This is a genomic window from Microbacterium cremeum, assembly GCF_015277855.1.
Lineage (GTDB): Bacteria > Actinomycetota > Actinomycetes > Actinomycetales > Microbacteriaceae > Microbacterium > Microbacterium cremeum.
In genome coordinates this window covers 685384-743054 of sequence record NZ_CP063812.1, presented here as the reverse complement: position 1 = coordinate 743054, position 57671 = coordinate 685384, and the positions used below count along the sequence as shown (strand labels likewise).

The window sequence follows — 57671 nt, the reverse complement described above, 5'->3', positions numbered from 1 at the left end:
GGCGAGGATCGCGGTGTCGACGTGGCCGACGATCGCGACGTTCGCGAGGAGGGTCGCGCGGGTGAAGCCGGTCACATTGATCTCGGAGTCGGCATCGGAGTCGGCGCCGAGCGCGATCGCGTACGTGGAGGTGTGCGCGTACGCCCGGGCCGAGTCGACGAAGGCGCCGATGCGGACGTGGCGACCGGTGAGCGACCCGCCGACGGTGGTGAGCGTGTCCGCGTCGTCGGCACCGCTGCCGATCAGGACGTTCGCCTCGGTCTCGGCGGAGGCGCCCAGACCGCCGACGTCGGCGACCGAGTCCGAGAAGCCGTCGAACGACGTGTGGGATTCGACGGCCAGGCGATCGCCGGCCTTGAGCGTGCCGTTCGAGGTGGTCTTCGTGGAGTAGCCGCCGCGCGCGTCGGTCGAGCCGAACGAGCCGCCGACGAGACCGCCCTGTTGCGTCGAGGCGAGCACCTTGGGCCGCAGGTCGCTGTACGCGGCGATCGTCAGGTCGTCGGTGGCGGTGATGACGGCGGCGGACTCGATGGTGAGGTCGTTGACGATGAACGTCGAGGCGCGGGCGTCGGAGTCGCCGATCGAGATCGCGCCGCCGCCGGCGTTGCCCGCAACACCCTTCGCGAGCGCCGTCGCGTGCGTGTTGATCGTGACGTCGGTGCCCGTGATGTGCGCGCCGCCGCCCACGGTCACGTTCACCGTGACGGTCGTCCGTGCGCTTGAGCTGGCCTTCGAGACGTTGATCGCGCCGCCGCCGCCACCGGCCGCGGAGGCGGAGATCACGCCGTCGGTCGAGCTCGTGGCGCCCGAGGGTCCGCCGATGCCGCTGAGCTTCTGGGTGCCGCTCGTCGGTGTGAGCTGGAGGATGAGACGCTGGATGCCGCTGCCCGAGCCGGTGAGGTTCACGCCCTCCACGCGGAACACGTGCGGGTAGGCGCCGCCGCCGGTGAGGTTGACGGCTCCGCCGTTGAACGTCTGGGAGAGCTGGAAGCTGGAGCCGTCGGCACCGACGACGTAGTAGCCGTGACCGTCCTGCAGCGGACCGAGCGCCCGGGTCGTCGTCGCGTTCAGCTGGTGGCGCACCGTCGACGGGCTCGCACCCGGGTTCAGCGAGATCGCCACGACGCTCGCGCTGCCGACCGCACCGTCGTCGCCGCCGATACCGCCCGAGAACGAGCTGTTGCAGACGCCGTTCGCACCGAGCGCGATGCCGAGGGCGTTGCAGTAGGTGCTCGCGAGGCGCAGCTGGTTGCCGCTGACGCGGATGACGTAGTACGTCGCGCCGTTGCTGAGGCCGCCGATGGTGGCACCGTTCGCCTGGTAGACCATCGGGGTTCCGCTCAGCGGCACCGAGTTCGCGATGCCGACCGTGATGACGTTGCCGCTGACGTTCGCCGACGAGAAGTAGTTCGACGCGGGCGCCGCGTGGTAGGTAACGTACTGCCCGTTGCTGAAGGTGCCCGTGATCCGGTCGGTGGCGGTGTTGACCTGGCTGGGCAGGGCCACGACCTGCGGAGCGTTCAGCACGTCGACGCTCGTCAGCTGCAGCTTCAGCCGGAACGCGTCGATCTTGTAGACCTTGTAGACGCCGGCGGCGAGCCCGCCGATCGCGCCGCCGACCGGCTGGTAGACGACCAGGTCGCCGGTCTCGAAGCGATGCGACTGGAAGCCGAAGTCGATGATGTCGGTGTCGGGGTCGATGACGGCGCCCTCGATGACGTCCACGGTGGCGGGGTTGTCGAAGGTGAACTCGAGCCCGAGCTGCAGCGTGTTCGCACCGGTGACGATGACGTTGATGCTGCGGCCGTTCAGCCCCGTCGCGATCGGGGTGCCGCCCTGCGCGTCGTAGATGACGAGCTGGCCGGTGTACGCGTTGTGCTGGAGCGCGAACGAGATGGTGTTGCCCGCGACTCCGCTGCCGGCGTTGAACGTGCCGTCCGAGCTCGGCGCGGGCGGCTGGTTGCTGGTCGCGTCGATCGTGACGTTGCCGCTCGTGCTGGTGATCGAGGCGCCGCCCGTGACGAGCACCGACACCGTCGGGTCCATCGACGCCGTCGCCGAGTAGGTCGAGACGCGCAGCAGGCCGCCCGAGACGCTCGAGGTCGAGGCATCCGCGTCGTTCAGGCTCTCCCCCTTCGCCGAGATCGCGCCCGTCGTGAGGATGACGCTCGACGCGCCGCCCAGCGTCGCCTTGACCTTGGGCGTGCCCTTCGCGGTCGAGCTCGAGCTCGAGATCTCGAGCAGGCCGCCGCCGGCGTTGTCCATGCCGGCGCGGGCGAGGTCCTCCGCCTTGGCGAGCACCGTCAGTCCGGACGCGCCGCTGGAGGTGCCGCCCGAGACGACGCGCACGTGGCCGAGGAGGTTCGCCTCGGTCGTGCCGCTCGCCTCGGCGGTCGGGTTCGCCGACGGCGCGACGCTCACGAGACCGCCCTGCGTCCGCTCGAAGCGGGCGAGCGCGTAGTTGCCCGACAGCGCCTCGAGCGTGACCGAGCCCGACGGGCCGGCCAGCGTGGCGCCCGCCTCGACCTCGGCCTTCGTCGTGGCCTTCGCGACGGCGTCGAGGCTCGCGGTGCCGATCGCGAGCAGCAGCGAGGCGCTGACCATCTTGGAGGAGGCTTCGACGATGTTGGTGTCGATGAAGTCGACGCCGTTGAAGTTGTGCCATGCCGAGACGGTGACGCTGCCGGTGGTCGACCGGACGGTGCCCGAGCCGGTGACCGCGGTGCGGATGCTGGACTCGTCGGTGGCGTCGACGTCGGCTGTGCCGACGGCCGCCAGCGCCGCGAGCTGCAGGGCGCGGTACTCCGCCGAGGCGGAGGTGCGTACGTCGGAGCGGACGATGACGTTGCCGGTGGTGACGAGCGTCCCGCCGACGAGCGTGCGCACCGTCACCGACACGGTGGCCTGCTGATTGCCCACGTTGACCGCCGCGCCCAGTGCGCCGCTGAAGCCGCGGCCATGCGTGACCGCCCGTGCCGTCACGATGCTCTGGATCGTCGCGGAGCCGATGGTGCCCGACAGCCCGTGGAAGCCCGCGTCGACGGTGCCGCCCGACGTCGCAGTGCCGCTCACGAGACCGACCCCGGCGCCGAGGCCCGCGGCGAGCGAGAACCCGTCGACCTGGGAGTCGCCGAACGACCGCGCGGTCACGGTGAGGGCGCCGGTCGCGCTGACGGTGGTGCCGCTGCCGACCACGGCGCCGACGATCGGCGAGTTGATCGCCTCGGCCGATGCCCCGGCGACACCGGCGGCGAGCGCGACCGCACCGAGGGTGACCCGCGCGAAGGCGGGCGCGACAACCGTCAGGACGTTGTTGCCGACCAGGGTGTTGTACGCATAGCTCGGCTGGATCGGCGTGCCGTCGTCCGCGACGTTCGAGCGTGCGGTGAGAGTGACGCTCGCGCCCTGCAGCACGCCGCCGCCGACGGTGTAGGCGCGCACGGTCGGCCGCAGATCGGCTTTCGTCGAGGTGACGCCCGCGGCGACTCCGAGCGCGGCGCCGAAGCCCTGCGCGTCGACGATCGCGGTCGCGATGGTCGAGGCGACGAACGAAACGCCGCCCGCGCCGTTCGCGCGGACCTCGGCGTTGTGGCCCAGGTACGACCGGATCGTCGGCGTCGACGTCGTCGTCGCCTTGACCACCGCGGCGGCGACGCCGAGCGAGAAGCCGCCGGCGCGGGATGCCGCGAACGGCTTCGACGTGAGGCTCGCTGTGGCGGTGACGCCGCCCGACCCCGACGTCGTGACGCTCGTCGGGTCGGCCGCGTCGTCGGCGGTGTCGCCGTCGGCCGGGCCGATCCAAGTGGCGACCGAGGTCGAGTCGGTCGCGCTCACCTGTGCGCCCGAGACGCCGATGATCGTGATCTGCACGGCGGCGCTGACTGCGCTCGGGGTGCTGGTTCCGCCGGCGGAGAGGCTCACCGACCCGGCGGTGACGTCGGCCCGGTCGTCGATGTAGGCGTTGATCGAGCCGCCGGTGGTGGTCTGAAGGTCGACGAACGAGATACTGATCGGCGAGGCCGACACGTTCGTGGCGAGCACAGTCGAGTTCGCCGTGCGCGTCGCGCTGAGCACCGCGGCCCCCGACCCGAGGCTCACCGTCTCGTCGTAGCCGATGAACGCCTCGGTCGTGCCGCCGACCGTCGCGCGCGGGCCCGACACCAGCACGTCGGCGAGGGCCGAGATGCCGACCATCTTGGCTTCGGCCGTGGCGTCGGGCGTCGCGATCGCGGTGATCGTGAGCGAGCCGGCGTTGACGGTCTTGCTGTTGCCGACGAAGGCCCGCGTGTTGCCGGTGACGTTCGCCTCCGGCTGCAGCAGCGCGACCGATAGGCCGCCGCCCGATGCGCCGCCCGCGTAGGCGGTCGCGTCGTCGTCCGACGTCGCCGAGACCGTCACCGCGCCCGAGCCGACGTTCGCGCCGCCGATCGCGGCCTCGGTCGTGGCGGTGACCTCGGCGAGCGCGTACGCCACGATCACGCCCACGATGCTGATCGCGATGATCTCCGACGCGTCGGCGGTCGCGGTGTTGTGCGAGTTCGCCGTCGCCGAAGCCGAGGTGCCGCCCGTGACCTGCCCGAGGTAGCTGGCCTTCGTCGCACCGCTCACGCGGGCGATCGGCAGGCGCACCGTGACCGTGCCGAGCCCGACCGTCGGGCCGTCGGAGTCGGACGTCGCCGTGTAGGTCGAGTCGCTCGTTACGGTGAAGGCGCCGCTCGTGAACGCGCTGCCGCTGTCGCCGCCGGCGATGGTGTCGGCCGAGACGATGGCGCGCGTCTCGGTGCCCGAGATCGCGATGCCTCCGATGCCGACGAAGGTGCTGTCGGCGACGGCGACCATGGTCGCGTCGGCGTTGATCGTGATCGAGCCGGATCCTGCGACGGCGCCGTTCAGCTTCGCGCGCACCGAGCCGCTCACCGTCGCGAGGGCCGAGACGAGGCCGGCGCTGATGCCGCCCGCCGCGGCGCCGTGCACCTGCGCCCGTGCGTAGTTCTGCTGGCCGTTCGCGCTCGTCAGCTGCGCGTCGATCGAGACGGCACCCGAGACGTTCACGCTGCTGTTCGCGCCGACCGTCGCGTCGGCGTTGCCGCCCGCGCTCGCCTCGGCCTTGACGCCGGTACCGCCGAACCCTGCCGAGATGGTGACGACGTCGACGTCGGACACCGCCTGGTTGCGTGCGCGCACCTGCACGGTGAGGCTCGCGGTCTTCGTGCCGGTGGAGGGGATGTCGCCGTCGAACGACGCGGTCGTGTGTCCGTCGGCGGTCGCCTTGCTGATCTGGACGCTGAGGCTGACGCCGATGCCGGCGCCGACCGCCGTGGTGGTCGCGCTCGCGGTGTTGGCCGACGTCGCGGTCACGAGCACCGCGCCGCCGGGGGCGCTGACCGCCGAGTTCGCGAGGACCAGCGCGTTGGTGACGGCGGCCGCCGTGATGAGCGCCTCGGCCCAGTTGAAGGCCGCCGAGCCGATGCCGCCGATCGAGACGATCACGACGCTCGTGGTGGCGCTGTTGGCGCTGGTCGCCGAGACGGTGACGCCGGCGGCTCCCGCCGTGAGGTTGCCCTCGACGCTCGCGATGGTCGCGGCGGAGACGAGCGCGGTGGGCACCGAGACGGCCGCGCCGAAGATCGCGCCGCCCGCGCCCATTCCGGTGGTCGTCGTCGCGGTGTTCGTGGAGTTCGCGGTGAAGCTGATGGCGCCGCTCGAGGTGATCTGCTGGTTGTCGTCGGCGTCGGTGGACGACGCCTCGACGACCGCACCGCTCGTGATCTCGGCATCCGCGATGCTGACGGCGATACCCGCGAGGCCGGCTCCGGCGACGACGATGAGGTCGGCCTTCGCGTAGTTCTTGCCGATCGCCGAGACGGCGACCGACGCCGAGCCGGTGACGTTGCCGTCGAGCGTGGCCTTGAGTGCGCCGCCGACGTGCGCCTGCGCGGCGAACACGGCGGCCGCGGCGAACAGGGCGGCGGCGACGTTCTCGCCCTCGGCGATCGCCTCGTTGCGGGCGTTCGCGCCCTTCATCTCGGCCTTGACGACCACGGCCCCGCTCGACGCGATCGAGGCCCCGGCGGTGACCGATGCCACGATGTCGGCACTGTCGGCGATCGTGGCCTGGGCGAACGCGACGTTGACGCCGACGCCCGAGATGCCGATGACGAGGACGTCGGCCTTGGCGCGGTTCTCGGCGATCGCGTGGACGGTGGTGCTCGCCGAGCCCAGGACCGATCCGCTCAGGGTGGCGGTGGTGTGGCCCGACACGGTCGCGATCGGGATCATCGCGGCGATCGCGGCGACGCCGATCGTGATGCCCGGGGTGTTCGCGACGACGACGTTGACGGCATCCGCTTCGACCAGCACCGCGCCCGACGAGGTGAGCGAGCCGCCGAGCGCGGCCTCGGTGTGGCGCGAGATCGTCGCGATGTTGACGGTGAAGCCGACGGCGAGCGCGCCGGTGGCGACGTTGACGGTCTGCGCGGCGAGAGTGTCGCGGTCACCGAAGGCCCGTACCGTGACGGCGCCGATCGTGCCGGTGAAGGTCGCGGACGAGGCGGCCCGGGTGGTGCCGGAGTACTCGATGACGGCGACGACGCCGCTGAGTCCGACGACGATTCCGCCGACGACGCCGACGGCCCAGGCGGTCGGGGTGAAGTGGTCGGTGGCGGTGACGCTCACGGCGCCGACGCTGCCCGCGGTGCCCACGGGGACCGCGCCGATCGTGGCCCTCGTGTCGCCCGAGATGTCGATGACCGAGACCGCCGCACCGGCGCCGCCCGCGGCGATGGTGATGCCGACCGCGTAGCCGGCGACCGTCTTGTCGGAGTCGGCGTCGACGACGATGCCGCCGCTCGCCCGCGGCAGCGTCGCGCCGGTGTCGATGTGGGCGGTGACCGCCGAGGTGTCGGTGATCACGAGGATCTGACCGGCGACGGCGACGAGGCCGATCGCACCGGTGACGGCGAACACCTCGATGTCTTCGTCGAGGGATGCCTCGACCCGCACGGCGCCGGCGGCCGAGACAGATGCGCCGCTGAAGATGCCCGCGTTCACGTTGCCCGCGACCGTCAGGATCGCGATGCCGGCGCCGATGGCTCCGACGCCGCCGGCGACCGCGCCGGCGAGGACGAACACGTCGGCCCGCTCGTGCGCCTGCACCTCGACGCTCGCGAGCATCGAGTGCACGCTGCCGTAGATGCCGGCCGAGACGCCGGACGGCGGTGCGGGCTGCGAGAACTGGTCCTGCGTCGGGCTCGACTCGGAGTACGAGCCGTTGACGTGACCGTCGGATGCCGCGGCCCCGCCGAACACGCGGAACCGGTAGTCGTCGTCGGCCAGCGCCCAGCGGGCGGTGTCGGCGTTCGGGTTGACGTTCGCGTTGGCGATCGCGACCTTGGCGCGGTAGTAGTGACCGCCGAAGCGGACGTAGGCGCCGGCCGTGTAGGCGCTGCCCAGCACGAAGGCGGGGGTCGAGTCCTGCGGAGCGCCGTCGAGCGCCGACTTCCAGCCGTCCTTGACGGCGTACCAGTTCGAGTTGTTCTCGGGGTCGGGCTGTCCGGCGGTGATGTCGGCCGTGGCCTGGTACCGCACGCCGTCGAAGGTGACCTGGTCTCCTTCGTCGTAGGCGGTGCCGCTGTTCCACGCCGGTGCAGGGCCGCTGCTGCCGTTGCCCGAGGCGACCTGGTCGGCCTGCTGCTGGCCGTTCGTCCCCTCGCCGTCCGTCGCGGTCTGCGGCTGGTCCTGCTGCCACTTCGCGGCGTCGGTGCCCGGCTGCACGCCGGTGCTGCTGACCTTCGCGACCCACGTCTGGCCGCCGTAGGTGACCACGTCGCCTGCCGCATAGGTCTGCGTGTTGTTCCACGCTCCGCGGTGCGGCCCGTTGGCATCGGTGGAGTACGACGCGTTCGGCGCGGTGCCGATGGACCACACCGAGACGGCGCCGGCGACGCCCACGAAGCCGCCGCCGATCGAGACGGCGTACGACTGCACGTTCTTGATCGCGAGGGCCTGCACCTTGACGACAGCCTTGGCCCAGATGTCGGTGCCCACCGCCGTGTAGGCGTTGACCGTGATCGACGCGACGCCGATGTCGATTCCACCCGACGCTCCGACGAAGCCGCCCGCGACGCCGCCGGCGAAAGTGACCGAGTCGAACTGATCGGTGGCGGTGACCGAGACGCCCTGTGCGTCGTTCACGCCGGCCACGATCGTTCCGGCGCCCTGGTTGACCGTGGTCGACCCGTCGATGTACGCCCGCGTGATGACGGTGAAGACGTTGACGCCGATGTTGGCGGTGACGCCGACGAACCCGGCGCCGACGCCCGCGACCAGGCCGAACAGCTTCTCGTACGACTGTGCCTGCACGACGAGCCCGCGGAAGACGGCGGTCGGGAAGCCGTTCGCGCCGATCGTGCCGGTGGCCACGCCCGAGAGCCCGCCGCCCTGCGCCTTGACGATGACGGTGTTGCTGCTGCCGAGGTACGCCCGCGTCGTCTTCTCGATGACCGCGACGCCCACGCCCACGCCGACGCCGACGAAGCCGGCGGCGATCGATGCGGTGATGAGGATGAGCTTGGAGGCGCTGCTCGCGAAGACGCCGATGTTGTTGTCGGACCGCAGGGTCACGCCCGATCCCGTGAAGGCGTTGGTGAACTCCTTGATGACCGACACGCCCACGGTGCCCGCGACGCCGACGGTGCCGCCGCCGGCCGCGGCGTTGACCGATACCACCGCGGTCTGCGCGTCGGCGCGGATCTCGATGTTGTTGCGAGCGTTGACCACGGCGTTCGCTGCGATCGAGGCATCCGTGTGCAGTTCCACCACCCGGACGGCGACCGACGCGCCGACGCCGGCCGAGCCGCCGATGGCGATGGATGCCGCGATCCCGAGGGTGCGGAAGCTGTTCACGGCCGAGACGAGCACCGACTGGCTGCCGCCGGCCGAGCCGCTGTTCGCGGAGCACGCGGCGTCTCCGTCGGCGCAGTTGATCTTGGCGCCGGACCCGATCGTCGCGGTGGTGTGGACCGTGACGACGGCGACGGAGCCGGAGAGGCTCACGGCCGCCGTGCCGGCGCCGCCTGCGGCGATGCCGATCGAGCCCAGGTAGTCGCTGTTGGACGCGACGACCGCGACGCCGCCGAAGCCCGTCCGCACCGGAGCCTGGATGGCCTGCGGGCCGACCTCAGAGCCGGGGCCGGCGGGAAGCATGCCCGAGGGGACGAGGCTGTGCGAGCGTCCGCTGCCGGTCGACGTGAAGTCGATGGGGGTTCCGCGCGCGATGTCGGCCGGGGTGTTGCAGTCTTCCTTCTTGCCGGTCGCCTCGCACTTCGTGCGGACCAGCTGCACGTGGCTGAGGTTCACCGGGTCGGCGGGGTTCGCCGTGAAGAAGTAGTAGGTGGCCCCGTCGACGAGCCCGCCGATGGGGGTGCCGCCGCCGGCGCTGTAGACGACGGGATCGCCGTTGTGCAGCACCATCGGGGTGACGCCGTCGTCCTCGTAGAGGACGTAGGGAAGCACGATGTAGTTGGAGCCGACGTGCACGGCGCGCTCCGCCGTGAACCTCGCCGAGACATCCGACGCGACGCCGGGCTCGGTGGTGGGGACGAACCGGTGGTTCTCGCCCATGATCGCACCTGCGGGCAGCGAAAGGCCCGTGACGGCGAAGCCGGGAGCGCACGAGAACTCGTCGGAGCCCGGCGTGAGCGGGGGTCCGCGCTTCGTGCACAGCTGGATGGCGGTCGCCGACACCGGGATGATGAAGTACGTCGCGCCGCTGGTGAGCCCCGTGATCGGCGCACCGCCGCCGGCGTCGTAGATGACCTGCTGGCCGGCCTTGAACCCGTGGTTGTAACCGAGGTTGATCGTCGCGCCGTCGGCCTGCAGACCCTTGCCGTCGAACGGGCTGCCCGGGAACGGCACCGGCCAGCCGCCGAGCGTGCCGCGCGGGTCGAAGCGGGTATCGGTGCCCGTCGTGGCGTGGCTGCCCGCGTTGACGGTCGAGTGCGTGATGTGGCCGGCCAGCGCGAGCGAGGTGACGCGGGCGTTCGCGCCGATGGTCGCGCTCGTGGTCTTGGTGACGACCGGCACGGCGACGCCGGCGCCGACGGCGGCGGTGCCTGCGACCGAGATGTTGCCGGTGATCGTGAAGAGGGTGAGGGCGGAGTCGGCGGAGACGATCACGTTGCCGCCGGCGCGCAGGTCGGCCGACGCCCCCACCGAGGCGGTGGTCGTGATCGTGATGACCGGGACGGTGACGTTCACCGCCACCGCGGCGGTGCCGCCGCCGCTGCCGCCGACCGAGATCGACTTGTAGTCGTCGCGCGAGGTCGCCCGCACGACGATGTCGCCGTTGGCCCGCACGATCGTCGAGGCCCCGATCGAGGCGGCGGTCGTCTTGGTGACGACGGGCACGTCCACGCCGACGCCGACGCCCGCGGTGCCGCCGACCGCCAGGACGCCCGCGAGCGCGAGCAGGTCGGTCTCGTCCGATGCCGTGACGACGACGTTCTGGGTGAGCGTGGGGCCGGTGTTGGCGCACGACACGCCGGCGCAGTTGACGCGGACGCCGTCGCCGATCTCGGCGGTCGTCGAGTGGTCGAGCACCGTGACGGTGACCGATCCGCCGACACCTGCCGACTGGCCGCCGGCGCCGCCGACCGCGAGCAGGAGGTAGTCGCTGGTCTGCTCCGCCTCGACGGTCAGGTCGTCGCGCGCCCGCACGTCGGCGCCGTCGTCGATACGGGCGGTGACGTGGTTGTCGCGCACGACGACGGTGACGGATGCCCCGACCCCGGCGCCGCTCGTCGACACCGAGAGGTTGCCGCTGGCGAGGTCGGCCGAGGTGGTCTTCTGCGCGTGCACCGTGATGTCGTCGAGCGCGTCGACCAGCGCGTCGCCGATCTCGGCGAGGGTCTGCGGCGACGAGCCGCCCTGGTTCGAGACGACGACGAGGACGGAGCCGGTCGCGGCGACCGAGCCCGCACTCGCGGCGCCGGCGACGGCGAGCACGAACCAGTCCTCCGCCGACAGCGCCTCGACCACGACCGAGCCGCCCACGCGCACCGAGGCCGAGTCGGCGATCCACGCCCGCACGTCGGAGTTCGAGATCTCGACGACCACGGTGATGCCGACTCCCGCGGAGTCCTTGCTGAGCGCGAGGGTGCCGCCGATGTCGACGACCTCGATGTCGTCCTGCGCGCGGACCGTGACGTCCTGTGCCGCCCCGCCGACGGCGCCGGCCTGGTTCACCGCGGCGCTCGCGCCGATCCAGGCCCGCGTCGAGAAGTTGAGGATGTTGACGATGAAGGCGCCGGTCACGGCGACGCCGCCCGCGCTGGCCGCGCCCGCGATCGCGACGTTCGTGAGCGTCAGCCAGTCGATCTTGCCGGCCAGGGGCTTGGGCACCTTGGGCACGAGGGGCACGAGCGTGCTCGTCGCGGTGACGACGAGCGCGCCGCTCGCATCGACCGCGGTGGGCTGGGCGCCGCTCGAGTCGATCCAGGCCCGCGTGTTCACCTCGAGGAAGTTCACGAGGAACGCTCCGCCGATCGCCGAACCGGAGTCGGTCGACAGGGCGCCCGCGATCGCGAGGTTCTGCAGTCCGACGGCCTGCGCCGCCGTGACCGAGATGCCGCCGGCGGGAGCGTCGAGCTCGGCGCCGGCGCCGACGCTCGCGTTCGTGGTGAGCAGCAGGATCTGCACCGCGGCGCTGCCGGCGACGCTCGTGCTCTTGCCGCCGCCCGCGGCGAACGACCACACGATGAAGTCGTTGCGGGCGCCGGCGGGCAGCCCCGCGGCCACCGTGACGCCGGTCTGGCCCGTGACGTGCGCGCCGGCGCCGATCGTCGCGATGTTGTCGGCGTCCTGCACGTTCAGGCCGATCGTCGCGCCGACCTTCGTGCCGCCCGAGTCGAGGTCGATCGCCGACCCGACCGAGAACGCGTAGGCGTGGAGCAGCAGGGTCGAGCGGACCGTCACGGCGCCGGTGGTCGCGGTGACGACCACGCCCGTGATGCGGGCGGTCGAGGTGGCGACGAGCCAGTTCACGGCGACGGCCGCCGCGACCGCGGTGGTGTTGTTCTGCTGCGAGCCCGACTGGCCCGACTGGCCCGCCTGCGCGTCGTTCGCTCCGTTGGCGCCGTTCGAGCCGTTCGTGCCGCCGTTCGAGGAGGGCAGCCCCGCCGTCGAGTCCTTGGTGCCCTGCGTGTTCGGGTTACTCGACCCGTTGACCTGCTCGTTCGACTTCTGGTCGCCGCTGGAGTCCGACTCCTCGGCGCCCTTGGCGCTGGCGACCGATCGCGCCTGCGTCCGCGCCTCCGAGACGGCGAGGACGTCGACACTCATCGCCTGGGCGTTGCGGGCGATCTCTGCCAGCGTGTCCCAGTCGACGACGGCGTTGATCGCGAGATCCACGCCCACCGCCGTGCTCTTGCCCGCGGCATCCGCCTTGCCCTCGGTCGTGACCCACAGCACGTGCGTGGCCTTCACCACGAGGGCGCCGGTGCCGGTGTAGCCCGAGGCCGCGGTGCCGAGCCGCGCCGTGACGTCGTCGTCGACGCTCACCACGAGAGCCACGACCGGCGTCACCGCGGTACCGCCTTCGGTGCCGCCCTCGGCCTTGGTGGCCAGGTCGCGCAGGCCGATCGCGGTGATCGCGAGGCCCGCACCCCCCGTGAGCAGCGCGGCGTTCTGCACCTCGGCGCGCACGTCGCTGCCGTCGATGACCTGCAGCGCGAACGATGCTCCGACGCCGGTGGCCGACCCGACCGTGGCGCGGCTCGTCGCCGTCGCGGCGTCGCGCTCGTTGCTGTGGCCGACCACGGTGCTCGCCGCCGAGCTCAGCGTCACGGTCGCGCCGGTCGCGACCAGGCCCTCGGTGGTGTTGTCGAGGATGTTGATGGCGAGCGCACCCGCGACACCGACGCTGTCGGCCTTGCTGGCGCCCGCCCGCGCGGTCGTGGTGACCTCGTGCTCGAAGAGGCGGAAGAGCGCGTCCATGGCGGGGCTCGACGGCAGCTGATCGCCCGAGCCGACGGTCGCCGATCCCTGCAGGATCCACTGGTGCTGACCGTTGCGCTTGTAGAAGCCCGCGGCGTTCGACCCGTCGGCCTCGGTCAGCTGGAACCACGCGCCCTCTGCGATCTCGTCCTTGGGAAGCTCGGCCTTCTCCTTGACCGTGAACTTCGTCACGAACACCCACGCGCCGCCCTGGCGCTTCCAGACGCTCCCGGCCGGGTGACCGTCCTTGGCCTTCTTGAGCAGGTAGTACTGGCCGTCGCTCGCGGCGCCGGGCAGCTCGTCGACCGTGCCGGTGAGGCTGACGTCGGTGTCGATGCTCCAGTTCGAGCCGTCGAACTTGTACAGGCCGTCGTTGCCGCCGCTGCCGGCGTTCGTCGTCACGAAGTACAGGTCGTCCTTGGACGGGCCGGGCAGCTGCTTGCCCGATTCGACGACCTCCCATGCGCTGCCGTTCCAGCGGCGCACGACGTCGTTCGTGTCGCCGGCGAGCATGCCGGCGACGACGTTCAGGCCGGTCGCCGTGATCGTGGTGTCACCGGTCGTCGCCCGGACGACGATGGTCACCGACTGCACCGCGACGCCGGCGCCGACTCCGACCGAGCCGTCGGTCGCGGAGTCACCGGATGCCTCGGCCGAGGCATCCGTGTCTCCCCGCGCCTCGAGGGTCACGGTGCCGCCCGCGTGCACCGTGATGCCGTCGGCGAAGAACGCGCGCACGAGACTGCTCACGACGTTGATGGCGATGGCGCCGGCGATCGAGACGCTGCTGCCGCTGTTCTCGCCGGATGCGGCCTTCGGCGTGCTCGAGGTCGACGACCCGCCGCCGGCGTTCTGCTGCTTGCTCTCGTTGGCCTTGCCGAGGTTGGCATCGGCCTTCTGGTTGACGTCCTTGCCGCCGCCGCTCGAGCCTTCGGACGGCGACGCGCCCTTCGTGGCGGCCTCGGCCTTGGTCACGACGTCGACGCGCTGATGAGCGGTGAACGAGGCGGCGCCGGTCGTGTCGATGCTGCGAGCGCTGGCGGATTCGGCGACGATGTCGTCGAGAACGGCCAGGGCGAGCGAGACGCCGATTCCGGCGGTGCTGCCTGCGACGGTCGAGCCTTTGGCGGTCGTGGTCGCGGCGACGTTCTGGGTGGCGGAGGCGGTGATGCTCGAGGCGGTGAGCGCGGTGCTGCTCGCGCCGAGCGAGGCGTGGGTGCGGATGGATGCGACGACGATGGCGACGGCGGGGACGATCGTGACGGTGCCCGACTTGCCTCCGGCCTGAGCCTCGGTCGTGAGCGTCACGTCGTGGGTCGCGGTGAGCGACAGTGCTCCGGCTCCCGTGAGCGGGGGGCCGCGGGTCGGGTCGGCGACCGGTGAAATGCCGGCGTACACCCGGTGCGTCGGCAGGTTGAGCGCGAGCGAGGCGCCGAGGCCGACGGTGGCGCCGCCGGACTGCGTGGCCTTCGCCGAGGCCTTGTCGGTGCTCTTGGACCCCGCCGTGATGGTGACCGCTCCTCCGCCCACGATCGCGATGCCGGGGACCGGCTCGGGGCCCGGGTGCGGACCGGGGGCGCTGCTGCCGAGGATCGCCGCCGTCGTGTCTTCTTCGACGACGTTGAGCGCGAAGGCTCCTGCCACGCCGAGCGTGCCGCTGGTGTTGCCGGCGCCCGCCTCGGCCGTCGCCTCGAACGCGTGCGTCGCGTCGGCGGCGACCTGCTTCACCGTGGCGCTGAGCGTGAGGCTCGCCGCCTGCAGCGAGGCGCCCACGCCGATGCTCGCCTGGTTGATGAGACGCACCTTGTTGACCGCGAGGGCCGCGCCGATGCCGACCGAGCTGGAGTTCGTCGAGGTGCCCTTGGCGGTGGCCGAGGCATCCGTGTTGTTCTTGGCGAGGAAGGATGCCGCGCCCGTCGTCGTCAGCGACGCCCCGTCCAAGAGCAACGCGGTCGTCACGGAGCGGACGAGGTTGAACGCGATCGCCGCGGCGACGCTGACCGTGGTGCCGTCCTCGTTCTGCGCCTGCGGCGTCGTCGACCCGCCGCCGGCGCCGCCGGTCGTGCGGCCCGACGCATTGCCGAGCTTGTCGTTCGACTTGGTGTTGGCGTCCTTGCCCGTGGCGTCCTTGCCGCTGCCGCCCGACTCGCCGGGCGCGCCCTGCGCGCTCGCCTCGGCGGACGTCGCCGTCGTCGAGACGCCCTCGGCGGTCACGGTGACGGCCCCTTGCGCGGTGACGTCGCGGCCGATGCTCGCGGAGGCCTCGTGGTCGGCCGACGTGAGCGCGAAGGCGATCGCCGCGCCGAGCGTCGCCCCTGCCCCGGCGCCGGTCGAGCCGGTCGCCTTCGTCGTCGCCTTCGCGGTCTGGTCGGCGGTCGCGGTGATCGCGCCGCCCACAGTGAGCGCCGGACCGGCGAGGATGCGCGCGACCGTCAGGACGTTGTGGATCGCGATGCTCGCGACACCGGTGAGCGAGAGGTTGGTGCCGCCGTCGGCGCCGCCGATGGTCTCGGTCGTCGCGTGGTCGATGCCGGTCGCGGTGACCGTGAGCGAGGCGAGTCCCGCCGGGCTGGCGCCGTCGGCGACGCCCGACTCGACGGTCGTGCGCACCAGCGTCAGCGCCACCGAGGCGCCCGCGCCCACGGCGCTGCCGTTGTCGCCGGCGCCGGCCTGCTTGGCGGTGGCCTTCGAGGTGCTCTGGTGGCTGCCTCGCGCACCGAGCGTGACGGCGCTTCCGCCGTACGCGCCGGTCCCCCTCAGCTGCGCCGAGGTGCGGGCGTCCTTCTTGACGACGCCGAGCGAGCCGGCGATCGAGACGGAGCCCGACGACTTCTTGCCCGACACGGCAGTCGCCGTGTACGACGACTCCGCCGTCGCCGGCTCGGCGGCGGTCGCAGTGATGCCGCCGGGTGCGCTGAGGATGGCGTTCAGCAGGAAGGCCTCGGTCAGCAGGTCGGCGATGATGAGCGCGACGCCGATCGCGAGCCCGAACCCGCTCGATCCGCCCGTCCCGTCGGTCGTGCCGCCGTCGCCGTCGGCGACCACGGTGTTCTTGGCGTGGGCGACGACCGACTGGGCTCCGGTCGTGGTGACCTTCGCGCCCGAGATGTGGGCGCGCGTGACGTTCTCGAGGATCGCGACGGCGATCGCACCGGCGACATCGATCGCGCCGTCGCTCGTCGCGGACTGGCCGTCGCCGCGGCCGGCGCCGTTGGCGGGCTTGTTGTTCTGCGTCGCACCGCCCTTGCCGGCCTTCGCCTGCGCCGTGACCGTCGAGACCTGCTCGGCGAGGATCGAGACGGATGCCGCGCTGGAGCCTGTCGCGTTCGTCGAGTCGATCGCGGCCTCGGTGAACTGCTCGAGGTAGACCACCGCGACGCCGGCGCCGCTGGCGGCGTCCTTCGCGTCGCCGACGCCGGTGAGGGTCGCCGTGTTGGACGCGGCGATGCCGAGTGCCCCGCCGACCACGACCCGCGCGGTCTCGGTGATCTTGCCGACCGCATCGGCGAAGACCGTGACGATCGCGACGGCCGCGTCGTACGAGCCCGGCGCCTCCTGCTTCGACGCGTCCGCCTGCGGCGTCGCGCCGGCGGTCACCGTCGAGGTCGCGCTGATCGTCGCGGTGCCGTCCACGTCGAGGAGAGTGCTGCCGCCGATCCGCGATGTCGCGGTCGAGAAGACGATCGCCGCGTCGCCGTACTGCTTGTTCAGCGTGAACGGACCGACGGTGGACCGGGCCGCGGCGGTGAGATTCCCGCCCGCGGTGATGCGCGACGCGCCGCGCACGTCGACGGTCGCCGTCGAGTTCACGAGCACCGCGTACGCCGTGGCGGCCGAGGCGTCCGGTATGACGGTCGCGTCGGCGGTCATCGTGACGTCGCCGGTCGTGTCGATCGTGCTGCCGTCGATGACGACCTCGGCCGTCGCATCGTGGTCGATGCAGCCCAGGATGCTGAAGTCGTCGAAGTCCGTGCAGTCCGCCACGTTCAGCGGCACGCCGTCGGTGTTGGTCTCGGCGGCCGTGAGCGTCACCGAGCCCGCCGTCACCTGGGCGCCGTCGAACGTGATCGACTCGAACAGCAGCTCGAACGCCGCCTGCACGAGGTTGATGAATCCGCGCACCACGATCGAGTCGTGCCCGTCGCCGCCGTCGATGCGCAGCAGCTCGCCGCCGAACGTCGGGGGGACGAAGCTGAACTGCTCGAACGCGTCGCCGCCGATCGACCTCAGCAGCAGGCGTCCGGCGTTGTCGGGGTCCTCGATGAGCTCGGCCTGGTTGCCGCCGGCCGTGAGCACGTGCGTCTTGCTGCCGGGGGTCGTGTCGACGATCGGCTCGATGCCGGCGTAGTGCACGACGGTCGCGCCGAGGGCGATCGAGCCGCTCGACGCGTCTGTCGCGTGCGAGACGACGCCGCCCCCGCCGTGGGTGGCGAGCGTGTCGAAGCCCGCCCCGCCGTCGAAGTGGATCGCGATTCCGGGGTCGGTCCCGCCGAGGTCGACCGTGAACGTGTCGTCGCCGCCCGTGCCCACCACGCGGATCTCCGAGATCTCGGCGAGCGAGCGCGTGACGCCCTCGAAGGTGACGGTGCCGTCGGCGTGGAACACGAGCGTCGACGCGGTCGACGTCATCTGCACGGTCCACGGCGCGGGGACCACGGCCACCGCGGGCGCAGACTCGGCCGGCACCACGTCGGGTGCCGGAGCCGGCGCCGGTGTCGCCGGTGCGGGCTCAGGGGCCGGAGCCGGTTCGGGAGCTGGTTCGGGTGTCGGCGCGGGAGCGGGCTCGGGTGCGGGCTCGGGTGCGGGCTCAGGGGCCGGCGCAGGGTCGGGTGCAGGCTCGGGGGCCGGTTCCGTCGCGGGCTCGCCGCCGGCGGTGGCATCGAAGGGCCGCACGTTGAGGAACGCCGCCTGGCCCACGATGTCGGTGGCCGCGTCGGAGGTCGTCGCGCCGGAGATCCGTGCTGCGGGCGCGGCCGCCGGCTCGGTCTCGGCCCCGCTGTCGGGGACGACCGTGACGACGGCGCTGGGCGCGGGCGCGAGAGGCACGCCGAACGGGACGGCGAGGCTCACGCCGACGACGATCGCCGTCGCGTACGCGAGTACGCCGAACGTGACGCTCTGAGAGCGCTCCGTTCCCTCTCCCCGAACCATGACGCGCCTGTCGCTCGATGGACGAACTTGACAACGCGCCGGTGCACTTCAATCCGCTTCGCGGCTCCCCCGAACCCCGGCGATGAAACAACCCCAAGTCGACTGCGACGACCACCTGGTCCGAGGACCGGGCGGTCGGCGAACCGACCCGCGGGCAAAGTTAGCCCCGCCGTGGGAGATCGTCAAGAGAGATTTCGGGAGAACTCTCCGAACCGCCGCATGCCGCAGACGGAATGCAGTGGCGTCCGGCTGGGCTCAGCTCAGTCCGGAGTAGGCGTGGAGGCCCTTGAAGAACATGTTGACGATCGTGAAGTTGAAGATCACCGCGGTGAACCCGATGATCGAGAGCCAGGCCGATCGGGCGCCGCGCCACCCGCGTGTGGCACGCGCGTGGATGTACCCCGCGTACAGCACCCAGATGACGAACGTCCAGACTTCCTTCGTGTCGAAGCCCCAGTAGCGGCCCCAGGCGTCGTTCGCCCAGATCGAGCCGGCGATGAGGGTGAAGGTCCAGAAGATGAAGCCGATGATCGCGAACCGGTACGCCAGGGACTCCAGCGCGTCGGCGCTCGGCAGCGTGCGGAGGAACTTCGGTCCGGTCCTGACGTCGCCGCCGTCTTCGGCCCCGACGGTCGCCGCCGTCTTGCGCTCCCGTCGCGCCTGCATGAGCTGCAGCACCGACAGCCCGAACGCGAGCGCGAACAGCGCCGTCGCGAGCGAGGCGACGAAGACGTGGATGACGAGCCACACCGACTTGAGCGGGTCCATGAGGGGCACGATCTCGGTGTAGAACCAGATCGCCGTCCCCCCCAGCAGCACCGCCACCAGACCCGTGATGAACGTGCCGAGAAAGCGCAGGTCGTAGCGCAGAAGCACGGCCAGATACACGGCGACGATGAGCAGGGTGCCGGTGAGCGCGAACTCGTACATGTTCGACCACGGCACCCGACCCGCGGCGATGCCGCGCGTCACGTCCGCGCCGAGGTGGAACAGGAAGGCGAGCACCGTCAGCGACGTGCCGATGCGTGCCCACACGAAGCGCTCACGGCGCCCGATCGGGGCGTGCAGCGCCGCCTCGGAGGCATGCTCCTGTGCCCGCATCGCGTCGACCGAGCCGGCGTAGCCGACCCCGGCGCCGACGAGCTCGCGCTCGCGCCGGGTCGCGGCATCCTTCGCGTCCACCGCCGCGGCGCCCCGCCGCGCCAGGTCGACGGCGTACGCCGCGAACGCGAGCGCGTAGATCGTGATCGCCGTCCAGACCAGCAGCACCGAGATCGACTCGAGTCCGAGCGTCTGGGTCTCGGCGGCGGCAGCGCTGAACACGGATGCTTCGGGCATGGCTCTCAGTCTACGTCGGGGCGGGTGCGGCCCCCCGGCGGGGGTTCTTCGGAATTCGCGGGGGCGTGCGCGAGCGAGGCGAGGTGGCGCTGGGCGAACTGCTCGACGGCGGCCGCGAGCGCCGGGTCCTCACCGCGCGCGAGCCCGGCGTACTCGAGCTCCACGGCATCGCCGCGGGTCGTCGCCTTGACCCACATGCGGCGGCGCGGAACGAACAGCCCGGCGAGCAGGCCCGCGGTCGCGAGGACCGCGAACAGCAGCACCCACGTGGCCGCGGCATCCCGATGGATCGACAGCGACACGTACCTCTTGACCGATCCGTCGTAGCCGCCGGCGGCGTCCGTCGCCTCGTTCTCGAAGGTCACCGTGCCGCGTCCGCCGGGCAGGTCGGCGGTCTCGCCGGGCGCGAGCTCGATCGATTCGACGTCGGTGCCGCGGCCGGTGAGCTTGTCCATCTCGCTCGTGTCGAGCGTGTACACCGACCGTGGCACGCCGCCGTCGATGCCGAGGTCCCCCTCGTACACGTCGAGGGTGACGACGGGGTTGGTCAGAGCCGGGTACGCCGACGCGAAGGCGCCGTCCTGGCGCATCACCTGCGTCGGGTAGAAGAAGCCCACGAGGCCCAGCTGCTCGTCGAGGCCGTCGGGCACCTTGACCACGCCGAGCGAGGTCATGTTGGTGTCCTGCGGCAGGAACGGCACCGACTCCGAGAAGATCACGTCGCCCTCGGCGTCGCGGATCGTGAGCGTCGGCGCGTATCCGTTGCCCATGAGGTAGATGCGGTCGCCGGCCATCTCGAGCGGCTGGTTGACGCGCACCTCGCCCGTCACCGGCTCGCCGCCCGCGAGCTGCGTGGTGAGGTTCGCGACGAAGTCGCCGGCCTGGCCCTGACCCTGGCTGCCGAGCGGCTGATACGTCACGTCGAACCGGTCGAGGGTGAGCGAGTACGGTGCGAGGGCGGTCTCCTCGTCGACGAAGCGTCCCGGGTTGAACGACGTGTAGTCCAGCAGCGTGTTGACCCACGTGCGGCCCTCGATGATGACGGTCTGGCCGGTGTAGGTGAGCCCGCCGCCGATGCCGACCGCGAGCAGCACGCCCACGAGCGACGCGTGGAAGACGAGGTTGCCGGTCTCGCGCAGGTAGCCGCGCTCCCCCGAGACCGACAGTGCGGTGCGCGTGTCGTAGCGCTCGACGCGGTAGCCCGCCTTCTTCAGCTGCTGCCGGGCGACTTCGATCGCTCCGGATGCCGCGGCTGCGGCATCCGCGTCATCCGCGTACTCGAGCGTCTCGGAGCGGTACGCCTCCAGGCGCCCGAGCCGTGCGGGCGTGCGCGGCGGCTTCGCGCGCAGGGCCTTGTAGTGGTGCCGCGTGCGCGGGATGATGCAGCCCACGAGCGAGACGAACAGCAGGATGTAGATCGCCGAGAACCACGGTGACGTGTACACGTCGAACATGCTGAGGTTGTCGAGGACCGGCGCCAGGTCGGGGTTGTTCTGGAAGTACTGGGTGACCCCGTTCGGGTCGGCGCTGCGCTGCGGCACGAGCGACCCCGGCACCGCGGCGATCGCGAGGAGCAGCAGCAGCACGAGCGCCGTGCGCATCGAGGTCAGCTGGCGCCAGCCCCACCGCATCCATCCGACGACGCCGAGCGCGGGCCCGTCGGCCGCGGAGCCTGCCGAGGCGTCGCGAGGGTCGTCGGCGGCGTCGGCGTGGTCGGCCGGGCGCAGCGTCCCCTCGACCGGCTCCGCGGTCGCGGAGCCCGCCGCGTCAGAGCGGGGTCGGGACACTCGCGAACACCCCCTGCAGCTGGGCCATGATCGAGGTCCACACGCCGGTCACCATCAGCAGGCCGAGGACGATGAGCAGGCCGCCGCCGACCAGGTTGACGACGCGGATGTGGCGTCGCACGAACGAGACCGAGCGCGTCGCCCACCCGAAGCCGAGCGTGAGCAGCAGGAACGGGATGCCGAGCCCGAGCGAGTATGCGACGCCGAGCAGCGCCGCCCGGCCCGCCGAGCCCGAGTCGAACGCCATCGTGAGGATCACCGCGAGGGTCGGTCCGATGCACGGCGCCCATCCGATGCCGAGGGCGACGCCCAGCAGCGGCGCGCCGACGAGGCCGAGGTTGCCGCGGACCTGCGGGCGCGAGATGCGCTGCGCGAGGCCGAACCAGCCGATGAAGACGAAGCCCATCGCGATGACGAACACGCCGAGCACGCGCGTGATGACATCGGCGTACTCGAGCAGGAACCGGCCGAGGGTTCCGCCGAGCATCGCCATGCTCACGAACACGACCGTGAACCCCGCGATGAACAGCAGCACCCCGAGCACGAGCCGCCCGCGTCGGGGCTCGGCCGCGCTCGTCGGGTCGGGGCGTTTCGTCTCGCTGCGCTCGCTCGACGACCGCGGACCTTCGGTCGTCGAGCGAGGGAGCGCCGGCGACCGTGTCGGAACGCCCGCAGCGCCCACGGGCACGGGCCGCGGTGCCACCGCTCCCCCGATGAAGCCCAGGTATCCCGGCACGAGCGGCAGCACGCACGGCGAGAGGAACGACAGGACGCCGGCGAGCACGGCGATCGGGATCGCGATCAGGAGCGAGCCGTCGGCGACGATCTCGGCGAGGTTCACGATTCCTCCAGCGTCTCGCGCACCAGGGTCTCGAGGATCGAGGCGTCTTCGAGCTGCCCGATGATGCGCACCGCGACGCGCCCCTGGCTGTCGAGGACGAGCGTCGAGGGCACGGCGTTCAGCGGCGTCTGGCCGGCGAAGGCCAGCTTGATCGAGCCGTCCTCGGTCGCCAGCGCGCTCGGATACCGGATCCCGTATGTCTCGGCGAACGCCCGCGACGCCTCGGCGCCGTCGTAGAGGTTCACCCCCAGGAACGACACGGTTTCGCCCGCCAGCGCCGCGTGAGCCTCGTCCAGCGCGGGCGCCTCGACGCGGCACGGCGCGCACGCGGCGTACCAGAAGTTCACGACCAGCACGTCGCCCGCGAAGTCGGCCTCGGTCACCGTGCCGCCGGTGTCGAGTACGCCTTCGAAGTCGATGGGCTCGGTGCGCTCGGCCTCGGGGATCTCGACGTAGCGCACGCCGCTCGCCGCGATGAAGCCCTTGTTGTCACCATCGCGGTACTGATCGGCCAGCGGATCGCTCGTGCACGCCGCCAGTCCGGCGACGAGAGAGAATGCGAAGACGACGGATGCCGCGCCCCGCAGCCCGCGTCTCGCCCCGGCTCGCCCGGTCATACCGCCCCCACATCCACCGCGCCCGCCGTGGACGCCGGCTCGGCGTAGGCGGTCTCGGTCCACTTGCCGTCGACCATCTCGAAGCTCGTCACGCTCGACAGCGCGCAGCGCCGCTCGCGGGGGTCGTGCCGCAGCGGGAGTCCCGCGACCGCGAGATGCGTGATCCAGATCGGGAGCTGGTGCGAGACGATCACGACGTCGCCCGAGTCCGCGGCATCCCACGCCTGCGTCATGGCCGCGTTCATGCGACCCACGACGTCCGCGTACGGTTCGCCCCAGCTGGGCAGCGCCGGCTTGCGCAGGTGCCGCCAGTTCCAGGGATTGACCAGGGCGAGCGCCATCCGCTTGCCCTCGAACACGTTGGTCGGCTCGATCACCCGCTCGTCGATGACGGGCTCGATCCCGAAGACCTCGCCGAACGGCTCGGCCGACTCGCGCGTGCGCTGCAGCGGCGAGCACACCAGCGACGACACGGGGCGCTGCATCGCGTGGACGAACTCGGCCGCCTGGCGCGCCATGCGCCGCCCGTCGGAGCTCAGTCCGTACCCCGGGAGTCGCCCATAGAGCACGCGGCGAGGATTGTGGACCTCCCCGTGGCGCACGAGATGGAGGCGGTCAGCGGGCACCCGACCAGTCTACGGCGGCTCGTTCTGTGGGGCGGCTGAGCGTCAGTCCAGCTCCGGCTCGGCGCCCGATCGCCATCCGCGCTCGCTGACGAGCGCACGCACCCGCACGTACACGAACCACGCGACTCCCAGCACGGTCGCAGCGATCACGACGTACTGGAGGATGTCGGCATACCGCTCCACGATGTGCCACGACTCACCGAGGACGAAGCCCGACAGCACGAAGATCGAGTTCCAGATGAGGCTGCCGGCGGTCGTCAGGAGCGCGAACCGCCACAGCGGCATGCGCGTGATGCCGGCGGGGATCGAGATGAGGCTGCGGAAGATCGGGATCATGCGCCCGAAGAACACCGCCTTGCCGCCGTGCCGCGAGAACCACGCGACGGTGCGGTCGATGTCTTCGGGGTGCAGCAGCGGCACCTTCGCGGCGATGGCCCGCAGCCGCGCGACGCCGAGCCACGCGCCGAGGCCGTACAGCAGCATCGCGCCGACCACCGAACCTGCCGTCGTCCAGAACAGGGCCTCGAAGAGCGTGAACGAGCCACGGCTGGAGGCCAGACCCGCCATCGGCAGGATCACCTCGCTCGGCAGCGGCGGGAACAGGTTCTCCATCGCGATGGCGAGTCCGGCGCCGGCGGGGCCGATCACGTCCATCAACGAGACGGCCCAGTCCGCGAGGGAGCTGAGCCAGGAGCCGTCGGAGGTGGCAGTCGCACTGATCTCTGTCACGCCTTCGACGTTAGGCGACGAATGTGAACCGTTCCTGGGTGCAGACCCCCGGAAGCGGCAGGGGGTCACCGCGACGAGCAGGTCACAGGCTCGAGCCGGGCACCCCCGCGGCGGTCACGACGAAGGCGAGCACGAGCGACAGCACGATCGCCCCGGCGCCGATCAGCGCCACCCAGAAGGCGAGACGCCGCTTCACCATGAGCACGATCGCCACGATCGCCGTCGCCACGAACGCGAGCCACGGCAGGATCATGCCCATCAGCCACCCGACCATGATGAGGTCGCTGCTGCACGTGACCACGCCGCACGGGTCCGATGCCATCACGAGGAACATGCCCATGATCGAGGCGAGGGCGGCGAGCACGCCGTCCGCCACCAGCAGCACGATCGTGACGACGACATCCAGCGTCCTCACCGGGCGCTTCGCGGGCGGCGCCGGCGGCCACGCCGTCGCGGACGGCTCGGAGTAGGGCGGCGTCGTCATGCCCGAATCGTACCGGCGGGCGGGAACTCCGCGTCAACGTACACTTGACCCTCGTGAGTGAACGCGTTCTCGTCCAGCAGCTGCAGGGTCTCGCCGACGGACCCGTCTCGGTGTCCGGATGGGTCGAGACCGTTCGTGACCAGAAGAAGGTGCAGTTCGTCATCCTGCGCGACGAGACCGGCGCGGTGCAACTGGTCAACCCGGCCACGCGCGAGCCGGCCGACGACGCGGACGCCGCGGCAGAGGCATCCCTCGCCCTCACCAGCACCATCTCGGAGCTGGCCACCGGCACCTTCCTCACGGTGCACGGCGTGCTCAAGCACGACGAGCGCGTGAAGCTCGGCGGCGTCGAGATCAAGATCGGCTCGCTCGACATCGCGGCCGCCGCGCTCCCCGAGACGCCGATCGCCGCCGACTCCGGCCTCGACAAGCGCATGGACTGGCGCTTCCTCGACCTGCGGCAGCGCCGCAACAACCTCATCTTCCGCGTGCAGACGACCCTCGAGCACGCGATGCGCTCGTACTGGATCGAGCGCGACTACATCGAGGTGCACTCGCCGAAGCTCATGGCGTCGGCCTCCGAGTCCAACGCCGAGCTGTTCTCGCTCGAGTACTTCGGCGACCAGACCGCGTACCTCGCGCAGTCGCCGCAGTTCTTCAAGCAGATGGCGCAGGTCGCCGGTTTCGGCAAGATCTTCGAGATCGCGCCGGCCTTCCGCGCCGACCCCTCGTTCACGAGCCGTCACGCGACGGAGTTCACCTCGATCGACGCCGAGATCAGCTGGATCGACTCGCACGAAGACGTCGCGCGCATGCAGGAGGAGCTCCTCGCCACCGCGATCGCCGCGGTCAAGGCCAAGCACGGCGCCGAGATCGAGGAGCTGTTCGGCATCGAGGTGCAGGTTCCCGCGATCCCGTTCCCGCGCATCCCGCTCGCGGAGGCCCGCGAGATCGTCAAGGCCCGCGGCTACGAGATCCCCCGCACCGACGGCGACCTCGACCCCGAGGGCGAGCGTCAGATCTCGGCGCACGTCGAGGAGACCTACGGCCACCAGTTCGTCTTCATCACCGACTACCACCCCGAGATCCGCGCGTTCTACCACATGCGCGACGAAGAGACCGGGCTCACCAAGTCGTACGACCTGCTCTTCAAGGGCGTCGAGATCACGACGGGCGCCCAGCGCGAGCACCGCGTCGACGTGCTCGTCGAGCAGGCGAAGGAGAAGGGTCTCGAGCCCGAGCACCTCGACTTCTACCTCGACTTCTTCCGCTACGGCGCCCCGCCCCACGGCGGATTCGGCATGGGCCTGGCCCGCGTGCTGATGCTGCTGCTCGGGCAGGACTCGATCCGCGAGGTCACGTACCTCTTCCGGGGTCCCACCCGCCTCGCCCCCTGACCTCGCCGCGGGCGCGGGTCCCGGCATCCGCGGCCCGCCGCGCGGTGTTGCGAGAACACCGGGGTGAAGGACGACCGACGGATGCCGCGCAGGCGGTCCGATCAGCCGGCAGCGGTGAGCGCGGCGCGCAGCCGGTCGGGCGACACCCGCCAGTGACCGTGCAGCTCGCCGTCGATCAGCACGACCGGGATCTTCTCCCACCACAGCGCGTACAGTGCGGGGTCGTCCGCGATCGAGAGCTCCTCGACCTCGACGGCGTCGTCGGGAAGCTCGGCGACGACCGTCTCGACGACCTCGCGCGCGACGTCGCAGAGGTGGCAGTCCGGCTTGCCGATGAGCGTGAGCGTCGTCACGCGGCGCCTTCGACGGGGTAGCCGGCGGCGATCCACTCGTCGGTGCCGCCGTCGACGTTGGTCGCGTCGTAGCCGCGGGCGGCGAGGGCCTCGGCCACGCGGGCGGAGCGGCCGCCGACCTTGCAGATGACGTCGAAGGCGCCGTCGGGCAACTCGTCGAGCCGGTCGCCGATGGTCGACATCGGCAGGTTGACCGCGCCCGGCACGCGCCCCGTCTCGAACTCCCACTCCTCGCGCACGTCGATGAGCGGGGTGCCCTCACGCTCGCGCAGTTCGTGGACGGTGATGGACTTCATGATCGGCCTCTCGAGGGACGGGCGGGCTCACCGCAGACACGAAGCGCCCCCGTCGACCGAGTGCCGCGTCTGCGAAGACGGGCGCCGGTCGGGGGACGCTTGGTGCGGATGCCGCTTACTTCTTGTTGCGGCGCTGGTGGCGAGTCTTGCGAAGCAGCTTGCGGTGCTTCTTCTTCGCCATGCGCTTGCGGCGCTTCTTGATGACAGAACCCACGGAGAACCTCACTATGTCGGGGTCTGGGCGCGCACGTGCTCGCCCGGGAACCGGCAGATTTCGAAAAATGCCTCGGATCAGTCTAGCCGACGTCGGCGATCGGCCGTTGCAGTGCTTCGGTCACCGCGGACTCGGGCACCCGGTAGCTGCGACCGAACCGGACCGCGGGCAGCTCGCCCGAGTGCACGAGGCGGTACACCGTCATCTTCGAGACGCGCATGAGCTCGGCCACCTCAGCCACCGTGAGGAAGCGCACGTCCGGCAGCTCCGCCATGTCGATCCCCTTCCCCAGAAGTCCTGACCACACTCTAGAACCGTCGAGGGGCGTGTGTAAACCTGTGTGGCCTGTGAGACAGCTGGTACCGCGCCGTCAGGAGTCGCCTCGCACGCGCGCCCGGCGCTCGCGAGCGTCTCGAGCAGCCTGTCGTTCGAGCTTGCGGGCGTCGCGAAGCGCCTTCTCGGCGTCCCTCACCGCCTTGCGCGCCTCGCGGTACTTCTTGTCGTCGGCGATGTCGGCGTCTTCCAGGGGCATCAACGGCACGCGCTCCACGGTGCGCCCCTGAGCGACGACGTCCATGTAGGCCGCGACGCCGTCGAGACCGCGCTCGAGGCCGAAGACGAACGGGTCCGACTCGTCGAGGAAGACCCCGGCATCGATGGCGGCGCGCAGGTGGGGGTAGGCGTCCGCCGTGATGAGCGCGCGGAACATCGCGTCCTCGCGCGCGGTGATGTCCACGCCGCTGAGCCCGCCGTCCCGCTCGGCGCGCTGATAACCGGCGAGCACGATGCCCGTCCAGCGCGCGGCGCCGGTGACCAGCAGCAGCACCGAGAGCCGCTCCTCGTGGCTGAGGGGCGTGTCGGCGAGCGCGGCGAGTCCGGCATCCATCCACGCGGCGCTGTTGGGTGTCGCGGGCGAGCCGGTGATCGGCACCTCGAGCACCCACGGGTGGCGCACGTACTGCTCCACCTGCTCGCGGTAGAGCGCCGTCAGCCGCGCCTGCCAGTCGCCGGCGGTGAGGGTCTCCTCCGACGGGAGCCCCGTCGCCTCCTCCTGCATGAGCAGGATCAGGTCGTCCTTGGCGGTGACGTAACGGTAGAGCGACATCGGCGTGAAGCCCAGCTTCGCGGCCACGGCGGCCATCGAGACGGCGCCCAGGCCCTCGGCATCCGCGATCTCGACGGCGGCTTCGACGATCCGCTCGACGCTCATCTCGCGCTTGGGACCGCGCTGCGGGTTGGCCGCGACGCCCCACGCGAGGGCGATGCCGCGCGGCAGCTCGAGGTCGGGGGCGTCCGTCATCCCGTCAGTCTAGGACTGTTTAGCACGTAAACAGTGTGTTACGGTCATAAACAGTTACCGACGTAAACAGTTTCCGTAGTACACAGATCACACGAAGGGATGCCTCGATGAGCAGCCGATCCACACCACCGGCCGTCGAAGTCCGCGGACTGCGAAAGGGGTTCGGGCGTCACCGCGTCCTGGACGGACTGGATCTCACCGTCCAGCGCGGCGAGGTCTTCGCCCTCCTCGGCCCCAACGGCGCCGGCAAGACCACCACGATCAACATCCTCACCACGCTCGTTCGGCCCGACGCCGGCACCGCCACCGTGGCGGGCATCGACGTCGTGCGCGCACCGGAACAGGTGAAGCAGCGCATCAGCCTCACCGGGCAGTCGGCTGCCGTCGACGACGTCCTCACCGGCACCGAGAACCTCGTGATGCTGGCGCGCCTGTCGGGCCTGTCGAATCGTGCGGCGCGCACGCGAGCGTCCGAGCTGCTCGAACGCTTCGCGCTGACGGATGCCGCAGCCAAGCGCGTCGGCGCCTACTCCGGCGGCATGCGGCGCCGGCTCGACCTGGCCCTCAGCTTCGTGGTGACCCCCGAGGTGCTCTTCCTCGACGAGCCCACCACCGGACTCGACACCCGCAGCCGCCGCGAGCTGTGGGACGTCATCCGCTCCCTCGCCGAGGCCGGCACGACGGTGTTCCTGACGACGCAGTACCTCGAGGAGGCCGATCAGCTCGCCGACCGCATCGCGGTGCTCGACGGCGGGCGCGTGGTCGCCAGCGGCACCCCCGCGGCGCTGAAGTCGCGCGTCGGCGGCGACACCGTCGAGCTCCACGACGCCCACGGCGACCTGCTGCGGGAGGTGCCCACCGACGGCACCGTGACCGACCTCCGCCGCGCTCTCGACGTGCTCGACGAGTCCGGCGCGGAGGGCGTCGTGACCCTGCGCCGTCCCACCCTCGATGACGTGTTCCTCACCCTCACCTCGTCCGACGGCCGCGGCCGCGCCGCTGCGCGCGACGCCGAGGCATCCCCCCTGAAGGAGAACGCATGACCACCGTGACCGCCTCCCCCGCAGCTCCCGCGCTGCGCCCGCGCATCTCGGGGCTCACCGCCGAGAGCGTCTTCGTCGGCCGCAGCCTGCTGCACTCGCTGCGCGACGGCGAATCCCTGCTCATGGCGATCCTGCTCCCGGTGATGCTCATGCTGGTGTTCACCTGGGTGTTCGGCGGCGCGATCGACCCCACCAGCGACTACGTGAACTACGTGGTGCCGGGGGTGATCCTCACCTGCGCCGGCTTCGGCGCCGCGTCGACGGCCGTGTACGTGGCCGGCGACATGAAGGCCGGCATCATCGACCGGTTCCGCACGATGCCGCTGCGCGCGAGCGCCGTGCTCACCGGGCACGTCGTCGCCAGCCTGCTGCGCAATCTGTTCGCGACCGCCATCGTGATCGGCGTCGCCCTGCTCGTCGGGTTCCGGCCGACCGCCGACGCGTGGGGTTGGATCGGGGCGATCGGCGTCATCGCACTGTGGATCCTCGCGATCACCTACCTGTTCGCGGCCATCGGCCTCGCGTCGGGCAGCCCGGAGGGTGCGAACGGATACGGGTTCATCATCCTGTTCCTCCCGTATCTCTCGAGCGCCTACGTGCGGGTCGGGACGATGCCCGAATGGCTCCAGGGCGTCGCGGAGTACCAGCCGGTGACCCCGCTCATCGAGACGATCCGGGGCCTGCTCATGGGCACGCCGGTCGGCGACACCGCCGTGTGGGCGATCGCGTGGTGCGTGGGGATCCTCGTGGTGTCGTTCGTGTGGGGCGCGTGGCTGTTCCGCCGCAAGGCCGGCAGGCGCTGACCCCCACTCTCTCGGGGACCGAGCGGGCTCAGCGGCCGGGAAGCCTCTTGAGGGCGCTCTCGAGGGCGTGCTTGGCGGATGCCGCGGCCCGGCCGACGACCTCGGCGGCGTGCGCGGCGGAGTCGGGCAGCGAAGGCTGCGCGGCGACGGGCTCGGCGGTCGCGCCGTCGAGGAACGGCACGAGCCAGTCGTCGACCTCGTCGAGCGGCTCGGCGGACAGGCTGTAGTAGCGGTGCTGCCCCTCCTCGCGCACCGAGACCAGATGGGCATCGCGCAGCACCTTGAGGTGCTTCGAGACGGTCGGCTGGCTCGCGCCGAGCTCGTGCACGATATGCGACACGCTGGTGCCGTGTTCGCCGGCGGTCGATCTGTCGAGCAGGAGTCGCAGGATGTCGCGACGCGTGCCGTCCGCGATCACGTCGAAGATGTCCGCCATGTGCTCAGATTAGTCGGGACCCTTGCGGAGTACCATGACTCGGGTCTTTCCATACGAAGGGGGCCGGCGGATGAGTCAAGGCTCGACTCGCGGCGTCCTGCGCGCCGCGTCGCCGAGCCCCCGACTCGTCTTCAGCGCGATCCGCCGCTTCACGACCTCCTCGCCGGCGCGATTCGCGATCCTCGTCTTCACGTCGCTGGTCCTGCTGTTCACGGCACTGCTGTCGCTGCCCATCTCCTCGGCGGACGGCCGCGTCACCCCCCTCGCGGACGCGTTCTTCACCGCGGTGTCGACCATCTGCGTGACGGGCCTGGTGACCGTCAACATGGGCACGCACTGGTCGGCGTTCGGCAACTCGATGATCTTCCTCGGCGTCAACATCGGCGCGATGGGGGTGCTCACCTTCGGCGCCATGATGGGCGTGGTGATCTCGCGGCGGCTGGGTCTGCGCGCGAAGCTCGTCGCCGCCGGCGACACCAATCCGCTGCGCTCCCACGCGGGCCCCGTGAAGGAGGAGCAAGGCGTGCGGCTGGGCGAAGTGGGCCAGCTGCTGCGGACCATCGCGCTGAGCACGCTCCTCATCGAAGCCGTCGTGGCCGTGCTGCTGTACCCGGCGATGCTGCTCAGCGGCACCGATCCGCTGACCGCGCTCTGGCAGGCGCCCTACTTCGCGGCGATGTCGTTCACCAACACGGGCTTCACGCCCACCCCCGACGGCCTCGCGTCGTTCGCGACCAACTACTGGTTCCTGACGGTCATGGCCGTGAGCGTCATGGTGGGCAGCGTCGGGTTCCCCGTCATCTACTCGCTCTCCAAGCACCACTGGCACATGCGGAAGTGGTCGCTTCACACCAAGCTGACGCTGCTGTGCGTCGCGTTCCTGTGGGTGGCCGGCGCGGTCGCGTTCCTCGCGCTCGAGTACCTCAACCCCGAGACCCTCGGGCGCGCCGATGCGTGGGACACGACGTTCCAGAGCTTCTTCCTGTCGGTGATGACCCGCTCCGGCGGATTCGCCGTGCTCGACATGGACGAGCTGAACGGGTCGAGCATCATCGTGGCCTGCATGCTCATGTTCGTCGGCGGCGGGTCGGCATCCACCGCCGGGGGCATCAAGGTCACGACGCTCGCCGTGCTCATCCTCGCCGCGGCGGCCGAGGCACGGGGTCGTCAGTGGGTGGAGGTCTTCGGTCGCAGGATCCCCAGCGACGTCCAGCGCGTCGCGCTCTCGGTCGTGTGGTGGGGGTCGACGATCGTCGCGCTGAGCACCATCATCCTCGGCCAGATCACTCAGCAGCGGATCGATTTCGTGCTGTTCGACGTGATCTCGGGCTTCGCCACGGTCGGACTTTCGACCGGCGTCACCGAGTCGCTGCCGGACGTGGGCAAGTACATCATGGCGGTGACGATCCTGATGGGACGCATTGGTACAGTGACAATCGCTGCCGCCGTGGCGGCGCGGTCGAGTACGCAGCTGTACCAGCTGCCCGTGGAGAGGCCCATCGTTGGTTGAGCGGATCAGAAGCGACGCCCCTGTCCTGGTGATCGGGCTCGGTCGCTTCGGCGCCGCGTGCGCGGGAGAGCTGGACCGACTCGACCGCGAAGTTCTCGCGATCGACGAGAACCTCGAACTCGTGCAGAAGTGGTCCGAACGGGTGACGCACACGGTGCAGACGGACGCCCGCAACTTCGACGCCCTCAAGCAGATCGGCGCACAGGACTTCCAGGTCGCGGTGGTCGCGGTGGGCTCGTCGATCGAGGCATCCGTCCTCATCACGGCGAACCTCGTCGACCTCAAGGTGCCGCAGATCTGGGCGAAGGCGGTGTCGCAGTCGCACGGCAAGATCCTCGCCCGCGTCGGCGCGAACCACGTGATCTACCCCGAGCGCGAAGCGGGCGAGCGCGTCGCGCACCTCGTCAGCGGGCGCATGCTCGACTTCATCCGCTTCGACGACGACTTCGTGCTGGCGAAGATGTACCCGCCGAAGTTCGTGCGCGGCGTGGGCCTGAACGAGTCGGGTGTCCGCACGAAGTACAACGTCACGGTCGTCGGCGTGAAGAGCCCGGGCCGGCCGTTCCGGTACGCCGAGGCGAACACGGTCGTCACCAACCACGACCTGATCATCGTGTCGGGCACGAACTCCGACATCGAGCGCTTCGCCGCGCTCGACCGCTGAGGCTACGCCCCGGCGGCGAGTTCCCTCGCGCGGGCGAGGGCGGCGTCGGTGGCGCGCGTGAAGACGTCGTCGAGGCGCGCGTCGTGCAGCACCGCGACCGCCCGCTCGGTCGTGCCCTTGGGGCTCGTCACGCGACGGCGCAGCTCGGCCGGGTCGCCTGCGGATGCCTCGAGCAGCGCGGCCGCGCCGATGAAGGTCTGCTCGGCCATGAGCCGCGCCTCGGCCTCGTCGAACCCCTTCCCGACGGCGGCCTTGGTGAACTCCTCGACCACGAGGTAGAAGTACGCGGGGCCCGAGCCCGAGATGGTCGACAGCGCGTCGATCTGCGCCTCCGGCACCTCGACCACCGTGCCGACGGTCTCGAACAGCCGCCGCGCCACCGCGGTGGCCTCGGCGTCGGCGCGCGTCCCGGCGGCGAGGCCGGTCACGCCGCGCCCGACCAGGGACGGCGTGTTCGGCATCGATCTGAGCACGACCGCGTCGTCGCCGAGGAGGTCTTCGAACGTCTGGATCGTGACCCCGGCCGCGAGGCTCACCACGATCGCGCCCGGTCGCAGCGCCGGAGCGATCTCGCGCAGCAGGTCGGGCACCATGGCCGGCTTCACGCCGACGAGCACGACGTCGGCGGCGGCTGCGGCATCCGTGTTCCCGGTCGGGTGTTCCTCGAGCGCGACGCTCGTGACGCCGTCGAGGCCGTCGAGCTCGGCCGCCTTCGCGCGCGAGCGGTTCGTGGTCGTGACCGCCGCGGCGAGGCCCGAACGGGACAGTCCGCGTGCGATCGCGCCGCCCATCGAGCCGGCGCCGAGGATCGCGATGGGCGGAAGGGGCGGTACGACGGCGGCCATCCGGCCATCCTACGTGCCCGCCTCCCCGCCCACCCGTGCCGCAACTCCGCAAGAGTGCGGCCGCAGGCCCGCGCCTTCCGCGGAAACTCGGGGCGCCCGCCGATTCCGCCGGCGGGCCATCCCGAGTCGGGTACGCGGTTCGATGATTTGCGTGTTGACTTATATAAGGACGGGTGCAAATATAGGTTTCGTGCACGCGCTCGACATCCTCGGCGACCCGGTGCGCCGGCGCATCCTCGAACTCCTCGCGGACGGCGAGCGCAGCGCCGGCGAGATCGGCGACGTCGTGCAGGGCGAGTTCGGCATCTCGCAGCCGGCCGTCTCGCAGCACCTGCGCGTGCTGCGAGAGTCGGGCCTGGCCACCGTGCGCCCCGAAGGCACGCGCCGGCTCTACGCGATCGACCCCGAGCCGCTCGAGTCCGCGGCCTCGTGGTTCGACCCGTTCCGCCGGTTCTGGCAGCCGCACCTCGATGCCCTCGGCACCGAGCTCGCTCGCGGCCGCCGGTCGCGGCGGCTCGCGGCCGAAGCGGCCGAGACGGCCGGGCAGGCGACGGATGCCGCGCCCGCCCCCGATGGACCATCCGACCCCGACGAACCAGAGGAGAACTGACATGGTCGATGTGAACGCCCAGGTCGACGCCGTCACGCGCAGCGTCGACACCGTGAAGGTGGACGGCGACGAGGCGTACGTCCAGACCCTCGAGCAGGAATACCCCAGCCCGATCGACGACGTGTGGGACGCCGTGACGAACCCCGAGCGGATTCCGCGCTGGTTCCTCCCCGTCAGCGGCGAGCTGCGGCTGGGCGGGCGCTATCAGCTCGAGGGCAACGCCGGCGGCGAGGTGCTCGAATGCGCGCCGCCCGCCGACGGCGCGGCGCACTACCGCATCACGTGGGAGTACGGCGGCGGCAGCAGCTGGGTCGTGGTGCGCCTGACCTCGATCGGCGACGACACGACGCGGTTCGAGCTCGAGCACACCGCCCGCGCGGCCGACGTGCCGCCCGGCTTCTGGGAGCAGTTCGGCCCCGGCGCGACCGGCGTCGGGTGGGACGGCGGCCTGCTGGGTCTCGCGCTCCACCTCGCCGGCAACACCGAGCTGCCTCCGGGAGCGGCCGAGACGTGGGCCGTGTCGGACGAGGGCAAGGCGTTCCACCGCGCCGCCGCCACCGCGTGGGGCCGCGCGCACGCCGCCGGGGGCGCCGACCCCGAGGCCGCCGTCCGCGCCGCCGACAACACCTACGCCTTCTACACCGGGCAGGCGGCGGTGGAGATGCCCGACGCGTGAGCCGGCGCCGTCACCCCGCACAACCTGAGAGGCGGTTCACCAACGTCGATCGCGACGGTCTATGCTCGGAACTGCGGGGGTGACGGCGCTCCCGCGCGGACTCCGGAGGCACCCAGAATGACCCTCTTCGACGGCATCACGGCCCGACTCGTCGAGACCCCGCGCCTCGCGGTCAATGTGCTCGAGCGCACGGGCGATTCCGCGGCGACGCCGCCCGAGCGCACTGTGGTGTTCATCCACGGCAACGTCTCGTCGTCGCTGTTCTGGCAGGAGACCATGCTCGATCTGCCGTCGGATCTGCGCGTGCTGGCGATCGACCTCCGCGGGTTCGGAGGATCCGAGCACCTCCCCATCGACGCCACGCGCGGCGTGCGCGACTTCAGCGACGACGTGCACGCCACTCTCGAGGCGCTCGGCATCGCGACCGCGCACCTCGTGGGCTGGTCCATGGGCGCCGGCGTCATCATGCAGTACGCCCTCGACCACCCGGTGCTGAGCCTCACGCTGCAGGCGCCGGTGTCGCCGTACGGGTTCGGCGGAACCCGGCGCGACGGCAGCCGTCTGACCGACGACGACGCGGGATGCGGCGGCGGCGGCGCGAACCCGGACTTCGTGCAGCGCCTGACCGACCGCGACACGTCCGACGAAGCGCCGACGTCGCCGCGGAGCGTCTTCCGCGCCGGTTACGTCGCGGCCGGCTACGAGACCGAGCACGAGGACGTGTGGGTCGAGTCGATGCTCACCACCTCGACCGCCACCGGCAACTACCCCGGCGACTCCGTCACCAGCGAGAGCTGGCCCGGCTTCGGCGCCGGCACGGTCGGCGTGCTCAACACGATGACGCCCGGGCACTTCGACGTGTCGGGCATCGCAGAGCTCGCCGACAAGCCCCCGATCCTGTGGATCCACGGCACCGTCGACGCCATCGTGTCGGACTCGTCCTTCTACGACCTCAACAACCTCGGCAAGCTCGGCGTCATCCCCGGATGGCCCGGCGACGAGGTCGCGCCCGCGCAGGAGATGGTGTCGCAGACGCGCGATGTGCTGGGCCGCTACGCCGAGGCGGGCGGCGAGGTGCGCGAGCTCGCGCTCGAGGGCACGGGCCATTCGCCGCACCTGGAGCGTCCGGTCGAGTTCCGTCACGCGCTCCTCGAGGTGATCGGCTACGTCGGGCACCCGCAGAACCCCTCGCCGCCGACCGAGGCGATCATCCTGCGCTCCTCCGACTGACCCTTCGACGAGGGCTCCGCGAACGACCCCGGCGCCCGTGCCCGACCGCGGCGCGGGGCGGCGCGGGGCGGGGGCCGCGGCATCCGTAGACTCGTCGCATGAGTGCTTCCGGCGGCGGCAAGGCGATCATCGCGGCGTTTCTGGCGAACTTGGGAATCGCGATCGCGAAGTTCATCGCATGGCTGCTCTCGGGCTCGGCGTCGATGCTCGCCGAGGCGATCCACTCGGTCGCCGACTCCGGCAACCAGCTGCTCCTGCTCCTCGGCGGCCGCCGCGCCAAGCGCGCCGCCGACCGCGAGCACCCGTTCGGCTACGGCCGCGAACGCTACGTCTACGCGTTCGTCGTCTCGATCATCCTGTTCTCGGTCGGTGGCCTGTTCTCGATCTACGAAGGCGTCGACAAGCTCACCCACCCGCACGAGATCGAGAACGTGTGGATCCCGATCGCCGTGCTCGTGATCGCCATCGTGCTCGAGTCGTTCTCGCTGCGCACCGCGATTCGCGAGAGCAACCATGTCCGGGCGAAGGGCCAGTCGTGGGTGTCGTTCGTCCGTCACGCGAAGGCGCCCGAGCTGCCCGTCGTGCTGCTCGAAGACATCGCCGCGCTCCTCGGCCTGGCGTTCGCGCTCGTCGCCGTCAGCCTCAGCGCGATCACGCACAACCCCCTGTTCGATGCGATCGGCACGCTCATGATCGGAACGCTGCTGATCCTCGTCGCGATCACGCTCGGCATCGAGACGAAGAGCCTGCTCGTCGGGGAAGGGGCGACGGATGCCGATCACCGGCGCATCGTCGACGCCATCCAGGACGGGCCCGAAGTCGAGAAGCTCATCCACATCAAGACGCTCTACCTCGGTCCGGACGAGCTCCTCGTCGCCGCCAAGCTCGGCTTCGCCTCGGACTCGCCGCTCGCCCACGTCGCCGCCGACATCGATCGCATCGAGGCCCGCGTCCGTGCGGCGGTGCCGACAGCGCGAGTGATCTACTTCGAGCCCGACATCTACCGCCCCGGCACCGACCGGACTCCCCCGACGGAGGAGTTCGTCATCAAGTCCGCCGACTGACCGCCGCCACGCTCGCGAATACACGCTCAAGGACCCACGCATGGAGTACTGCCTGTTCACCGAGCCGCAGGGCGGCGCGACCTACGACGACCAGCTCGCCTTCGCGCAGACCGGCGAGCTGCTCGGTTTCGACGGGTTCTTCCGTTCCGACCACTACCTGCACATGGGCGACGACGACGGCCTGCCGGGCCCCACCGACGCGTGGACCACGCTCGCAGGGCTCGCGCGCGAGACCTCGCGCATCCGCCTCGGCACACTGGTCTCGTCGGTCACCTACCGCGTGCCCGGAATCCTGGCGATCCAGGTCGCTCAGGTCGACGCGATGTCGGGCGGGCGCGTCGAGCTCGGGCTCGGCACCGGGTGGTTCGAACGCGAGCACCGGGCCTACGGCATCCCGTTTCCGGCGAAGCGGTTCGGTCTGCTCGAGGAGCAGCTCGAGCTGGTCACCGGGCTCTGGTCGGCGCCGGTGGGCACGACCTACAGCTTCACCGGCGACCACTACCGGCTGGCCGAGGCACCGGCCCTTCCCAAGCCGGTCCAGTCGCGCGTGCCGGTCATCGTCGGCGGCGCAGGCCCCCGGCGCACGCCCGAGCTCGCGGCCCGGTTCGCGACCGAGTTCAACATCGGGTTCCAGCCCGAGGACGTGATCGCCGAGAAGTTCGCGGGCGTCCGCGCCGCGTGCGAACGCGTCGGCCGCGACCCTCACACGCTCAAGCTGTCGGTCGCTCTGCCCACGCTGGCCGCGGCATCCGAGGCCGAACTCGACCGGCGCGCGGCGAACATCGGACGCACCGTCGCCGAGCTGCGCGGCGACACCAACATCGTCGGCGGCCGCGACGAGATCGTCGCGAAGGTCGAGCGGCTGGCGGCGCTCGGGGCGCAGCGCGTGTACTTCCAGCTCATCGACCTGCAGGACCTCTCGCAGGTCGAGTACCTCGGTGCCGAGGTGCTGCCCCGCCTGCCCCGCTGATCAGACCGGCAGTCGGTACGACGGCAGGCCCCGCCGCCGGACGAGCCATTCGGCGACGACGAGGTTCGGGAGCCAGGCCAGGAACGGCACGGCGGCATACGCGTCGGCGAACGCCGTCTCCATCTCCCACGGCTGACCGAGCGCGAGCGGCGCCAGCAGCAGAAGGGGCAGCCAGATGCGCAGCGTCACCGCCGAGTACGTGAGGGCGTAGTTGCGGATCATCCACGCCTGGTGGCTGGGCACGTCGTGACGGCGGATCGCGCGGTAGGCGCGCCACGCGGTGACGAGCCACAGCACGGCGAGCGCGCCGAACCCGAAGAACGCGACGTACCCGGCGCGACTCGTCGGAGCGATGATCAACCCCGCGACGGCTCCGACGGCGACGCCGACGAGGTATGTGCGGCCGACCCAGCGGTGCACGCGCGGAGCCCGGTCACGCAGCCCGCGCCAGAACTGCAGGGGTCCGAGGGCGAGCGCCACCGCACCGCCGACGATGTGGGCGTAGAAGGCGCCCTGCACGAACGGGGCGGCGTCGGCATACGTCGACGCGAGTCCCACGCCGTCGCCGGCGAGCGTGGTCAGCGTCGCGGTGAAGTACGGCGTGGCGGCGTACGCGACGATCGCGAGCGCCGTGAGCAGCACGAACGTCCAGCCGATGCGGGAGCGGATGCCGCCCGGCCGTGCGACGGCCGGTGCGGTGCGGACGGGTTCGATGAGGCGGGTCACGCGAGTCACGCTAGGCCCGCCGCGCCTCCGCTCAGCAGGGTGCAGACCCCCGCATCCCCCCGGCGGCTGTCCCCCGGGCGGCGGGTCAGCGGCGTGCGTCGAAGAAGTCCCGCAGAAGGGCGGATGCCTCGGCCTCGTGCACGCCCGCGACGACCTCGGCGCGATAGGGCAGGCGCCGGTCGCGCACGACGTCGTACACCGACCCCGCGGCGCCGGCCTTCTCGTCCCACGCGCCGAACACGAGCCGACCGATGCGCGACTGCAGCACCGCACCCGCGCACATGACGCACGGCTCCAGGGTCACCACGAGCGTGCAGCCCTCGAGGTTCCACGAGCCGATCGCCGTCGCGGCCTCCCGCAGCGCGACGACCTCGGCGTGGGCGGTCGGGTCGTGCGTGACCTCGCGCAGGTTGCGGCCTTCGCCGATCACCGTGCCCGAGGCATCCGTCACCACCGCGCCGACCGGCACGTCGCCGGCCGCCCCCGCCGCGACGGCGAGCGCGAGCGCGCGTTCCATCGCCGCGAGATCGGCCGGGTCGAGGTTCACAGCACGAGGCTATCCCGGCGTCCGCCCCGCCTCGCCCGTTCCCGCGCCCGCACTGCGAAAACACCAGCCGGCGATCAGACACGCCGAGGCGCAGCGGTCGCCACCGGCGTGTCGGGAAGATCGGCTGGTCTTTTCCCATCGGAGGAGGGGCGGGACGGGCACTACCCTTGGGCGTATGCGCCTGCACGTCGCCGATCACCCCCTCATCACCCACAAGCTCACGGTGCTGCGCGACCAGCGCACGTCGTCGCCGGTCTTCCGGCAGCTGACCGAAGAGCTCGTGACTCTCCTCGCCTACGAGGCCACCCGCAACGTGCGGGTCACGCCGGTCGAGATCCAGACGCCGGTGACCACGACCACCGGCGTCAAGATCGGCGAGCCGCGACCGATCGTCGTGCCCATCCTGCGCGCCGGGCTCGGCATGCTCGAGGGCATGGTCAAGCTCATCCCGACCGCCGAGGTGGGCTTCCTCGGCATGGTGCGCAACGAAGAGACGCTCGAGCCGTCGACGTACGCCGAGCGCCTCCCCGACGACCTCAGCGATCGGCAGTGCTTCGTGCTCGACCCGATGCTCGCGACCGGCGGGTCGCTCGGCGCCGCGATCGAGTTCCTGTTCCGCCGCGGCGCGCAGGACGTCACGGCGATCTGCCTGCTCGCCGCGCCCGAGGGCGTCGCGGCGATCGAGAAGCAGGTCGACGGCCGCGACGTCACGCTCGTGCTCGGCGCGCTCGACGAGCGCCTCAACGAGAAGGGCTACATCGTGCCCGGTCTCGGCGACGCCGGCGACCGCCTCTACGGCACCGTCTGAGGCGGGTTTCCGACCGCGTCGCGTCCGAGGGGCCCAGGCGCGACACCCGCCCCTCGCCGAACGGATGCCGCGCCCGCGTCCCTCGGACGCGCTGTCAGGCTACGAGGTGGCCAGGGCACACCACACGGGGTTGACATGCCCGGTGCGGTTGTCTAGGGCGCAGGTCAGTCGACCAGCGGCGGGCCCTGCGGATTGCGCCGGCCCGTCTCTTGCTCCCAGAACTCGAGCTGCTGCGTCAGCGCCTTGGCCAGCTCGAACACCTGCTCGGGAGGGATGCGGATGCGGCTCACCACGCGTGCCGGCACCACCGTGTGACGTTCTCCGGTCTCGGCGTCGACCTGCTCGCGCGGCGGCTGCGCGAGGGTGAGGAAGTCCATGACGAAGACGGTGGGCGTGTGCCACACGTTCGCGAAGTCGGCGTAGGCGCCCCCGATGAGCTCCGGAGGAAGGTCGATCTCGAACTGGCGCGGGGCCTCGTCGGTCATGGTGCCTCCTGTCCGGGCGCGGAGCGCGTCCCTGCGCGAGGGTCGCGCGATGGCCGTCCTGCTGCCGGCGCGGGTGCGCGCGCGGTGTGGGCGCGAGTCTACGCGGCGACCGGCGCTCGCGTCTGCGCGTGTCAGCGGCCCACGAGACGTGCGAAGCCGCTCAGCCGTGCGACCCCTTCGGGCGTGTGCGGCAGGTCGTCGAGCAGCCCCGGCGAGTACACGACGTACGCCGTGTGCATGGCGCGCGAAATCGCGACGTTGAGCCGATTGCGCAGCAGCAGGAACTCCAGGCCCCGCGGCGCGTCGCGTCCGCTCGACGCGGCCAGCGAGACGATCGCGACGGCGGCCTCCTTGCCCTGGAACTTGTCGACCGTGCCGACGGGAACGTCCGGGAAGCCGGCGGCCGCGAGCGCCGCCTCCACGGCCACCTGCTGCGCGTTGTACGGGGTCACGACGATGAGGTCGCGCTGCTCCAGCGGCCGCGACGACAGGATCGCGGCAGAGTCGTCGGCCGCCGCCTCTGGCGGGGCCACACGTTCCGAGGCGCCGCCGGCGTCGGGCGGCGTGGGCGCAGGTTCCGTCCACTCGCGGCCGATGAGGTCGGTGACCAGCCGCGCCACCTCGGCGGCCTCTTCGAGCGACTGCGTCGCGTTGCCGTGGTGCCGCAGCGGGACGGGCACGAGACCGGGGCGGATGCCGTCGATCCGGCGCAGCCGCGTGCACGCGTGCGCCTCGAGCTCGCCCCGGTACGACAGCATCGACACCGGCGCGGCGACTTCGGGCCGCATGCGGCGCGTCTGAGCCAGGAAGTAGCCGAGCTCGGGCGGGATGACGTCGGCGCCGTCCATGACCCACCCCAGCGCGGAGGTGTCGACGGGCGCCGGGTGCGTCCCCTGGCTCACCTGCGGCAGCTGCTGCGGATCGCCGAGCAGCAGGAGCCTCGGCGCCGCGAGCGAGACGGCGATCGTCGACGCCAGCGAGAACTGCCCGGCCTCGTCGACGACGAGCAGGTCGAGGCTGCCCCGCGGGACACGACCCTCGTGGCTGAAGTCCCACGCCGTGCCGCCCAGGACGTATCCGGACGCCTCGTGCTCGGCGGTGAACGCGGCGACGCCGTTCTTGGGGAGAACCGTGAAGGAGTGCGGTGCCGCGGGATCCTTCGGCGCCTTGCCGACCTGAGCGGCCGGAACGCCGGACGCGATCACCCTCTCCAGCAGATGCTCCACGGTGGCGTGGCCCTGCGCCACGACCCCGACCTTGTAGCCGTGCTCGCGCACGAGCTTCGCGATGACGTGGGACCCGACGTAGGTCTTGCCGGTGCCGGGAGGCCCCTGCACGGCGAGGTAGCTGCGATCGAGGTCGCGGACCGCGCGTGCGATGGCGTCGACGAGGTCGCCGCCATCGCCGGGGGGCAGCTGTCCGGCGCCGGGCTGCGGCGCCTGACCGTGGTCGTCGCCCCGGCGGAGCATCCGCGGCGTACGCCGGCAGAGGATGTCGGTCGCGGGGTCGGCCGGCAGCTGCGGCGCGGCGTCGATCACGGCGTCGGCCCACGCGTCGATGGCAGCCTGCTGGTTGCCGGCGCGCGGCGGGGCCGGCGGCGTGAGGGCGAGCGGGAGCCGCGACCACGTCTCTCCGTCCACGGCGGTCTCTTCGATCACCGCGCCGTCGTCGAGCACTTCGAGCACCGTGACCGAGCGGTAGGAGTGGATCCAGCGCGGCGACGCCTCGAACGAATACGGGGCAGGCAGCTCGTAGAGGGCGAACGGGGTGGTGCCCTCGCTCAGCCGGGTGCCGGGTGCGAGCTCACCCCGCAGCTCGACGATGCGTCGCTCGCCCCCGCGGCCGCTTTCGGCGAAGTGCCAGTCCTCGCGGACGCGGCTGCGCGCGGGATCGGTCACCATGACGTCACGGGTCTCTTCCCACAGCGACACGGGTTCGCGCAGCCGCAGGAAATGCGTCGCCCAGAACGACTTGCCCTCGCGCGGGTAGTAGTCGATCGCCGCAGCGCCCAGACGCAGCGCACGCGCCGCGATCGAGTCCTCCGGGTGCTGGAGCGCGAGCGAGTCGAGGACGGTCGCGCGGGCCGACGGCTCGTACGCCTGCTCGTCGGGCTCGGGGTTGGGCGAAGGGCGCAGATCCGCCTCGCGCGCGCGGTCGACCAGCCAGTCGCGCAGCCGGCGCGTCGAGACGCAGTCGTAACGGTTGTAGTCGGCCAGGTCGTCGAGGATCAGCTGGGCGCCCGCGGCGTCGCCGTCGTCGCGGATCGCGCGGGCCTCGACGTAGCGGACGATCGAGTCGTCGCCCTTCTGCACGTCGCTGGTGCGCACCTCGTCGCCCATGTAGAGCGGCTCGAGCTTCTTGATCGAGTAGGACCGCGATCCGACGCGCAGGGCCCGCCGGACGATCGGGTAGAGGTCGACGAACACGCCGTCGCGCAACAGGCGGTCGACGTCGGTCTCGCGCACGCCGTGGCGCGCGGCCATCGCGAGCAGGTGGGTCGGCTCGTACGGCGCGTAGTGGTAGATGTGCATGCCGGGGAACTGCTGACGGCGCAGGCTCACGATGTCGAGGAAGGTCTCGAGCGCGCGCTTCTCGTCGGCGAAGGAGTGCGCCCACAGCGCGGTGTACCGCTCCTGACTGTCGACCCAGCCGAACAGGTAGTCGATGCCCCACTGGGTGGGCTCGCCCGGCGCCGGCGGCTCGGTGTGCAGCGGATCGCCCTCGAAGTCGAAGAACAGGTCGCCATGGTCGGGCCGGGGCAGCGCGCCCAGGGCCGTGGGCGCCACGACCTCGAACACGGGCACCGGCGGCGCCTCGGCGACCGGCGTCTCGAGCACCGCGGACGCCGGGGCCGGGCCCGGGGCCAGGCCGCCGGCCACGACCGCGGTCTCGGCGTGGCTCCGCGCGAGGGCGAGCTCGGGGGCCGCGCTCGGCGACGGCTTCGGCGGGAAGAGCGGCGGGGTGCCCGCCGGGCTCTCGAGCTGCAGCCGCGCCTGCGTGCGCAGCGACGCGAACACGTCGGGATTCATCCCGGCCGGAGCCGTGGTCCCCCCGACAGGTCCGCCCGCCGCCGCATCCAGCCCTCCCGGCCGCGGGAGCCCCGCCTCGGCGAGCTGCTCGATCGTCTTGATGCCGGCGGCGCGCAGCCTCTCGCGCTGCACCGGGCGCATGCCTGCGACGAGCAGCAGATCGCGGGATGCCACGACCTCGGCGTCGCACGTCGCGCAGCGCCCGCACGCCATGACGCCGAGCTCGCCCCGGGGATCGCCCCACGCGATGGGCTCGCCCGCGGCACCCAGGTCGAGGCGGCGGTCGGCGATGAGCGCGGCGAGCCGCTCCCGGCGCAACCCGAACACCGGCAGCAGGTCGGCGACTTCGTGCACGCTGACGCTGCCGTCGCCCAGGAGCAGTTCGACCCGGTCCGCGCGCGGCACGTGCAGCCGGTCGAGCTGATCGACGTACGCCGCCAGCTGCATGAGCGCGGTCACGCGGGCGCGCCGCGCGAGCTTGGTGTCTTGCACGACCCACGGCCGGGCACCCGGGTCGCCCGAGCCGGTCGGAGCGTCGCGCACGAGGAAGTCGGCGAATCCCACGAAGTCGGGGGTCGAGAAGGCGGCCTGGTAGACGACCTCGGCGTCCGACGCGAGGGCGGCGTTCGTCATCGCCACCGCATCGGCGAGGGCCGCGGCATCCGACGACCGCACCTCGGGGATCTGCACCACGCGGTCGCCGAACCGCTCGACGTAGTCGGCGAGCACGCGTCGCTCGTGCACGGTGCCGAGCCGGCCGGCGCGCTCGAGCGTGAGGTCTTCAGGTTCCTCGACCGCGGCGACGCGTCCGAGGCGCGCATCGATCGCACGCAGCCATGCGAACTCGCATTCCGCGGCGGCCTTGAGGTCGCTCGCGCTCCAGACGATCCGGCCTTCGTCCTCGATGTATCGCATGCCCTGCCCTTCTCCTTCGACCCTAGCCGCGGCATCCGACACCCCCGCCCCGCTGCGGGAGCACCGCGCTGCGCGGTCCGAAAGCGGGGACGAGGCGGACACCACCTGCCAGACTGGAGCGCATGAGCCTGCCGTTCGAGAGCGCGTACCGCCACGGGTTCGCCCGCGTCGCGGCCTGCACGATCCCGGTCTCGGTCGCAGACCCCGCCGCCAACGCCGACGCGGTGCTCGAGACCGCACAGAACTGCGACGCCGAGGCGGTCGCCGTCGCCGTGTTCCCCGAGCTCTGCCTCACCGGTTACGCGATCGACGACCTCGTGATGCAGGACCCCGTGATCGACGCCGTCGTGGCCGCCGTCGAACGGCTGGTCGAGGCATCCGTCGATCTCTTCCCGATGCTCGTGGTCGGTGCGCCGCTGCGCCACCGCAATCGCCTCTACAACTGCGCCGTCGTCATCCACCGCGGCGAACTGCTCGGCGTCGTGCCCAAGTCGTACCTGCCGACGTACCGCGAGTTCTACGAGCGCCGCTGGTATGCGCCCGGCGACGACCAGGCCGGGGAGTACATCCGCGTCGGCGAGCTCGAAGCGCCCTTCGGTCCCGACCTCGTATTCGAGGCGCTCGACGTCCCCGGTCTCGTGGTGCACGCCGAGGTCTGCGAGGACGTGTGGGTGCCCATCCCGCCGTCGTCGCGCGCGGCGCTCGCGGGTGCCACGGTGCTGCTCAACCTCAGCGGCAGCCCCATCACGATCGCGCGCGCCGAGGACCGCAAGGATCTCTGCCAGTCGCAGTCGCTGCGATGCCTCGCGGCGTACGCGTACGCCGCGGCGGGCACGGGCGAGTCCACGAACGACGTGTCGTGGGACGGCCAGACGATGATCTACGAGGGCGGCAACCTGCTCGCCGAGACCGAGCGCTTCCCCGACGGCCCGCGCCGTTCGGTGGCCGATGTCGACCTCGACCGCCTGCGCCAGGACCGCCTGCGTCAGGGGACGTTCGACGACAACCGGCGCACCGAGGCGATCCACGGCGCCACCGAGCTCGGCCCGGGCGCGTTCCGCACGGTGCACTTCGAGCTCGACCCGCCGTCGGCCGACGTGGGCCTGCGCCGCGCGCTCGACCGGTTCCCGTTCGTACCCGACGACCCGCAGCGCCTCGCACAGGACTGCTACGAGGCCTTCAACATCCAGGTGTCGGGGCTCGTGCAGCGCATGCGCGCGATCGGCGATCCGAAGCCGGTCATCGGCCTGAGCGGCGGGCTCGACTCGACGCATGCGCTGCTCGTGGTCGCGCGCGCCATGGACCGTATGGGCCGCCCGCGTCGCGACATCCTCGCGTACACGATGCCCGGCTTCGCCACCAGCGAGCACACCAAGTCCAACGCGATCGCCCTCGCCGAGTCGGTCGGCGCGTCGATCGAGACGATCGACATCCGCCCGGCGGCGACCGAGATGCTCGAGCGTCTCGGCCACCCGTTCGCCGACGGCGAGCCGGTGCACGATGTCACGTTCGAGAACGTGCAGGCCGGTCTGCGCACCGACTACCTCTTCCGCCTCGCCAATCACAACGGCGGCATGGTGATCGGCACGTCCGATCTGTCGGAGCTCGCTCTCGGCTGGGCGACCTACGGGGTCGGCGACCACATGAGCCACTACGCCGTCAACGCCGGCGTGCCCAAGACGCTCATCCAGCACGTCATCCGCTGGGTGATCGCGCACCGCGAGGGCGTCGACGACGCCGAGGCCGAGGTGCTGCAGTCGGTGCTCGACACCGAGATCTCGCCCGAGCTGGTGCCGGCGGGGCAGGACGGCAGGATCCAGTCCACCGAGGACCGCATCGGACCGTACGCCCTGCACGACTTCGCGCTGTTCCACATCCTGCGCTACGGGTTCCGGCCCTCGAAGATCGCGTACCTCGCTTCGCACGCGTGGGGGGACAAGGATGCCGGGGCCTGGCCTCCCGGATTCCCCGACGACGACCGCTACGCGTACGACCTACCGACCGTCGCGAAGTGGCTGCAGGTGTTCCTGCAGCGCTACTTCGCGTTCGCCCAGTTCAAGCGCTCCGCGATCCCGAACGGGCCGAAGGTGTCTCCCGCGGGCTCACTGTCGCCGCGCGGCGACTGGCGCGCGCCGTCGGACGGCAACGCCCGCGCGTGGATCGCCGAACTCAAGGCCGCCCTCCCCGAGCTCGTCGAGGAGTGACTTCCGGATGCCGCGGCTCGCGGCATCCGTCCCCTCGCGCGCTCGCTTTGCGAAAACAGGTGATCTGGCGGAGGCAGGAGGCCCCGGCATCGGGTCCCCGGCGCGCGCTCGCCTTTGCGAAAACAGGTGATCTGGCGGACGCAGGAGACCCCGGCGTCGGGTCCCCGGCGCGCGCTCCCTTCTGCGAAAACAGGTGATCTGACGGACGCAGGACGTTCGAGGCCGGAATCATCCTGCACACGCGAGAACAGGTGATTTCGCAGACACAGGAGGCCCCGGCATCCGTCCCCCGGCGCGCGCGAGGGAACCGTCAGGCGGGCGTCGCCCCGTACGCGAGCGTGATGATCCAGCCGTCGCGCGACAGATCGGTGAGGTCGTACTGCACGCGGCGGTCGGGGATCCAACCCTTCGTGAGAGGGCTGTTCAAGCGCACGTGGTCGGCGGCGACGCGCGCGCCGCGCCCGTCGGCGTCGCGCACGGCCTGCACGCGCGTCCAGTGCGCGAGCAACTTGCTCAGGTCGTGCTCCTCGAGCAGGTGCGAATGCCGCCTCATGTGGTTCAGCTCCGACTCGTCGGGGTGCGCGTCGCGCAAGTCGAGTCCGAGGGGCACCGCCGGATCGGCCACCGCCACGACGGTCGCGGCGCGGAAGCTGACGTTGCGGATCCTCAGCGGCACCTCCTCGCCGTCGACCTCGGCGAACAGCTGCGTGTGGAACCCGAACGTGCGCGGCGCCTCGCGCTCGACCCGGAGCTCTTTCGGGTCGATGCCGAGCCGCGCCGACACGATCTCTTTCGCGAGCATGCGCTTGCGGTCGTGCTCGCTCAGCTTGGGGTCCCAGCCGAGCCGCGCCGTGATCCCCTCCGGAGTGTCGAGAAGCACCGATTCCATGATCCCCACCTCTTCCGCGGCCGCCCCGCACCTCCATCCTGGCGAAGGCCGCGCGATCGAGGAAGAGCGCGCGCCGGGTGTGGCCGCAGCGCCTGTCAAGACCGTTCGCGCGCCGACGACGGGGTGGGAGGATGTGGCGGTGGACGGCTTCGCAGCGGTCGACTTCGAGTTCGCGCGGCAGGTGCTGCAGCGGGGCATAGCCGCGCTGTTCGTCGTGGCGTTCGTGTCGACCCTGAACCAGTTCCGCCCGCTCCTCGGGGAACGCGGCATGCTCCCGGCGCCCGAGCTGCTCGAGTGGGCCCGCTCGTCGGCCCGAACGGGCCGGCTCCTCCGTCCGACGCTGTTCCGGTACGTGCGGTACACCGACCGCCGCCTCGTCGCGCTGTGCATCGCGGGCATCGTGATCGCGGCGGCGCTGGTGTGCGGCATCCCGCAACTCGGTCCGCCGTGGGTGCCGATGCTGTGCTTTCTCGCGCTGTGGCTGGGATACATGTCGATCACGAGCGTCGGCCAGACCTTCTACGGCTTCGGGTGGGAGATGCTGCTCCTGGAGGCGGGTTTCCTCGCGGCGTTCCTCGGCTCGGACGACCAGCCGCCGGCGACGGTCGTCGTCGTCCTCTTCTGGTGGCTCGTGTTGCGCCTGGAGTTCGGTGCGGGCATGATCAAGATCCGCGGCGGACGGGAGTGGCGCGACCTCACCGCGCTCATGTACCACCACGAGACGCAGCCGATGCCCGGCCCGCTGAGCCGCCAGGCGCATCTGCTCCCCGGCTGGTTCCACAAGATCGAGGTGGTCGGCAACCACTTCGCGCAGCTGGTGGTGCCGTGGTTCCTATTCGCTCCGCTGCTCGGCCTGTGGATTCCCGGCCCGGTGCCGGCGGTCGTCGGCGCGGTGGCGGCGGCGATCGTGATCGCGACGCAGCTGTGGCTCGTGGTCACCGGCAACTTCGCGTGGCTCAACTGGATCACCGTCGTGCTGGCGTTCTCGGCGATCGGCATCCCCGGCCTGCAGCCGGCGCACCGACCGGACTCCGAGCCCGCCGGCGCACCGTGGATCATCGACGGGATGCCGCTCCCCTGGCTCGTCGTCACGTGCGCGGTGGGCGTGCTGTACGTGGTGCTCAGCTGGGCTCCGCTGCAGAACCTCTTCGCGCGACGCCAGCTCATGAACGCGAGCTTCAACCGCTGGCAGCTGGCGAACGCATACGGCGCGTTCGGCACGGTGACGAAGGTGCGTATCGAGATCGTCGTGGAAGGCACCATGGATGCGGATCCCGATGCCGCGACGTGGCACGAGTACGGATTCAAGGGCAAGCCCGGCGACGTGCACCGGATGCCGCGGCAATACGCGCCGTATCACCTGCGCCTCGACTGGCTGATGTGGTTCCTGCCGCTCGGCCGGTCGCTCGACGAGTGGTTCACGGCGTTCCTGGTGAAGCTGCTGGAAGCGGATGCCGCGACCCTGCGCCTGCTCGCCCACGACCCGTTCCATGGCGAGCGGCCGCGGTGGGTGCGCGCGGTGTCGTACCGCTATCGGTTCACGACGCGCGCCGAGTTCCGCGCGACCCGGGCACGATGGGCCCGCGACCGCCGCCGGCCGGTGCTGGGTCCGGTCGCGCTGCACCGCTGACCGCGAACCGCAGAATCACGCAGATTCGACGACGCGCACGCGGGCGGTTCGCCCTAGCGTTCAGGTGGGATCGTCGATGTCCCCAGCCATCGCCGGTCCTGATGGGCACGCAGACCCGGCCCCCTTCCAGGTCAGCGTGGGCGGGTCTGCCGGGCTGTCGAGCGCCCGGCGGACCCCCGCCCTCGCCCGCGGCCCGCGCGGCGAGTCGGCGCCCCGGTCCCAGCCCCGCGCGCCGACCCGCCGCCCCCGGCCGCGCGCCGACCCGGCGCCCCGGCCGCGTGCGGCGACACCGCTGCTCCGCAGTCACATTCTGCGCATCCCTGGACCCGCGCAGCCGCGAGAAGTGACTGCGGAACCTAGGGCCCCAGCGGGGACAGGACCGCGCCGCGGGCCCCGCGCCCCCGGCCGCGCGCCGAAACTCCTGCTCCGCAGTCACATTCTGCGCATCCCGGGACCCGAGGAGCTGCGAGAAGTGACTGCGGAGTCCCTGGTCCCAGCGGGGACAGGACCGCGCCGCGGGTCCCGCGCCGCAGGCGCCGAGCCCCCGGCCGCGCGCCGAAACTCCTGCTCCGCAGTCACATTCTGCGCATCCGGGGGCCCGCGCAGCCGCGAGAAGTGACTGCGGAGCACCGGGGACCGAGCACCGGGGACCGGGGACCGAGCACCGAGCACCGAGGACCGAGGACCGAAGACCGAAGACCGAAGACCGAAGACCGAAGACCGAAGACCGAGGACCGAGGACCGAGGCCGGGCGGGAAACGGCGCCGCGGGTCAGGGGGTGGGCGCGCCGGCCGCGTCGCTGCGGTCGATGCTGAGGCGGCCCCGGCGGCGGGCGGTGAGATCCACGATCGACACGATGAACGCGAGCCCCACGAAGACGCCGACCGACAGCATCCCGAACGCGTAGGCGTCGTGATACACGACGAGATCGTCGTGCGTGCCGGACTCACGGTAGATCGCGGCGTAGAACAGCGACAGCGCGACGGCCGTGCCGACCGCGGCGCCCACCCGCTGACCGAGCTGACCGACCGACCCGGCGACGCCGCCCTGCTTGACGGGGATGTCGGCGAGCGTCAGCGTCTGGTTCGGGGCGATCACGAGGCCGCCGCCGGCCCCGCCGACGGTCATGATCGCGGCCATCACGTACGGGGTCCACGCGGGGTCGGTGTACAAGGCGGCGAGCACGAGACCGCCGACGCTCGTCAGCATCGCGACCAGTCCCCACACCACGACCGACCGGCCGTGACGGCTGACCAGCGTGCCCCCGATCCACGACGTGACAGCGCTCGCGAGCGCGAAGCCGATCGAGACCATGCCGGCATAGACCGGCGGCAGGCCGAGCCCGATCTGCAGGAACAGGGTCGTGACCAGGAACATCGCGGGCATCGCCGTGAAGTATGCCGTCTGCAGCAGCGTGCCGTTGCGGTACGACGCGATGCGGAACAATGCCAGCGGCACGAGCGGATTGCGCCCGCGCGAGGCGTAGCGCCGCTCCCACGCGATGAATGCCGACACGAACAGTGCGAACGCCACCAAGAGCCACCAGCGCGCCGGGTTGTCGGTCGGCGCGCCGGTCGTGAAGAGGAACGGCCACATGAGCGACACGACGCTGGCCGCGAACAGCAGCAGACCGACCGGATCGAGCTGCACGGGGCGGCGAGAACGCGTGCGCGTGTCGGGCAGGAGCCACAGCGCCAGCGCGATCGCCGCGAGGCACAGCGGCACGTTCATCCAGAAGATGAGACGCCACCCGTCGGTCGGACCGCCCAGTGCGATGAGCAGTCCGCCCAGCGTGGGGCCGAACGCCGTGGCGACGCCGATCGTGGCGCCGAACAGGCCGAAGGCCCGGCCGCGCTCCTTGCCCTGGAACAGCTCCTGCGCCATGCCGAGCACCTGGGGCATCTGGATGCCGGCGGCCACGCCCTGCAGCAGCCGCCCGACCAGCAGCACGGCGGCGGTGGGGGCGAGCGCGCACAGGATGCTCGTCGCGGTGTAGAGCGAGAGCCCGACGATGAAGAGCGTGCGGCGCGAGCGCTGATCTCCGAGGCGGCCGCTCGGGACCAGCGCGAGGCCGAACGTCAGGACGAAGCCCGAGACGACCAGCTGCAGCTCGGTCGACCCGGCCCCCAGCACCTCGCCGATCGAGGGCAGAGCGACATTGACCTTCGTCATGTCGAGGATCGTGATCGCGGCGACCGACACGCACACCCAGAACGCGCGCCACCGCGCGCCGTGGGTCAGCGGGATGACAGCGGTGTGCGAAGGCACCGCGCGCGCCGTGCCGGTCACCTCCGGCGCTTGTGGATCAGGCTTGGGCATCCTGCCCAGGCTAGCCCTGCGCGTGCCAGGTGCGCCGGGTCCGGCCGCATCCGACGCCCGCTCGCCTTCCCGCAGGCGATGCGGGCACGGCCTCTCGGAACATGCTCAGGACGAGTCGGGAGATGATGGGTGGGTGAGACTCCTCGTTGCAGCGCTCGAGAGCGAGCTGGTCGCCTTCCCCCTCGAGCTGGAGGGTTTCGACCGGCTGGTCACCGGGCCCGGCAAGCTGCAGGCCGCGTACGCGCTGACCCGCGCGCTGGATGCCACGCCGTACGACGAGGTCGTCGTGGTCGGCACGGCAGGAGCGATCGATCCCCTGCTCGAGGCATCCGTCTACGAGATCGACGGGGCGATCCAGCACGACGTGACCGATATCGACGGGATCGTCGGCCAGCACGTGTCGCTGCCGCCGCGCGTCGACCTCGAACGCGACGGCGTGACGATCGCGACGGGCGACCACTTCGTCGACGACGCCGAGGCCGTCGAGGTGATCCGGCCGCTCGGTGCCGGGCTCGTCGACATGGAGACCTACGCGTACATCTGGGTCGCACAGCAGTTCGGCGTGCCGATCCGCGTGCTCAAGGCGGTGTCGGATCGCGCACAGGACGGCGCGATCACCGACTGGCATGCCACCGTCGCCGCGTGCAGCCGGCTGCTGCGCGACCGCGTCCGCGCCGACTACGGCGTGTGAGCAGGCCGGCGCCCCGCCCGGGCGCGCCGGTTCAGACGACCGCGAACTGCCGGACCACGCTCGGCCCATGCGCGGCGGCCTCGACGCTCAGCTGAGCCGGGAGCTGCTCCTTCATGGCGGCGACGTGGCTGATGACGCCCACCGTGCGCCCGCCGGCACGCAGCTCGTCGAGCGTGCGCATCGCGAGTTCGAGGGTCTCTTCGTCGAGCGAACCGAAGCCCTCGTCGATGAACAGCGTGTCGAGTCGCACGCCGCCGGCACGGGCGGTGACGACCTCGGCGAGGCCGAGCGCGAGCGCGAGCGAGGCGAGGAAGGTCTCGCCGCCCGACAGCGACTGCGCCGGGCGCGACTGGCCCGTATACGCGTCGAAGACCTCCAGGCCGAGACCCGATGCCGCGCCGCGCGCGGCGCGCGCGTCGGTGTGCTGCAGCCGGTAGCGTCCGGACGACATGTCGGCGAGGCGGACGTTGGCCGCGGCGACGATCTCTTCGAGCTCGGCGGCGAGCACGAACGTCTCGAGGTCCATCTTCATGGTGTTCGGGGCGCGGCCGGCGACGGTGTCGGCGAGCCGCGTGAGAGCCGCGACGTCCGCGGCCCGTGCCGCGACGCCGGCGTAGGCGGCGTCGATCTGCACGGCGAGGTCGCGCAGACCTGTCGCGAGGTGGCGGGCGTCGCGCTCGGCCTCCAGCGCCGCGGTGCGCGCCGCATCGGCCTCCTCGAGCGACGCCCGCGACGCGGCGATGTCGACCGGCTCGTCGGGGGTCCCCGCCAGTTCGAGCTCGAGATCGAGCAGCCGGCCGCGAGTGGCGGCGAGCTGGGCGTCGTGATCTGCGATGCGTGCCGCGAGCTCGTCGACCTCGTGCCGGCCGAGCAGGGCGGCCTCGGCATCCGACGCGTCGTCGAAGACGGATGCCGCCAGCCGCGCATCCGCGTCGGCGACCGCCTCGGCGAGAGCGGCGCCGGCCCGCTGCGCCTCGGCGCGCGCCTGTGCGCACGCGCGGGCGGCGTCGCGCACGGCGGTGACCTCGGCGAGCCGTTCCGCGACGCTCGCGAACGAGCCGCGGGCCTCGGCGACAGCGGCGCGCGAGTCCTCGATGCCGGCACCCAGCGCGGCGACCCGCGTGCGCTGTTCGTGCGCGGCGTCGACCAGGGCGGTGCGCGCGGCCTCGGCCTCGGCGTCGAGTGCCGAGAGCTGGTCGCGCTGCGCCGTGAGCGCGTCGCGGCGTGCGACGGCGTCGGTGGCCTCGGCGACCTGCACGTCGGCGGCGGCGAGCTGCTCCTCGAGCGCTGTCACGCCGTCGCCGCCGGCGCGGGCGGCGGCCGTCGCATGGCGCTCGCGCGCCGTTCGCGCGGCATCCGCCGCCGCTCGCTCGTGCGCGATCGTCTCGTCGCGGTGCGCCTCGGCGGCGGCGAGGTCGTCGTCGGTCACCGGCTCGGCCGCGGCTTCGGCGGGATGGGGGTGCTCGGGCGACCCGCACACCGCGCAGGGCTCGCCCTCGACGAGGGTCGACGCAAGCTCGCCTGCGTAGCCGTCGAGGCGCCGCTGCAGCAGCAGCCGGGCCACGCCGGCGGCCGCGGCGGCGGCCGCTGCCGCGGCGTCGCGATGCACCGTCTCGGCCTCACGCAGCACCGCGGCGAGCGCCTCGGCGTCGCGCGCGGCATCCAGCCGTGATGCGAGCCCGGCGCGCCGCTCCCGCGCATCGTCGGCGCGGGCGGCGTCGTCGCGGACGCGCTGCAGTTCGGCGTCGATCCGGGCGAGTTCACCGGGGACGTGCTCTCGCTGCGCGTCGAGCGCGGCGATGTCTCGCTCGAGCTCGCCGACACGGGCGGACGCGGCGGTGAGTTCGCCCTCGCGAGCGGCGAGCTCGGCCTCCTTGGCCGCAGCGACGGCCCACACCGCCAGCTCGCCGGTGACGCGCTCGATCAGCGCGTCGAGGTCTTGCGTCGGGTCGATGCCCGCCGCGCCGGCGACCGCCTCCCACGCGGCGACGGCCTCGCGCTCGGCTCGCGGGCCGCGTCGGCGGTCGCCCCGGCACGGCGCACGGCGTCCAGCGGCGCCCGCAACGACTCGGCCGCGCGCGCCCGCACGACCCGCGCACGGTCGGCGTCGACCCGATCGGCGGACCGGTCGAGCGCGGCCAGTCGCTCGCGCGCCTGGAGCAGCTCCGACTGCGACTTCGCCAGCGCCGTGCGCGCGGCGTGCTCGGCATCCGCCGCGGCTCGCCGCCGCTCCGCCTCCTCGCGCTCGTGCACGCGCGTCTCGAGCCGGTACGCCGCACGCTGCTCGCCGAGCTCGACGGCCGCACGCCGCGAGACGAGGTCCTCGGGTCGTGCGCCGTCGCCCGAAGCGCCGCCGCCGTCGCCTGAAGCACCCCCGCCGTCGTCTGCGGCACCCGCGCCCCCGCCCGCAGAGCCTTCCGCCGCACTCGCGCCGTCGGCGCCGCCGGCGCCGCCGTCGTCCGGTTCGAGCGCCGGCAGCAGGCGCTCGGCCTGCTCGAGGAGCGTGCGCGCGCGCTCGCCGAGCGCATCGACCTCGCGCTGCGCGAGCTTGCTCCGCTCGCCGAGCTCCCGCGCGTACTCCTCGTAGCGCCGCGTGCCGAACAGCGCGCGCAGCAGCGACTGGCGCTCGGTGCCCGACGCCAGCAGGAACCGCGAGAACTTGTTCTGTGCGAGCAGGATCACCTGCTGGAACTGCTGCGCGTTCAGGCCGAGCACCTCGTCGAGCAGCAGCCCGACGTCGCGCGGACGTGCGGCGCGACCGATCCAAGCGCCGTCGACGAGCTCCTCGAGCTCGGCGCGCGTCGGCTCGGTCGTGAGCCCGCCGCCGCGGCGCGCGGGCCGCTGGTACTCCGGGGCGCGCGTCACGCGCCACCGGCGCTCGCCCACCGTGAACTCGAGGCGGACCTCGGTGGGCTCGTCGGGCTCGCAGTAGTCGCTGCGCAGCCGCTTCTCGCCCGAGTCGTAGCGCGGGACCGAGCCGTACAGCGCGAAGCACACGCCGTCGAGGATGCTCGACTTGCCGGCCCCGGTGCGCCCGGCGATGAGGAAGATCCCGTCGCGCTCGAACGCCTCGAAGTCGACGCTCTGACGCTCACGGAAGGGACCGAATCCGGTGAGCTCGAGCCGATGCAGCCTCACGCCGTCGCCTCCACGCGGGAGCGCTCGTCGAGCAGCCCGGCGATGAGCTCGGCCTCGCGGGCGCTGGCGCCCTCCCCTTCGCGCACGTGCGAGAGGAACGCGTCGACCAGCTCGGCCTCGTTGCGCGCCGACCGCACGCGCTGCGCGTACGTGCGGGCGTCGGCGCCGGGCGCGGCGACCGGCGCGTGCGAGACCTGCGCGCAGTGCGGGAAGCGCGCGAGCAGCCGCCGCATCGGGTCGCGCTGAGGCAGCGCATCGGTGTACTCCGCGCGGATCCAGTGCCCCTCGAACTCGGCGAAGCGCTCGTCGTTCAGGAGCTCCTCCAGCGGCCCCGTGAGCGTGGTGAGGGGACGGGGCACCGGCAGCGGCAGCCACTCGACCGTGCCGAGCCCGCGGGCGTCGAGCTCGACGAGCCACGAGCCGCGCGGCTTGTCGCCCTCGTCGAAGCTGTAGTGCAGGGGCGCTCCGGCGTACCGCACCCGCGGCGAGAGCTGCTGACGGCCGTGGATGTGCCCGAGCGCCATGTAGTCCACGCCGTCGAACGTCGACAGCGGAACGACGTCGAGTCCTCCCTGCTGGATGTCGCGCTCGAGGTGCGGCGTGGGCTCGACACCGGCGGCGAAGCAGTGCGCGATCGCGACCGACCGCCCGCCGCGCGAACGGAGGTCGTCGCGGACGAGGCCCATCGCGTGCGCGAGCACGTCGGCCTGCGAGCGGACGCCGGGCCACTCGCTGCGCAGCAGCACCGGCTCGAGGAACGGGATGCCGTAGAAGTGGACGGGCCCGTGCTCGTCCGTGACGGTCACGGGCGTGCCGACGGCCGAGGCATCCGTGATCACGTGCACGCCGTCGCGCAGCAGCCTGGCCTGGAATCCGAGCCGTGCCGCCGAGTCGTGGTTGCCGCTCGTGACGATCACCGTCGCGCCGGCGTCGGACATCGCCCGCAGCGCGTCCGACAGGAGCGTGTACGCCGCGGCGGCGGGCGTCGCGGAGTCGAACACGTCGCCGGCGACGACGACGACATCGACCCCGTGCTCGCGCACCTGCGCGACGAGCTCTTCGAGCACGCCGCGGAGCGCATCGAGCGTGGCGTGGCCGTGGAACGACCGCCCGATGTGCCAGTCCGAGGTGTGCAGGATCCGCATGCTCACACGCTACGTTCGTCCCCCGACATCGCCGCCGAGGCAGGCCGGGCACGCCCGACCTCGCGCACCGGCGTACCCTCGTGCCATGCCCTTGCCCGAGGTCTGCGTCGTCTACCTGCTCCGGCGCGGACCGAACGGCCTCGAGGTGCTCCTCGGCGACAAGCGCACGGGCCTCGGCGAGGGCAAGGTCGTGGGCATCGGCGGCAAGCTCGACTCCGGCGAGACGCCGCGCGAGGCGGCGGTGCGCGAAGTCGCAGAAGAGATCGGCGTGCGGGTCGAGGCATCCGACCTGCACGAAGCCGGAGCGATCGACTACCACTTCCCCACGAAGCCCGAGTGGTCGCAGCGCTCCACGGTCTTCGTCTGCCGCAGGTGGCGGGGAGAGCCGGTCGAGACGGCCGAGATCACGCCGCACTGGTACACGCTGGATGCCGTGCCCTACCCGCGCATGTGGGACGACGCCTCGCGCTGGCTGCCCGGCGTCCTGCGCGGCGGCACCGTGGACGCGCGCTTCACGTTCGGCGCGGACCTGGCGACCGTGGTGCTCGGCGCGCACTAGACGGATGCCGATCCGCGGCGTGTCGGCCGGACTCGGGCTCGTCCGGCATATCGTGGAATATGGCGCACAACGCAGACACCGCCCCGCGATCGACCGTCGTGGCGCTCGTCGGCGCCGAGAGCGACGAGCTGCTCACCGGCCTCGCCGACGTCCCGGCGCTCGTCGCGCTCTCGCTGCGCGAGGCCGAGCCGGCGGTCGCCGCCCACCTCGTGGCCTCCGTCGCGATGCCCTACGTCGTCCACGACGCGGATCCGCTCGAGCACGTCGCGGCCGCCTGGGTCGAGCTGTACGAGGAACGCGCGACCCTCGGCTCGCTCGAGATCGAGGTCGAGACGCTGCTCGGCCAGTTCGCCGCCGGCGAGGCCGTCATGCCCGACTACTACGTGGTCGCCGGTCCCGAGGCGATCGAGGGCACGTGGCGGCACTGGTGGCTCGGGGCCCTCGCCCACCACGCGCCCTCGCGCGTGCTGCCGGTCGAGGCATCCGGGGCCGCTCTCCGCGCCCGGCTGCGGGCGCTCCCCGCCTCGCGGCCGTGGCCGGAACCGGCGACCTGGCTGCCGCGCGTGCAGTTCGACATCCCCGACCGCGTGGGGCTGCGCGACGAGCCGG

Annotated in this window: 40 protein-coding genes (2 of these 40 only partly in view); 16 read left to right on the top strand and 24 right to left on the bottom strand. The window is 71.9% G+C overall.

Translation table 11 applies throughout. The features are described from left to right. The 8 genes from IM778_RS03165 to IM778_RS03130 all read right to left on the bottom strand — a co-directional run. Positions 1-18144: the 5' portion of a Calx-beta domain-containing protein gene (locus tag IM778_RS03165; protein ID WP_194410651.1), read on the bottom strand. The gene continues 13524 nt to the left of window position 1, outside the view; only the first 18144 of its 31668 coding nucleotides appear in the window; its start codon is at positions 18142-18144; its stop codon lies off the left edge, out of view. A gap of 255 nt (positions 18145-18399) precedes the next feature. After that, on the bottom strand, positions 18400-19482 hold the full coding sequence (gene ccsB, locus IM778_RS03160; RefSeq protein WP_194410650.1) for a c-type cytochrome biogenesis protein CcsB: 1083 nt from the start codon (positions 19480-19482) through the stop codon (positions 18400-18402). Between the two features lie 5 nt (positions 19483-19487). Continuing rightward, on the bottom strand, positions 19488-21269 hold the full coding sequence (resB, locus tag IM778_RS03155) for a cytochrome c biogenesis protein ResB (RefSeq protein WP_194410649.1): 1782 nt from the start codon (positions 21267-21269) through the stop codon (positions 19488-19490). Beyond that, a complete protein-coding gene (locus tag IM778_RS03150; protein ID WP_194410648.1) occupies positions 21250-22110 on the bottom strand; it encodes a cytochrome c biogenesis CcdA family protein in 861 nt (286 codons plus the stop codon). The genes resB and IM778_RS03150 overlap by 20 nt, the downstream gene beginning before the upstream one ends. Then, positions 22107-22727, bottom strand: coding sequence for a TlpA family protein disulfide reductase (locus tag IM778_RS03145; protein WP_194410647.1), 621 nt, complete (start codon positions 22725-22727; stop codon positions 22107-22109). Before IM778_RS03145 ends, IM778_RS03150 begins: the two co-directional genes overlap by 4 nt. Further along, positions 22724-23353 carry a histidine phosphatase family protein gene (locus tag IM778_RS03140; protein ID WP_194410646.1) on the bottom strand — a complete coding sequence of 210 codons (630 nt, stop codon included), beginning with the start codon at positions 23351-23353 and terminating at the stop codon, positions 22724-22726. The genes IM778_RS03145 and IM778_RS03140 overlap by 4 nt, the downstream gene beginning before the upstream one ends. A gap of 42 nt (positions 23354-23395) precedes the next feature. Beyond that, positions 23396-24007, bottom strand: coding sequence for a DedA family protein (locus IM778_RS03135; protein ID WP_194411700.1), 612 nt, complete (start codon positions 24005-24007; stop codon positions 23396-23398). Positions 24008-24164: 157 nt separating this feature from the next. Then, positions 24165-24566, bottom strand: coding sequence for a DUF6264 family protein (locus IM778_RS03130; RefSeq protein WP_194410645.1), 402 nt, complete (start codon positions 24564-24566; stop codon positions 24165-24167). Between the two features lie 53 nt (positions 24567-24619). Here IM778_RS03130 and aspS point away from each other — a divergent pair, with 53 nt between their 5' ends. After that, entirely contained in the window at positions 24620-25963 is a 1344-nt protein-coding gene (aspS, locus tag IM778_RS03125) for an aspartate--tRNA(Asn) ligase (protein ID WP_194410644.1), read from the top strand. Between the two features lie 101 nt (positions 25964-26064). Here aspS and IM778_RS03120 read toward each other — a convergent pair whose 3' ends face one another. The 5 genes from IM778_RS03120 to IM778_RS03100 form a co-directional block, all read right to left on the bottom strand. Continuing rightward, positions 26065-26316 (bottom strand): glutaredoxin family protein, encoded by a 252-nt coding sequence (locus tag IM778_RS03120; RefSeq protein WP_194410643.1) that lies wholly within the window; start codon positions 26314-26316, stop codon positions 26065-26067. Then, positions 26313-26612 (bottom strand): rhodanese-like domain-containing protein, encoded by a 300-nt coding sequence (locus IM778_RS03115; protein WP_194410642.1) that lies wholly within the window; start codon positions 26610-26612, stop codon positions 26313-26315. Before IM778_RS03115 ends, IM778_RS03120 begins: the two co-directional genes overlap by 4 nt. 115 nt (positions 26613-26727) lie before the next feature. Continuing rightward, positions 26728-26826, bottom strand: a complete 99-nt coding sequence (locus tag IM778_RS03110; protein ID WP_003792170.1) for a 30S ribosomal protein bS22 — start codon at positions 26824-26826, stop codon at positions 26728-26730. Positions 26827-26908: 82 nt separating this feature from the next. Further along, a complete protein-coding gene (locus tag IM778_RS03105) occupies positions 26909-27100 on the bottom strand; it encodes a helix-turn-helix domain-containing protein (protein WP_019182077.1) in 192 nt (63 codons plus the stop codon). Between the two features lie 96 nt (positions 27101-27196). Next, complete coding sequence (locus tag IM778_RS03100; protein WP_194410641.1) at positions 27197-28126, bottom strand: TetR/AcrR family transcriptional regulator; 930 nt, start codon at positions 28124-28126, stop codon at positions 27197-27199. Positions 28127-28233: 107 nt separating this feature from the next. Between IM778_RS03100 and IM778_RS03095 the strand changes: the two genes are divergently transcribed. Continuing rightward, a complete protein-coding gene (locus IM778_RS03095) occupies positions 28234-29169 on the top strand; it encodes an ATP-binding cassette domain-containing protein (RefSeq protein ID WP_194410640.1) in 936 nt (311 codons plus the stop codon). After that, positions 29166-29972, top strand: coding sequence for an ABC transporter permease (locus IM778_RS03090; RefSeq protein ID WP_194410639.1), 807 nt, complete (start codon positions 29166-29168; stop codon positions 29970-29972). The genes IM778_RS03095 and IM778_RS03090 overlap by 4 nt, the downstream gene beginning before the upstream one ends. Before the next feature lie 28 nt (positions 29973-30000). Here IM778_RS03090 and IM778_RS03085 read toward each other — a convergent pair whose 3' ends face one another. Continuing rightward, positions 30001-30408, bottom strand: coding sequence for an ArsR/SmtB family transcription factor (locus tag IM778_RS03085; protein WP_194410638.1), 408 nt, complete (start codon positions 30406-30408; stop codon positions 30001-30003). Positions 30409-30478: 70 nt separating this feature from the next. On the opposite strand from IM778_RS03085, the gene IM778_RS03080 reads away from it, so the two are divergent. Beyond that, the gene (locus tag IM778_RS03080; RefSeq protein ID WP_194410637.1) at positions 30479-31918 is read left to right on the top strand and encodes a TrkH family potassium uptake protein; all 1440 of its coding nucleotides are present in this window, start codon (positions 30479-30481) and stop codon (positions 31916-31918) included. Next, positions 31911-32582, top strand: coding sequence for a potassium channel family protein (locus IM778_RS03075; RefSeq protein WP_194410636.1), 672 nt, complete (start codon positions 31911-31913; stop codon positions 32580-32582). Before IM778_RS03080 ends, IM778_RS03075 begins: the two co-directional genes overlap by 8 nt. Before the next feature lie 2 nt (positions 32583-32584). Here the strand turns inward: IM778_RS03075 and proC are convergent, their stop codons facing one another. Next, a complete protein-coding gene (gene proC / locus IM778_RS03070; protein WP_194410635.1) occupies positions 32585-33427 on the bottom strand; it encodes a pyrroline-5-carboxylate reductase in 843 nt (280 codons plus the stop codon). Between the two features lie 190 nt (positions 33428-33617). Between proC and IM778_RS03065 the strand changes: the two genes are divergently transcribed. The 5 genes from IM778_RS03065 (at position 33618) to IM778_RS03045 (ending at position 37977) form a co-directional block, all read left to right on the top strand. Continuing rightward, positions 33618-34037, top strand: a complete 420-nt coding sequence (locus tag IM778_RS03065) for an ArsR/SmtB family transcription factor (RefSeq protein ID WP_194411699.1) — start codon at positions 33618-33620, stop codon at positions 34035-34037. 1 nt (position 34038) lies between these two features. Beyond that, positions 34039-34713 carry an SRPBCC family protein gene (locus IM778_RS03060; protein ID WP_194410634.1) on the top strand — a complete coding sequence of 225 codons (675 nt, stop codon included), beginning with the start codon at positions 34039-34041 and terminating at the stop codon, positions 34711-34713. 117 nt (positions 34714-34830) lie between these two features. Then, on the top strand, positions 34831-35943 hold the full coding sequence (locus IM778_RS03055; protein ID WP_194410633.1) for an alpha/beta fold hydrolase: 1113 nt from the start codon (positions 34831-34833) through the stop codon (positions 35941-35943). Between the two features lie 98 nt (positions 35944-36041). After that, positions 36042-37007, top strand: coding sequence for a cation diffusion facilitator family transporter (locus tag IM778_RS03050; protein WP_194410632.1), 966 nt, complete (start codon positions 36042-36044; stop codon positions 37005-37007). Positions 37008-37047: 40 nt separating this feature from the next. Continuing rightward, entirely contained in the window at positions 37048-37977 is a 930-nt protein-coding gene (locus IM778_RS03045) for an LLM class F420-dependent oxidoreductase (RefSeq protein WP_194410631.1), read from the top strand. Here IM778_RS03045 and IM778_RS03040 read toward each other — a convergent pair whose 3' ends face one another. Both IM778_RS03040 and tadA read right to left on the bottom strand, forming a co-directional pair. Further along, positions 37978-38703 (bottom strand): DUF2306 domain-containing protein, encoded by a 726-nt coding sequence (locus IM778_RS03040; RefSeq protein WP_194410630.1) that lies wholly within the window; start codon positions 38701-38703, stop codon positions 37978-37980. A gap of 85 nt (positions 38704-38788) precedes the next feature. Continuing rightward, positions 38789-39220, bottom strand: a complete 432-nt coding sequence (gene tadA, locus IM778_RS03035) for a tRNA adenosine(34) deaminase TadA (RefSeq protein ID WP_194411698.1) — start codon at positions 39218-39220, stop codon at positions 38789-38791. A gap of 205 nt (positions 39221-39425) precedes the next feature. Here tadA and upp point away from each other — a divergent pair, with 205 nt between their 5' ends. After that, complete coding sequence (upp, locus tag IM778_RS03030; RefSeq protein WP_194410629.1) at positions 39426-40058, top strand: uracil phosphoribosyltransferase; 633 nt, start codon at positions 39426-39428, stop codon at positions 40056-40058. Between the two features lie 164 nt (positions 40059-40222). Here the strand turns inward: upp and IM778_RS03025 are convergent, their stop codons facing one another. Beyond that, on the bottom strand, positions 40223-40543 hold the full coding sequence (locus IM778_RS03025) for a DUF3467 domain-containing protein (protein ID WP_194410628.1): 321 nt from the start codon (positions 40541-40543) through the stop codon (positions 40223-40225). Between the two features lie 131 nt (positions 40544-40674). Beyond that, entirely contained in the window at positions 40675-44487 is a 3813-nt protein-coding gene (locus IM778_RS03020; protein ID WP_194410627.1) for an AAA domain-containing protein, read from the bottom strand. Positions 44488-44609: 122 nt separating this feature from the next. Here IM778_RS03020 and IM778_RS03015 point away from each other — a divergent pair, with 122 nt between their 5' ends. Then, positions 44610-46691: an NAD(+) synthase gene (locus IM778_RS03015; protein WP_194410626.1), complete on the top strand. Its 2082-nt coding sequence runs from the start codon at positions 44610-44612 to the stop codon at positions 46689-46691. Positions 46692-47001: 310 nt separating this feature from the next. On the opposite strand, the gene IM778_RS03010 is transcribed toward IM778_RS03015, so the two are convergent. Further along, the gene (locus tag IM778_RS03010) at positions 47002-47580 is read right to left on the bottom strand and encodes a hypothetical protein (RefSeq protein WP_194410625.1); all 579 of its coding nucleotides are present in this window, start codon (positions 47578-47580) and stop codon (positions 47002-47004) included. A gap of 139 nt (positions 47581-47719) precedes the next feature. Here IM778_RS03010 and IM778_RS03005 point away from each other — a divergent pair, with 139 nt between their 5' ends. Next, positions 47720-49210 (top strand): lipase maturation factor family protein, encoded by a 1491-nt coding sequence (locus IM778_RS03005; protein WP_194411697.1) that lies wholly within the window; start codon positions 47720-47722, stop codon positions 49208-49210. A gap of 771 nt (positions 49211-49981) precedes the next feature. On the opposite strand, the gene IM778_RS03000 is transcribed toward IM778_RS03005, so the two are convergent. Beyond that, positions 49982-51529, bottom strand: a complete 1548-nt coding sequence (locus IM778_RS03000; protein WP_194410624.1) for an MFS transporter — start codon at positions 51527-51529, stop codon at positions 49982-49984. 133 nt (positions 51530-51662) lie between these two features. On the opposite strand from IM778_RS03000, the gene IM778_RS02995 reads away from it, so the two are divergent. After that, entirely contained in the window at positions 51663-52220 is a 558-nt protein-coding gene (locus IM778_RS02995) for a phosphorylase family protein (protein WP_194410623.1), read from the top strand. Positions 52221-52251: 31 nt separating this feature from the next. Here the strand turns inward: IM778_RS02995 and IM778_RS17695 are convergent, their stop codons facing one another. The 3 genes from IM778_RS17695 to IM778_RS02985 are packed head-to-tail and all read right to left on the bottom strand — an operon-like array spanning position 52252 to position 56503. Beyond that, the gene (locus IM778_RS17695) at positions 52252-54117 is read right to left on the bottom strand and encodes an SbcC/MukB-like Walker B domain-containing protein (RefSeq protein WP_228484720.1); all 1866 of its coding nucleotides are present in this window, start codon (positions 54115-54117) and stop codon (positions 52252-52254) included. Between the two features lie 26 nt (positions 54118-54143). Continuing rightward, the gene (locus IM778_RS17690) at positions 54144-55358 is read right to left on the bottom strand and encodes an AAA family ATPase (protein WP_228484719.1); all 1215 of its coding nucleotides are present in this window, start codon (positions 55356-55358) and stop codon (positions 54144-54146) included. Continuing rightward, positions 55355-56503 (bottom strand): exonuclease SbcCD subunit D, encoded by a 1149-nt coding sequence (locus tag IM778_RS02985; RefSeq protein WP_194410622.1) that lies wholly within the window; start codon positions 56501-56503, stop codon positions 55355-55357. The genes IM778_RS17690 and IM778_RS02985 overlap by 4 nt, the downstream gene beginning before the upstream one ends. Positions 56504-56588: 85 nt before the next feature. Between IM778_RS02985 and IM778_RS02980 the strand changes: the two genes are divergently transcribed. Both IM778_RS02980 and IM778_RS02975 read left to right on the top strand, forming a co-directional pair. After that, complete coding sequence (locus IM778_RS02980; protein ID WP_194410621.1) at positions 56589-57062, top strand: 8-oxo-dGTP diphosphatase; 474 nt, start codon at positions 56589-56591, stop codon at positions 57060-57062. Between the two features lie 59 nt (positions 57063-57121). Further along, positions 57122-57671: the 5' portion of a hypothetical protein gene (locus tag IM778_RS02975; RefSeq protein WP_194410620.1), read on the top strand. It continues 11 nt past the right edge of the window; only the first 550 of its 561 coding nucleotides appear in the window; it begins with the start codon at positions 57122-57124; the stop codon falls past the right edge of the window.

Bases quoted from the DNA above. Each gene is read 5' to 3' on its own strand.
- ccsB (WP_194410650.1), bottom strand. From the start codon at position 19,482: ATGCCCGAAGCATCCGTGTTCAGCGCTGCCGCCGCCGAGACCCAGACG.
- IM778_RS03145 (WP_194410647.1), bottom strand. From the start codon at position 22,727: ATGACCGGGCGAGCCGGGGCGAGACGCGGGCTGCGGGGCGCGGCATCC.
- IM778_RS03135 (WP_194411700.1), bottom strand. From the start codon at position 24,007: ATGGACGTGATCGGCCCCGCCGGCGCCGGACTCGCCATCGCGATGGAG.
- IM778_RS03130 (WP_194410645.1), bottom strand. From the start codon at position 24,566: ATGACGACGCCGCCCTACTCCGAGCCGTCCGCGACGGCGTGGCCGCCG.
- IM778_RS03115 (WP_194410642.1), bottom strand. From the start codon at position 26,612: ATGAAGTCCATCACCGTCCACGAACTGCGCGAGCGTGAGGGCACCCCG.
- IM778_RS03105 (WP_019182077.1), bottom strand. From the start codon at position 27,100: ATGGCGGAGCTGCCGGACGTGCGCTTCCTCACGGTGGCTGAGGTGGCC.
- IM778_RS03100 (WP_194410641.1), bottom strand. From the start codon at position 28,126: ATGACGGACGCCCCCGACCTCGAGCTGCCGCGCGGCATCGCCCTCGCG.
- IM778_RS03095 (WP_194410640.1), top strand. From the start codon at position 28,234: ATGAGCAGCCGATCCACACCACCGGCCGTCGAAGTCCGCGGACTGCGA.
- IM778_RS03090 (WP_194410639.1), top strand. From the start codon at position 29,166: ATGACCACCGTGACCGCCTCCCCCGCAGCTCCCGCGCTGCGCCCGCGC.
- IM778_RS03085 (WP_194410638.1), bottom strand. From the start codon at position 30,408: ATGGCGGACATCTTCGACGTGATCGCGGACGGCACGCGTCGCGACATC.
- IM778_RS03080 (WP_194410637.1), top strand. From the start codon at position 30,479: ATGAGTCAAGGCTCGACTCGCGGCGTCCTGCGCGCCGCGTCGCCGAGC.
- proC (WP_194410635.1), bottom strand. From the start codon at position 33,427: ATGGCCGCCGTCGTACCGCCCCTTCCGCCCATCGCGATCCTCGGCGCC.
- IM778_RS03060 (WP_194410634.1), top strand. From the start codon at position 34,039: ATGGTCGATGTGAACGCCCAGGTCGACGCCGTCACGCGCAGCGTCGAC.
- IM778_RS03055 (WP_194410633.1), top strand. From the start codon at position 34,831: ATGACCCTCTTCGACGGCATCACGGCCCGACTCGTCGAGACCCCGCGC.
- IM778_RS03050 (WP_194410632.1), top strand. From the start codon at position 36,042: ATGAGTGCTTCCGGCGGCGGCAAGGCGATCATCGCGGCGTTTCTGGCG.
- IM778_RS03045 (WP_194410631.1), top strand. From the start codon at position 37,048: ATGGAGTACTGCCTGTTCACCGAGCCGCAGGGCGGCGCGACCTACGAC.
- tadA (WP_194411698.1), bottom strand. From the start codon at position 39,220: ATGGAACGCGCGCTCGCGCTCGCCGTCGCGGCGGGGGCGGCCGGCGAC.
- upp (WP_194410629.1), top strand. From the start codon at position 39,426: ATGCGCCTGCACGTCGCCGATCACCCCCTCATCACCCACAAGCTCACG.
- IM778_RS03025 (WP_194410628.1), bottom strand. From the start codon at position 40,543: ATGACCGACGAGGCCCCGCGCCAGTTCGAGATCGACCTTCCTCCGGAG.
- IM778_RS03020 (WP_194410627.1), bottom strand. From the start codon at position 44,487: ATGCGATACATCGAGGACGAAGGCCGGATCGTCTGGAGCGCGAGCGAC.
- IM778_RS03015 (WP_194410626.1), top strand. From the start codon at position 44,610: ATGAGCCTGCCGTTCGAGAGCGCGTACCGCCACGGGTTCGCCCGCGTC.
- IM778_RS03010 (WP_194410625.1), bottom strand. From the start codon at position 47,580: ATGGAATCGGTGCTTCTCGACACTCCGGAGGGGATCACGGCGCGGCTC.
- IM778_RS03000 (WP_194410624.1), bottom strand. From the start codon at position 51,529: ATGCCCAAGCCTGATCCACAAGCGCCGGAGGTGACCGGCACGGCGCGC.
- IM778_RS02985 (WP_194410622.1), bottom strand. From the start codon at position 56,503: ATGCGGATCCTGCACACCTCGGACTGGCACATCGGGCGGTCGTTCCAC.
- IM778_RS02980 (WP_194410621.1), top strand. From the start codon at position 56,589: ATGCCCTTGCCCGAGGTCTGCGTCGTCTACCTGCTCCGGCGCGGACCG.